We start from the raw sequence: 57,671 nt of genomic DNA on the forward strand, positions 1-57,671 counted from the left end.
ATATCGTTTTTCTAAAACAATTAAGAAAATCTATTTGCCTATCGAATCATTAAAGTAGGTGAATTTTGAGGATTTATCAGCGACTCAAATGGGCAACATGCCCACTTGGGAAGCGATAAAACTGGAAGGTATAAAAAAGGGCAGGCTATGCCCTTTTTACATTTAAATGAACATTAACTTCTTCAAGTTCTACATCACCATTGGCTCGGCTAATACATGGGAGTACTTCGTCTCCAGAGGTATAGGCCATGGCAAAACCAACGTAATCGACGTTGCCTTTCGCTAATTTGCAGCGACACGCACCACAATGCCCTTCTCGGCATTGATATTCGACTTCTAAACCTGACTGTTCCATGGTTTCAAGAAGTGTGTTGGACGAGTTAGACTCGACGACGATTTTTTGGTTTATCCGTAGTTGTGACATTAGAGTTCGAAGTCCTCAAAGTCATCTAGGCTAACTTCATTATCAATTTGACCGACAAGGTATGAGCTTATTTCAGCTTCTTGTGGTGCAACTTGTACGTTATCAGAAGAAAGCCATGCATTGATCCAAGGAATAGGATTGCTAGTCGAATCTGGGTAAGCCACGCCTAAGCCAACGGCTTGCATTCGAATATTTGTGATGTATTCAACGTATTGGCACAGAATATCTTTGTTTAACCCAATCATTGAACCGTCTTTAAAGAGGTAGGATGCCCACTCTTTTTCTTGTTCTGCAGCTTGCTTAAACAGGTCAAAGCATTGCTGTTTACATTCTTCAGCAATTTGAACGAACGCAAAGTCATCTTGGCCATTGCGCAACATATTAATCATATGCTGTGTACCCGTTAAGTGAAGAGCTTCATCACGGGCAATAAGTTTGATGATTTTTGCATTACCTTCCATGAGCTCTCGTTCTGCGAATGCGAAAGAACAGGCAAAACTAACGTAGAAGCGGATGGCTTCTAAAGCATTTACGGACATTAAACAGAGATAAAGTTTTTTCTTCAAATCCATCAATGAAACTGTGACGTTGTCACCATTTAGTTTGTGTGTGCCTTCACCAAAGCGATGATAGTCATTGGTTGCTTGAATCAATTCATCATAATAATACGCAATATCTTTTGCTCGTTTGATGATTTCTTCATTTTCGACAATGTCGTCAAACACAGTACTAGGGTCATTAACGATATTACGAATGATATGAGTGTACGAGCGTGAATGTATTGTTTCAGAGAATGACCATGTTTCGATCCAAGTTTCGAGTTCTGGAAGTGATACCAAAGGAAGGAGAGCAACGTTAGGGCTGCGGCCTTGAATAGAATCGAGTAGAGTTTGATATTTTAGGTTAGAGATAAAAATATGTTGTTCATGCTCAGGAAGCTTATTGTAATCGATGCGGTCGCTTGAAACGTCGACTTCTTCTGGACGCCAAAAGAAGGACAGTTGCTTTTCGATTAGTTTTTCGAAGATTTCATATTTTTGTTGATCATAGCGAGCAACGTTAACCGGTTGCCCAAGAAACATTGGTTCTTTTAATTGATCATTTTTGTTCTGAGAAAAAGTGCTGTAAGCCATGTTTTGCCTCAACTTTCATAAGCCCTCTACCGAGGGCAAATAAGTGGAATCTAATAATTAGGGAAATGCAGGTTAGATTTTGCACGCTCCGCCGGAACAATCATCGTCTGCTGATGCAACGTCTTTCTGATCATCTTGAGCACCGTCACGCGTATTATGGTAATAAAGCGTTTTAACACCATATTTGTATGCAGTCAGTAAGTCTTGAAGAAGTTGCTTCATAGGAACTTTGCCGGAGTCGTAACGACTTGGATCGTAATTCGTATTGGCAGAAATCGCTTGGTCGACGAATTTTTGCATAATACTAACGAGATGCAGATACCCATTATTTGAACCGATATTCCAAAGCAGTTCATAGTTATCTTTGTATTCGATGAACTCAGGGACAACCTGTTTCAAAATACCGTCTTTAGACGCCTTAATCGAAACATAACCACGCGGTGGTTCAATCCCGTTGGTCGCATTTGAAATCTGTGAAGAAGTTTCAGATGGCATTAATGCGGTCAACGTTGAATTACGTAAACCATATTCCATGATCTCTTCACGTAATGCATCCCAATCGTAATGTAATGGTTCATCACAAATATCATCGATATCTTTTTTGTAGGTATCGATTGGGAGTAACCCTTTCGCATAATTGGTTTCGTTAAAGAGAGAGCAACGGCCTTGCTCTTTTGCAAGTTCCACTGATGCTTTGAGTAGGTAATATTGCATCGCTTCAAACGTACGGTGGGTCAGATTATTGGCGCTACCATCAGAGTATTTCACGCCATTTTTCGCTAGGTAATAAGCGTAGTTGATTACACCAACACCTAACGTTCGGCGATTCATCGATGAACGGTGTGCTGCTGGAAGCGGGTAATCTTGATAATCGAGTAGTGCATCAAGTGCACGAACGACTAGATCCGATAACTCAGCAAAATCATCGAGAGACTCAATAGCACCAAGGTTAAACGCCGACAGAGTACACAGGGCGATTTCACCAGATTCATCTTCTACGTTTTCAAGAGGCTTGGTTGGAAGCGCAATCTCAAGGCATAAGTTTGACTGACGTACAGGAGCCACAGAGGCATCAAATGGGCTGTGTGTATTACAATGGTCGACATTTTGGATATAAATGCGGCCGGTTGACGCTCGTTCTTGCATTAATAACGAGAATAGCTCGATTGCTTTAACGGTTTCCTTCTTGATTGAAGGATCGTTTTCGTACTTAACATATAGGCGTTCGAATTCTGCCTGATCTTCGAAAAAGGCATCGTACAAACCGGGGACGTCCGAAGGGGAGAATAACGTAATGTCACCGCCTTTAACTAAGCGCGCGTACATTAACTTATTTAACTGAACGCCATAATCCATATGACGGACTCGGTTCTCTTCAACACCACGGTTGTTTTTTAACACGATTAACGATTGGGATTCACGGTGCCAAAGTGGGTAGAAAACAGTTGCTGCACCACCACGTACGCCACCTTGAGAACAACATTTTACAGCTGTTTGGAAATACTTATAGAATGGTACACACCCGGTGTGGAATGCTTCGCCGCCGCGAATTTCTGACCCTAATGCACGAATACGTCCCGCGTTGATACCAATTCCGGCGCGTTGAGAGACATAACGTACAATTGAGCTTGCGGTAGCGTTGATTGAGTTTAAGCTATCACCACATTCCACCAATACACACGAGCTAAATTGGCGCGTAGGAGTACGAACGCCTGACATAATCGGCGTTGGTAATGAAATTTTGAAGTTAGATGTCGCATCGTAAAAGCGCTTTACGTAGCTCAGGCGAGTCTCTTTTGGATAGTTAGCAAATAGACAGGCTGATACTAGGATATAAAGAAACTGAGCGCTCTCATAAATATCTCCAGAGACTCGGTTTTGGACAAAGTACTTCCCCTCTAACTGCTTAACAGCCGCATAGGAAAAATTAAGATCACGACGATGATCAATATACTTTCCAAGTTCGATCCACTCTTCTTTTGAGTAGTCTTCCATTAAGTGCTTGTCGTACTTACCTAACTCAACTAGCGCAGTAACATGATCGTACAACTCTGGTGGAGTGTACTGACCATACGCTTTTTTACGTAAATGGAAGACGGCTAGGCGAGCGGCAAGATACTGATAATCTGGCGATTCTTCAGAGATTAGATCGGCGGCTGATTTAATTATGGTTTCGTGAATGTCGGACGTGGTAATGCCATCATAAAATTGAATTTGAGCTTTAAGTTCAACTTGGGATACAGATACATTGTTGAGATCTTCTGCTGCCCATGTGATCACTCGGTGGATCTTTTCAAGATCGATGGTTTCTTTGCGGCCGTCACGCTTGGTGACTGTAAGTTGCTGGTTCATTCTACTATATTTCCCTAACAAAACTGAAAAGCCGAAGGGTTAAATTTCTTATTGTAAAGTTTCTACTGTCGGCTTTGTGATATAAATTCACGTCTACATATAATGCTTGAGACACTATATGTAGGGGTAAAATCAATTTCGAGTACCAAGATAGTGCTATCGTAACGTCATTGCAAGTAACAATCGTTGGACAGGTTGTGGATAAGTAAAATTTTCCATCAAGAAAGTTAGTGGTTACTTACTGATGGTTTTAGAAATGAAAAGCACTTGAAGAAATGTAATGATAAAGTTGCTTAATTTATAACTGGTAACAAAAAAAAACAGCTTGATCTTTGACAAAAATTTGTCGTGAAAGATCAAGCGTTAAAATGAGATCCTAGTACACAAATGTTGCACAATAATGTGACCATATACAAGTGATGTGCTAGCGGAATTTTATGGTTTCAATGTGTGTACAATATAGTTCACGTCAACATTTTGACTGAGCTTGTAAGAGTCGGTTAAGGGGTTATAGGCAATGCCTGTAATACCATTAGATTGAAGCGGGGTTTTGTCAATTTTCGACATCAATTCTGAAGGCCGAATAAACTTTTCATGATCGTGCGTACCTTCAGGAACGATTTTTAGCAGTTTTTCTGCTCCTACGATCGCAAACAGGTAAGATTTAAAATTTCGGTTGAGCGTGGAGAAAAATACGTGACCGCCAGGTTTAACGAGCTTAGAACATGCTTGGATAACAGATAAAGGATCTGGAACATGTTCTAACATTTCCATACATGTTACTACATCATAGCTTTCTGGGTGCTCATTGGCATGAACCTCCACAGGACACTGGATATAGTTGATGTTCTTGGTTCCTGTTTCGAGCGCATGTAATCGAGCAACTTCAAGTGGCTCTTTACCCATATCAAGTCCAGTAACGTGAGCACCTTGTTGCGCCATACTTTCTGATAAAATGCCGCCACCGCAGCCTACATCAAGAACTTTTTTACCGAACAAGCCATCGCTTTTGGTTAAAACATAGTGCAATCGCAGCGGGTTGATTTGATGCAACGGTTTAAATTCACCATTTAGATCCCACCAGCGAGATGCCATATCAGCAAATTTTTGTATTTCTTTTGGGTCGACATTGTGTGGTTGATTCATGTTTAACTCTTTTTAACACATCAATACTCATTGATACCGACGAACGATACCAAGGTTGGGTTTAAGCTCTTAAGATTAAAATAATATACCTAGTCGATGCAATCTGGCTAGAGAAAGCCAATTTAAAGCAAAATACGGTCGTAAAATAGGGAGGTGAATCGACATTTAACTATGGATTGAGTATATTATAACCAATTGATTCACAACAAATGTCACATCCCATTAAAACCGATGGGAAAGAGATGCCCCCATGTGTAAATCTATGCTATATTTTCCAACCTTATACGTATAAGAATACGAAAGAACAAATAGAGGGATATTGGCTCTATGAGCGAGTTAGCTAAAGAGATAACACCCGTCAACATCGAAGAAGAGCTACGTGGTTCTTACCTTGACTATGCGATGTCAGTTATCGTTGGTCGTGCTCTTCCAGATGTACGAGATGGCTTAAAACCAGTACACAGACGCGTACTTTTCGCGATGAATGTACTAGGCAATGATTGGAATAAAGCATACAAAAAATCAGCCCGTGTGGTTGGTGACGTAATCGGTAAATATCACCCTCATGGTGATGGTGCAGTGTACGATACTATCGTTCGTATGGCTCAACCGTTCTCGCTACGTTACATGTTAGTGGATGGCCAAGGTAACTTTGGTTCCATTGACGGTGACTCAGCTGCTGCGATGCGTTATACCGAAGTTCGTATGGCAAAAATTGCGCACGAGCTTTTAGCTGATCTAGATAAAGATACGGTTGATTACGTACCTAACTATGATGGCACGGAACAGATTCCTGACGTTTTACCAGCAAAGATACCGAACCTTCTTGTCAATGGTTCATCGGGTATCGCGGTTGGTATGGCAACCAATATCCCACCGCATAACTTAACTGAAGTAATCGATGGTTGTCTTGCTTATATTAATAACGAAGACATCACGATTGATGAGCTTATTGATTATATTCCCGGACCGGATTTTCCAACTGCAGCTTTGATCAGTGGACGCAAGGGTATTATTGACGCTTACAAAACGGGTCGCGGTAAAGTTTACATGCGTTCGAAAGCGGATATTGAAGCCGATAAGAACGGTCGCGAAACGATTGTGATTACGGAAATTCCTTATCAGGTTAACAAAGCTCGTGTAATCGAAAAAATTGCTGAGTTAGTAAAAGATAAGAAAGTCGAAGGCATTAGTGCACTGCGTGACGAATCTGATAAAGAAGGTATGCGTATTGTTATTGAATGTAAGCGTGATGCTGTGGGCGAAGTTGTATTAAACAACCTATACGCTCAAACTCAGCTTCAAACCACATTTGGTATCAATATGGTTGCGCTCGACAATGGCCAACCAAAACTGTTCAACTTGAAAGAAATGTTGAAGTGTTTTGTTAACCACCGTCGCGAAGTTGTAACTCGTCGTACTATATTTGAATTACGCAAAGCTCGTGACCGAGCTCATATCCTTGAAGGACTTGCACTCGCGCTTGCGAATATTGATGAAATCATTGAATTGATCCGTAAAGCGCCAAGTCCAGCAGAAGCGAAAGCTGGCTTGTTGGCTCGTGGCTGGGACCTGGGTAATGTTGCTTCGATGCTCGAACGTGCAGGAACAGATGCAGCACGTCCTGAGTGGCTAGAGGCTGAGTTTGGTATTCGTGATGGTCAATACTTCCTCACAGAGCAACAAGCTCAAGCGATTCTAGATCTTCGCCTACACCGCTTAACCGGTTTAGAGCACGAGAAGATTTTGAACGAGTACAAAGGACTATTGGAAGATATCGCGGCACTAATGCTGATTCTTTCAAGCACTGAGCGCTTGATGGAAGTTATCCGTGAAGAATTAGAGACAGTTCGTGATGCCTTTGGCGATGCTCGTCGTACCGAGATTACCGCTGCTACCCATGACATCGATATGGAAGAGCTTATCGCTCGTGAAGATGTTGTAGTGACGTTGTCACACGAAGGTTACGTGAAGTATCAATTGCTCAATGAGTACGAAGCGCAGCGTCGTGGTGGTAAAGGTAAGAGTGCCACTAAGATGAAAGAAGAGGATTACATTGAGCGTTTATTAGTTGCGAATACGCACGATAACATTCTTTGTTTCTCGACACGTGGCAAAACGTATCGTCTTAAAGTATATCAACTACCACTAGCGAGTCGTACTGCTCGTGGTAAACCAATCGTGAATATTCTTCCGTTAGAGGAAAATGAGCGCATTACCGCTATCTTGCCTGTGAGTGAGTTCTCTCCTGAGAAATTTATCTTTATGGCAACAGGTGATGGTACGGTTAAGAAAACTTCACTAGACCAGTTTGCAAATGTTCGTTCTAACGGATTGATAGCGTTGAACCTGCGTGAAGATGATTCATTAATCGGCGTAGACATTACCAATGGCGACAGTGAAATTATGCTGTTCTCGAAAGCGGGTAAAGTTGTTCGCTTTAAAGAAGCAGAAGAAATTCCTGTTGTTGATGAAAATGGTAACCCTGTTCTTGATGAAAACGGTAATCCTGAAATCAAGTTTAAAGGTGTTCGCCCAATGGGTCGTACTGCTGCTGGTGTCCGTGGTATGAAACTCGCAGAAAATGATCAAGTTGTTTCTCTGATCATTCCATCGAGTGAAGCTGATAATGTGCTAACAGTGACCGAGAATGGCTACGGCAAACGTACAGCTTTGACAGAGTACCCAACCAAAGGTCGTGGTACTCAAGGTGTGGTTTCTATCAAAGTGTCTGAGAGAAACGGCAGTGTTGTTGGCGCAGTTCAAGTCTCAGATGGTGATGAGTTTATGATGATCACCAACGCAGGTACATTGGTACGAACTCGCTCGGCCGAAGTAAGCCAAGTAGGACGTAACACTCAAGGTGTCACATTAATCCGAACATCTGAAGAAGAGCAAGTCGTTGGTTTACAACGTATTGACGAGATCGAAGAGTTGGAATTAACAGAAGAAGAGCAAGCGGTGTTAGATACCGACGCTGACGATTCTGCCAACAGCGTTGATAGCTCTAACCCTGAAGATGATAAAAATGACAATGACGTCGACGAGAAATAAACTCTAGACCGTACATTGATACCGGGTCGATAAGGCCCGGTATTTTTTTATCCTTATTTCGTTGAACACTGCGTCGAAATGATTCTTTGATATAACGAGATTCAAGGTTATTTCTAAGTTGCTTTGTTATAATATAACAAACGTATTTGGTCGTTTTATTGAATTTAACTGCATGTCGACTCATGGTTGTCTAGGTTACAATTGACGATACAGTGCTAGTAACAATCATTATAATGTTTAAAGCTAATTTTCTGAGTGAGAGTATGTATGGCGGAAGTTAGAGCCAGAGTTGATCTAAAAGTCGGTGCAAAAAGTAATATAGAGGCTGAAATCCTCTCGTTTAGTGGTCTTAAGACGGAAAAAGAACACGTAGCGATCATATTCAAATCTGCCGATAAGTCGCAGTCTACGCCATTTGTGAGAATGCACTCCGAATGTCTGACGGGTGATGTGTTTCATTCGTCTCGTTGTGATTGTGGTGAACAGCTTGAAGAAACCATCAATAAGATGGGTGAGCATGGTGGGATTATTTTGTATCTGCGTCAGGAAGGGCGTGGCATCGGTTTATATAATAAGATCGATGCTTATCGTTTACAGAGTGAAGGATTAGATACCTATCAAGCGAATCGTCACCTCGGTTTTGATGATGATATGAGAGACTTTAGTGAAGCGGCGCAAATGTTAGAAGCGTTGAATATCAATTCGATTAAGCTAATCACTAATAATCCAAAGAAAGTTCGTGAACTTGCCGAGCATGGTATCGAAATCGCAGAAGTGGTGAATACACTTGCTCACATAAAGCAGGGTAATGAAGACTACCTAAAAGCGAAAGTTGATCACGGGAACCATAACCTCGATATTTAATCATTGAGCCTATTTTTTCAAAAGTAAGAAAGCCCTAACGTTTGTTGGGGCTTTCTTACTTTTTGTAGTTGAAAAAAATATTTTTATCATTAGTATAGTCGATACAATTGCCAATGATAATAATTTGCATTAACATTTATAGCAACAAAATAACAAGGAAGAGTCATTAATGAAAGCCAGATTAACTCTATCAGTATCGACAGCTGTGGCACTTGCCCTTTCAGCAACCAACGTAAATGCAGCTCAAATTACCGAAAGCCAAGTTGTAGAACACTATGCGAATGTGGCACACGCCGTATTTGAAGATTCGTTGATAAGTGCTAAAAAACTCAACAATTCTATTGAAAATTTCTTAGCAAATCCGACTCAAGAAACTTTTGCACAAGCGAAAGTCGATTGGCTTGCTGCTCGAGTTCCATATCAACAGTCTGAAGTGTTCCGTTTCGGTAATGCCATTGTTGATGATTGGGAAGGTCAATTAAACGCATGGCCTCTTGATGAAGGTCTGATTGACTATGTGGCAAAAGACTACCAACATGAATTAGGTAACGAAGGTGCAAGTGCAAATATTATTGCTAATACCTCTTTGACTATTGGTGCAGCGACGGTTGATGCCAAAGAGATTACCCCTGAGCTTATCGCCAGTTTAAATGAAGTCGGCGGATCTGAAGCCAACGTTGCATCTGGTTATCATGCGATTGAGTTTCTTTTGTGGGGACAAGATCTAAATGGAACCAATGCAGGTGCCGGCAATCGCTCATACACCGACTATCTGAATGGCGATCAGTGTACCAATGGTAATTGTGAACGTCGCGGTGATTACTTACAAGCGACGGCACAACTATTGGTTCAAGACCTTGAATGGATGGAGCAGCAATGGTCTGCACAACAATCTGATAATTACCGTCAAACATTACTAGCAGAAAGTGCCGAAAATGGCCTACGTAAAATGCTGTTTGGTATGGGGTCGCTTTCACTAGGCGAACTGGCTGGTGAGCGTATGAAAGTGGCTTTGGAAGCGAATTCAACAGAAGATGAGCATGATTGTTTCTCAGATAACACTCATAACTCTCACTTCTATAATGCTCAAGGCGTTTACAATGTCTTTACTGGAGAGTATGCCCGTATTAATGGTGAAGTGGTTTCTGGTCCAAGTATCAAAGATCTTGTCGAACAAAAGAATGATACTGAAGCTGTAGCTATTCAAGGCGAATTTGATAACACCCTGAAGCAAGTACACGCGCTTGTTGATTCTGCTGAGAAAAATAATGTCTATTTTGATCAGCTTATTGCAGCAAATAATAGCGAAGGGCATAAAATTGTAAACAGTGCTATTTCTGCTTTAGTTATGCAAACAGCCGCTATTGAAAAAGCAGCAGGAATCTTGGCTATCGATAATTTGAACCCTGATACCGCAGATCACGAATTTTAATATATTTGACGTTAATATATTAGGTAATTCAGAGTAAATATTGAACCCAGAGCCTCGCAATTTTATATAATTCGAGCTCTGGGTTTTGTCGTGTTAACCAAAAGAGTAATTTATGATACAACTTCTTCCAACAGTGGCTCGTCTATCGATTGGCTCAATGATGGCGTTGATGATTGTTGGTTCCGTATTTGCTGAGGCTCCGTATTCGGGTGGGAAAACGACGACTCAGCAACGTGGAGCGAATGCTTATTCTCAAGCAGCACCCAATTTACCTCTTTCCAAGCAATTGGATTTTAGTGTTGGCAACAGTTTTTTTCGTAATCCTTGGGTGCCAGCACCGTCATCAACCGATGCGCGAGATGGCTTAGGACCGCTGTTTAACACAAACGGTTGTGAAAACTGCCATCTCAAAGATGGGCGAGGCCATGCTCCTTCGAATCAAACCGATCTTGCTGTTTCGATGTTGATTCGAATGAGTATACCTGTTGAGTCGGAAGAAGAACGGCGGTTGTATGCAAAATTGGGTGTTAACCCAGAGCCAACATATGGAACTCAGTTGCAAGATTTCGCGTTACCAAACCAGATGCCGGAAGGTCGGGTTGAAGTGAATTATCAACCCGTAACGGTTACCTTTGAGGATGGCGCTACGGTTGAATTGAGAAAACCAAGCGTTACGATTGCAGACCTTAATTATGGGCCACTTCATCCCAATACAATGATCTCGGCTCGTATCGCTCCAGCCATGATTGGACTGGGTTTGTTAGAGAATATTAGTGAAGAGACTATTTTGTCATTCGCTGACCCTGATGATTTGGATGGTGATGGTATCTCCGGTCGACCAAATCGTGTATATAACGTTGAAACTGAGCAACAAGAATTAGGGCGATTTGGATGGAAAGCTGGGCAGCCGACATTAATGCAACAAAATGCCGCCGCGTTTAGCAATGATATTGGCCTCACAAGCCGTTTGTTTCCCGCGGCTAATTGTAGCTCTAAGCAAGAGATATGTGCAGAGCAGCCTAATGGCGGTGAGCACGAAGTTAGTGATAATATACTCAATTTCATCGAATTCTATAGTCAGCATCTTGCTGTCCCTGCTCGTCGAAATATGAGTAATGAAGAGGTTGCTCGTGGAGAAACGATATTCAATGAAATCGGGTGTGCTGGGTGTCATAAGTCGAATATTCGAACCGCAGAAAATGCAGAGTTACCAGCACTTAGTCAGCAGCTTATTGACCCGTACACAGATTTGCTTTTGCACGACATGGGGCCAGACCTAGCAGACAATCGCCCTGAAGCGTTGGCCAATGGTCGTGAATGGCGTACCGCCCCATTATGGGGGATAGGTTACAGCAAAGAAGTGAGCTCAGAGGCTAACTTCCTTCATGATGGCCGAGCACGAACACCATTTGAAGCCGTATTGTGGCATGGTGGTGAAGCGGACTTAGTGAAACAACGCGTATTAAAGCTCTCTCGTAATGAACGTGAAGCATTGAAAGCGTTTATAAATTCTTTATAGGTGAAATGAATGCGAATAAAAAATCTGATCATAGGCTTGGGATTTCTCGGGTTGGCAGGATGCTCAACATCTGACACGCTTTCTGGGTTTAAGCCTCAACAAACAACGCATATTAGCCAACCTGTGTATCTTGCCGAGTTTAATGCGGCTCAGGAGTTCTATACACAAACTGAAGCTCTTACTTCTAGTTTTCAGCAATACTGTAGCCGTGAAACATCACTTGAGGATGTGCAACAAGCATGGCGCGCGACTGCTTCAAAGTGGATGGCACTTCAAGGACAGGAGCGAGGCCCAGTAGACGCACTTGAGCAAAATTGGAATATTCAGTTTTGGCCAGATAAGAAAAATACCACTGGGCGTAAGATGACTGAGTTAGTCAATACGAGTGAATCTCTTAGCTCGGAATATATGAGTCAACAGAGTGTGTCAGTCCAGGGGTTAGGTTCAATGGAGTGGCTCTTATTTGACAGTGCTTCACCCATCTTTAGCAGTACTCAAGCTGATGCGTGTCGAGTTGGTATCGCGGTTACGGAGCATTTGTCTAGCAACAGCAGCATTATTGTTGATGCTTGGCAGAGTAATCCGTGGTTAGAGCTGGATGAGACTACATGGGAGTCGGAATACCTGTCCTTAATGTCAAATCAGCTTTCATTTGCGACGTCGAAGTTGACACGTCCTCTCGCTAATATCGGCCAACCTCGACCATATTTTTCTGAAGCGTGGCGTTCGAAATATTCGTTGCATTTACTGCGGCTCAATATAGAAGCACTGAGTGGGTTATATCATGTAGAGAATGATGGTTTGGATACTCACCTCAGGGCAGAAGGGCATCAGGTAATCGCAGATAGAGTCGAACAGCAATTTTTGAGTATACTTAACGAATGGCCAGAAAATGACGATCTGTTTGACTCTCTGCAAACTAAGGCTGGCTACCGCCAAGCTTTAGCTTTATTGAATAAAATTGAACAGCTTGATTACTTATTGAACCAAGAAGCGGCAGTAGCGCTTGGTGTTGTGATAGGGTTTAATGCTACCGATGGTGACTGATCGTTCGAGACGAACTTTATTAAAAGCGGCGTTATTGGGTTCGAGCTTACCACTATTGCCTCTAGGTTGTGCGAGTACGGCAATCCAAAAGAGATCAGCGCTGATAGGGTGTTCGTATTCTTCTCGCAGTGATTATCGCGTGGTGGTGGCCAGTCTTGATGGCAAGATGCAGCGAGAGTTGCCATTGCCGGGCCGAGGACACGGCATTGCGATTCACCCCACTCAGTCTCATGCTGTTGCGTTTTCTCGACGACCAGGGCAATACATGTTGGTGTTTGACTACTTGACTGGTGAGACGATTAAGCTGCAGTTAGCCACAAAAGATCGTCACTATTATGGTCATGGAGTGTATAGCTTAAATGGTGCGCTTCTTTACGTTACAGAAGGCGAGAGTGCGACTAGCCAAGGTATTATTGGTGTCTATTCAGTTGATCAAGGATATAAGAAAGTGGCTGAATTCACTGAGTTTGGTATCGGACCTCATGAGATTGTTATTAAAAATAATGGACAGTTAGTGGTTGGTGTTGGTGGTGTTCAAACTCAGAATCGAAAACCGACCAATCTTGATAGCATGTCACCATCACTGGCGTATCTCTCTGATGAAGGTGAGTTGCTCGATCAAGTGAGGCTAGGGGATCATCACCTTAGTATTCGCCATCTTGCCCACGATGGTGCTGAAACCATTCTTTGTGGTCAACAATACCGAGGTGAACCCGATAACTATCCAGCTTTAGTCGCCATGCATAGGCCGGGGCAAGCGATGGTTGAACTTAATGCGGAGCCGGAGCAATGGGCTCGATTTAACCATTATATTGCGAGCATCGCGGCGAATAACGACTACATTGTTGCCACGTCGCCTCCTGGTAATTGTTATGGCATTTGGGATAAACACAGTGGTGACTTAGTTGAATTAGCCTCCTTACCCGATGCGTCTGGAGTTGTCGTTGCTAATGAGGCTTTTTATATAAGTTCCGGTTCCGCTAAAATTGTGGAAAGTCATTTCCCGGCATCTCCCATAATACATTCGGGTTCTATTCAGTGGGATAACCACTGGTCATCGATTCCTAGTCAACCAAATTCGTTTCTTTCGTAATCGACGTTGAAAAATCAACGCTGTATTAGGGTGTAATGTTTACTTGTCAAGTTACCGGAGCAGTGTCATAGTTCCAGTATAAAAATACAGTAAATAAGGTGAACTATGTCTCTTAAATATCAGATTGTTCCAGTGACATCCTATGCGCAAAATTGTTCGATCGTTTGGTGCGATGAAACGATGAAGGGTGTTGTGGTCGATCCCGGTGGCGATGCTAAACAACTTGGAATGATGATCGAAGAGTTGGGCGTCGAGGTTGAGCAACTTATATTAACTCACGGACATCTCGATCACGTTGGTGGCACATTAGCGCTATCTGAAATTCTAGGAGATGTTTCGATTGTTGGGCCTCATAAAGATGACAACTTCTGGTTACAAGGGTTAAAAAACCAATGTGAAATGTTCGGTTTTCCTCAAACCGAGGTGTTTGAACCATCAACATGGTTGGTTGAAGGCGATACCATAACATTCGGCAATCAAACGTTGGATGTTTTGCATACTCCGGGCCATACACCAGGACATGTGACATTTTATAGCCAAGGTGCTCAGCTTGCGTTTGTTGGTGATGTTCTATTCCACGGCAGCATCGGGCGCACTGATTTTCCAAAAGGGGACTTTGATACCTTGATTAGCTCTATCAAAACCAAACTGTGGCCTTTAGGCAACGATGTTACGTTTGTACCTGGTCATGGACCAAACTCCACGTTTGGTAAAGAACGTGCTTCCAACCCATTTGTTGCAGATGAAATGCCACTTTACTAGTGTCATATTAATCGGGCTCGGCGGCAGCGATATAGCGCCGAGCCAGACCGATAAACTCGTCTGCATCGCAACCTAAATCATGAATCGAAATAAAGATGTCAAAACCAATCGCTTGTCGTTGGTAGTGCATTCGATTTGCCATCATAGCCAGTAACCCTTTATACATCTTGCCGTTTGGACTGGTATATGGGCTGTCATCGAGCATATAGTCTTCAAACTTACTTCGCATCCCTTGTTGTTTTAATCCAGAATACAAAAGTGCACGTTGCTCTAGTAATTGGTCACTAATGATACGGGGACAAATACTATCCAAATATGGGTCTGGTTGTTTTAGTCTAATGCCAATCCATGGTAATGGATGCGAGTGACCTTGCTGATCGATGTAACACATTTCAATGCTTGAGATATTATTCCATTTTACCACCCAACCACCTTTAAAAAAGTGCTGCTGAAAGTGGCTTGGTGTCATGGTGTACTTCACTAATAACTTCTGAATAATAAACCAAGCAATTAACGCTATTCCGGCAAAGAGCATTAGGATGGCGATCGCATTGCTGAATTTATCGACTTGAACCGCGGCGATCAGAGCGATGGCTAGATACAAATAAAAAATGAGTACCCGCCAGCGTGGTGTTAGGCCAATTTGTAGGTTTGCGAATTGACGAGTCTGCATTTAATCACTCTTAAATAACGTTGAACTCACTATATAGTTATCGTAAGGAACCAACCAACAAGTTTTTATCAATGATGAGAGCCCGAGTCTTAGCATTATGGGTATATTCAATCAGCACTGAGTGTTTTTGCGGCAAATCGCCTAAATAACTATTGAAAGGTGAAAGCAAAGTCTTGTTTTTTGTCTCTCTTTCTAGTTGAATACTCGTTCAGTTATTATTTTCTCAATTTTAAGGCATTGTGTAATGGGTCGTCCTAAGATTCCAAGAATTATATGCGGTTCTCCAGCAGATAGTTGTTTTAAGCCTAACGGTATTCCTATGAAACAGCTAGACCAAGTTTTTTTACAACCTGATGAATTTGAAGCGTTACGCCTTGTTGATTATCAAGGAATGTTACAACAAGAGGCGGCAGTTGTTATGGGCGTCTCACGCCAAACACTGGCCAACTTAGTCAAAGCCGCTCGTTTAAAAGTGACAGATTGCTTGGTAAACGGAAAAGCGCTCATGATGCACACCGCCGAGTCGTAAGAACAGCCACCTCCTTATGCGTCTTTCCTTACGGCATTTCATTTAATGCTGTAGGGCTTCCACTGATTACTCCCACTCTTAATCGATTTTTTATCTCATTTCTTTGTTTAAAATAATTGGCATATGATATTTACATGTGTATATTTAGCATATGCCATTTAAATAAGGAGTACATTATGTACATAGCGATGCCATTACAAGATAAATCTCTATCAAATCATTTTACTAAAGCAAGCGCATTTGCGTTGTTTAACCAAAACGGTGATTTCATCAAGCAGTTTGAAAATCCTGGATTGCAAAAAGACTGTGAAGGAAAGAGCAAACTGGTTGAATTACTCAATTTGTATCAAGTGAGTCAAGTTGTCGTAAAAAACGTTGGTGAAAGAATGTTAGGAAAACTTCTCGATTCAAAAATTGTGGTTAAGCAGGTCAATCAACGTGGATTGGACGTGGTGAGTATTTTTGAACATATGGAAGCATTGCCTACGTTAGCCTCTGCTGACCAAGGGCGTGAATCAATAAACTATCGTGAAAAGCAAAAAACGGGAGGTTGTTGTAACCACGAACACAAACATGCGCATAAACACGAACACAAGCACATACATGGGCGAACTCACGGTGGTTGTTGTAGCGATGACGAACGTCAACAACATGGACAAAAACAGGGTAAAGGAAGATGTTGCCAACGATGAGTCAAATTATGGTGGGTGTAACACAGGATTTAGACAGTCTAAACGACGCTCAAAGATTGCACCAACACTGTTTTGTATGTGGTTCGAGTATTGATGTGCCCGCTGGGCTCGGGATTAGCTATTCACCGGTAGATGAGCAGTCGGTACAGGCTGAGTTTGTGGTTGAAGTGAGACATCAGGGCTACCAAGGGTTACTACATGGTGGAATAGCAAGCTCACTAATCGATGGAGCAATGACACATTGCTTGCTTCAGCAGAATATTCCCGCGTTAACGGCTGAATTGAATATGCGATTTCATCAACCTATTAAGCTCGGTGATACTGTCAATATTAGTGCGACAGTTACTCGTCAACGACGAGGTATTTATTGCGTAGAAGGGGAGTTGACGGTTTCTGGGCAGTGTTGTGTGAGTTCAAAGGCCAAGTTCTTACAGCCCAAGCTCGCGTGACAGTTATTGAAATTAGTACGACTCATGAAATTGTTTTCGAATGATCAAAGTAAAAGTGCCACCAGTAATCCCAGTTACTATATGGTGGCACTTCGTTTATGTTATGCGCTAAGCTTAAATTCTTTCAGTAGTGAGACCATCTCTTGTGCCAGTTCATTTAATTGGTCTGCGTGTTGATAAATTTCACTCGATTCGGATTGGAAAGAGTGCGTTGTTTTAGCTGCGTCATCGGTGTTGCCTGAAATTTGTCCATTGGTAACCGCTTGCTGTTCCGCTGCAGCTGCAATTTGTTCAATTCGAGCATTAATGGAGGAGATGGCGCTCGAAATTGACGAAAAGTTATGATGTACCGTATCGGCTCCGCCAACGGTTGAGTCGGCTAGATTCTGACATTTATTCATGGTATCAACAGCTTGGTTGGTTGTGGTTAATAGACTAGAAATCATCTTGGTTATTTCTTCAGTAGAGTCATGAGTTCGTTGGGAAAGTACACGAACTTCATCAGCAACTACGGCAAACCCACGACCTTGATCTCCAGCTCTCGCTGCTTCAATTGCAGCATTAAGCGCGAGTAGGTTCGTTTGTTCAGCGATGCCACTGATCGTAGCAACAATACTATTAATATGTTGACTGCCTTTTTCAAGCTCTTTAATGATACCGGATGCTTGATTAACCGATCCTGCGAGAACGTGAATGGTTTCTTTAAATTCTCCAGCGGTTTGCATACCTTCAGATGCGAGATTGACGCATTCTGCAGAGCTAAGAGAGGTTTGCTCGGCACTTTCCGCGACTTCATTTGTTGCGGCAGACATGTCTTGAAGTGAGTCAGATATCGTTGTCATGCTTGCTTGTTGATTCGAAGCATCATCCGATAAGCGCTCTGCGGATTTATTCAAGTTAGACGTGTGCTGAGCGAGGTTGGTTGAGACTGTATTCATGCTTATCAAAGTGCTTGATAACTTACTAAACAAACTGTTGGTTTGATCAATGAGCACGGAATCATCAACATTTTCAATTCGAGTAGAAACATCACCTTGATAACCTTTTTCAATCGCACCGATGACAGACTCAGATTCCACAAACTTTTTATTTCCTTCCAGTACATAGAATGACGCAACTGCAAATGCCAAGATGCCAAGAACTAGATGGTAGGCAAGTGGTGCCAACAAACCATACGCCGTTTCATCACCCCAAGAGAACATTATCAATGGGATGTTGCCAAGCTCGGCTCCGATAGACTGACAGTAAGTAAGACCAACGTGATAAACTACACCAAGAACTAACCCTACAAGCGTAGGAAGGTAATCGCGATATCGTGAAAGTATCATAAAGTTTAGAAAGTAAGCGAAATGACCTTCACCTAGGCCATTGGCTTGTTGAGCGGTAATGGCGAAGAAAGCGGTAATAGCAGTAGCCATAATTACTCGAGATGCGACTGTTCCACGGATTGTCATATAAGCGATGACTGAAATTGCTGTGATAATACCACCGCCGATGAGACCGAGGTAAAAGTACCCGTTTTGCCAAGAGGTCACACACGTTACTAGGAAGAAATAAGCAAATATAATCTTCAACATGACGCCATCAGTGAGTTTAAAGTCACGATTAAATGCCTCGTTGATATTCGTTGATAGCTTATTGCTATAGCAGATAAAAAAGTATTTAAGCATAGTTATGGTTCCAGTTTTTGAAGGTCTGAACTTAGTTGCGCAAGCGTGTATTCATTTGGGTTATAGGCTCTAATTATCGACCACTCGTCTTGCTCTCGTTTTAAAAGGTAACTCCTGGCCATATGAGTGATATCATCTTTTAGTTTGTGAATATTCAAGCCAAAGTCGGCTTTATATTGGGCAAACTCTTTTTCACTCGGCATATGACCAATAAATTCTGAATTGTATGCTTGTGCATATTCCATCGAAGCATACTGGGTACTGTCTTTATCGATGTTAATAAAGATAACTTGAGGCATTTTCACCTCATCTTTATCCCAATTCTGTTCCAGTTGAGATAAATAACTCAATGTTAGAGGGCAAGCGCCACTGCAGCTGGGAAAGCCGAAAAACACAATTGCATAGGGATCAGGAATGTCAGTATTAGGTAAGCGCACTTTCTGGTTCAGTGTGGCAGGAAGCAAGGCCACAGCAGCAATTACACCGACCAACACAAGCCATAGTGAGCTCCCAATGAGCCACATTTTTGTTTTTGCCATAGGTTTCCTAGTTATTGCGTTTCGCTACTAATTTAAGCGTAGGCGCATAACTGAAAAACTGCCAAAAATCTATAATATTTATAAGGCTGGGAAATGAGTCAAACCAACAACGAACGACAGAGACTAGATAGAAAAGAAGTGGCCAATATTTTACGTATATTGACGTTATTTAAATTTAGTTCCCTTCTAAAATTCGGATGGAAACACTCGCCGCTGCGGTACGGTTGTCCACGTTCAATTTCTTATATACCTGTTCTAAGTGCTTGTTAACGGTCCTTGGGCTCATTTCTAGAATTTGTGCGATTTCCCAATTTGTTTTACCAAAAGATAGCCAATACAAAACTTGAGACTCGCGTTTGGTTAAACCCAGTGCAGCTTGCAAATCCTGTTCTGAACCTGTTTTCTTTGGTGTAGAAATACGCACCAATGAATGCAAGCTATTGTAATTACCCGCATAGTGGGCTTCTAAATTTGGGGTGAATTGCTTGAGAATCAATGGCGTAGATTCAGGGGTTTGCATTAACCAAAGGGCGATATCTTGCTGGATGGTTTGCCAAGTATCAGAGCTGTCTTCACCAAGTTCATTGAGCAACTCTTGGGCATGAGGGGTAGCCCATTCAAGATTACCGTTATTGGATACGCAGAAAATATACTGACCAGCATAGTCGAGTGCAGCTTGTGCGGATTTAGCTAATTGCGCGGATTGGCTGTGAACGCGGATCCTTGCCAGTACTTCATCGGGGACCACTGGCTTAGTAATATAGTCTGTGCCACCTGACTCAAAACCTTGAATAACGTGTTTAGAATCATCAAGCCCGGTCATAAAAATAATCGGTGTAGCAGGCAGTTGTTCCTTGAGTTTGATGCAGGTTTCAAACCCATCCATTTCTGGCATCATCGCATCAAGCAAAATTACATCGGGTTGAACTCGCTCGACGATCGACAGCGCTTGCTGACCGCTCAATGCCACGAGCACCGTGAGCCCTGCTTGATTGAGCGTGGCGTTTAACATTCCCAGTGATTCGGGGGAATCATCCACAACCAAAACAATAATATTATTACTCGGGATAATGCTCATTTAATAGTCCGTTAATGTGGATGATGATGTTATCAAAATGGCAGTTTTGAACTTCCTCTTTGAAGTATTTAATTAAACTTGGCGAGATACTTTGATTTTGTTCTATCGTCGTAAGAGTTTGGCTAAATCCGGACATAAATCCTATTTCAGCTTGCTCGCGTAATATTATTAATTGCTGCTTCGTCGGTATGGTATGGCAGACGTCGTTGTCGACATAAGCGTTTCGATCACTACTCTCATCATAACACCACTCAATATCGAGCAAGCGGCTCAATTTTGCCAGCAACAAGGAAACCGACACTGGTTTGGTAAGGTAATCATTGTGATAACGTAAGAGCTGGTTGTTGGTTTCTAATTCTTGGATATTGGCCGATAGCATTAAAATAGGTTGTTTACATTCAAGTTTTCGAAGCTGAATAGCGAGTTGCCAACCATTAACTTGCGGCATGAAAATATCGAGCATAAACAGGTCAATTGCCTGAGAATTTACGAGTGAAAGAGCCTGCTGAGCACTATCAGCAGTAAGAACATTAAAACCAAGAGGGGTGAGGATACGCTGAATCAGCAAGCGTTGATCCTCTATATCATCGACGACTAAAATCGTTTTTCGGTTACCCAGATAGCCAGTTACTGCTTCGTTAATGAGTTCCGGTTCGGGCAATTGATTACTAACCTCAGGTAGCATTAACTTTAATACGAATACACTGCCGAACCCGCTTTGACTTGTGCAGGATATTTCGCCCCCCATCATATCGGCCAACGCATTTGAGATGGTTAACCCTAAGCCAGTACCCGGTATCGCATTTGTGGCTTCATTTTGAATGCGTTCAAATGGTTTGAATATCTGCAGCAATTCACTTTTGGATAATCCGACTCCGGTATCTTGAACAGTAAAGCGTACTACTTGATTTCGATAGTCGATACGAAATGTTATCTTTCCACTCTCTGTGTATTTAATCGCATTGCTTAATAGATTAATTAATATTTGGCGTAAACGTTGTTTGTCCGCAGCAACAAACACAGGAACATGGCTAGCGATCTCGAATTCAAATTCAATACCTTTCCGTGTTGCCTGCATTGAGAACATATCAGCTAATTGATCCAATAAGACGCTGAGACTGAATTCGTCTCTATGAAGTTCAAGTCGTCCAGCTTCTATTTTTGAAATCTCGAGTAATCCTTCAATGAGATCGGACAGATGCTTGCCATTTCGCTTCAGGATTTCGGCATACTGGCGTGTTTGCTCATCTAATTTTTGATCATTGCTTAATAGCTGAGCATACCCGAGTAGGACGTTTAATGGTGTGCGCAGCTCATGACTTAGACCCGCCAAATATCGACTCTTTGCATTATTCGCAGTTTCAGCACTTTTCTTCGCTTGCTTTAACGCTAAGGACGTTTTTTGGTGCGCGTTGACTTCTGTTGTTAGAAGGACCGTGTGAGCTTGAACCTCTTTTAATGCTGTGCGATTACTTGTTCGTGCAAGAACAAACAACCAGCTTACGATTCCAATCGGGATAAGTAACAAAGCAAATGCTTTCAACAACCCGCTTGATACCGCTTCCATTTGAGCAGAATCTAATTGTGGAACATGTGCATAGGCAAGGGCGAGTATTGCTCCCATTGCCGCGCTGACAATTATCATCACGCCGATAAACTGAGCGACGGTGGATGAAAGGCCATCAATCCAGCGCTGCGGCATGTAAGGGGCAAGTAGCTGTTTTGTTTGAGCATTAATCGTGGCGTCGGGGCGACATTGATCGTGGCAACGAACATCTAGAGAGCAGCAAAGTGAGCAAATATGACCGCCATAAGCAGGACACCAAGCCATATCTTCATGTTCAAAATGTAGCTCGCAGACACTGCACTCGTGCTCTTCTTTATCTGTAACAATCGTCGTCTCGGATTCAACAAGGTAGTAACGGCTCTTGGTCAGCAAGGCAATAAGTGGCACTGTCACAAATGGTAAAAGAAAAGCAATATATGACGCAAAGGCTTTGAATATTTCGCCATAACTGTTGAGGTGTGCAAATATACCAACAACCGAGGCTATGATCATTGAACCTACGCCAACAGGGTTGATGTCATATAGCTTCGAGCGTTTAAATTCGATAGTTTTAGGGCTTAACCCAAGTGGTTTGTTGATGACTAAATCGGCGACGATAGAGCCAATCCATGCCAATACCAAGACAGAATATACCTGCAGTGTTTCCTCAATTAGCTGATAGACACCGAGTTCCATGAGTAAAAGCGCGATAATGACATTAAACACCATCCATACGACACGACCGGGATGATGGTGGGTTAAGCGCGAGAAGAAATTTGACCATGCCAATGAGCCGGCATAAGCATTGGCAACGTTGATTTTAAGCTGAGAAATGATGACAAATAGCCCAGCACACACGATCGCAAACTGAGTATTATCCGAGGTATAGGTAAACACGGTGTAATACATATGAGAGGGATCGCCAGCTAGGTTAGGCAGTACGCCATGGCTTATTGCGAGCCATGCCAAAAAACTACCAAGCACCAATTTTGCTGAGCCAAATAACATCCACCCTGGACCGCCGAGTAACATGGCACTCCACCACTTAACTTTGCCACACTTTTCTTTTTCGGGCAGAAATCGAAGAAAGTCGACCTGCTCACCAATTTGAGCGACAACGGATAGCAAAACCGCAGACGCTGAGCCAAATAAAAGCCAATTAAACTCACTACCAGAATCATTGATTCCGGCATAGTCAAGCCATTGGTCAATATCAGCATCGGCGTGAGTGAATACATAAATTAGAGGTACGATTTGCAGCAGTAGCCATATGGGTTGCGACCACATTTGAAAGCGACCGATATTGGTAATTCCAAGAATAACCAGTGGAATAACAACAACCGCACTAATGATATAGGCAACGGGTAAGGGGATACCAAATAGTAACTCAATGGCCATCGACATGATTGCTGCTTCAAGAGCGAAGAAAATGAATGTAAAAGAAGCATAAATCAGAGAAACAATCGTCGAGCCAATATAGCCAAACCCAGCGCCACGGCTGAGTAAGTCGATATCAACCCCATGTTTGGCTGCGTAGTAACAGATGGGGATACCAGAAAAGATCACCACGATGGCGATAGCAAAAATAGCCCATAGGGAGTTTGTGACACCGTAATTAAGAGTGATGGTGCCGCCAAGAGCTTCTAACACTAAGAAAGAGACAATGCCGAGGGCTGTATTGGCTATCCAGCTTGCCGACCACTTGCGCGCTCGTTTTGCAGTAAAACGTAACGCGAAATCTTCGAGTAATTCGTTGGCGACGAGTTTGTTATAACGGCGTCGTGTTACCGGGACTTTTTCCATACTACTGTACTATCTTCCTTGATAGAGCAAATGTAACGATAACCTACTAACGCGCGATTATACCGCGGTCGTTTTATTAAGACTATGCGTCATTCTACGTAGTTTTTGTGCCCTAACTGCGCATACCCATTCTGTCTAAAGTGGTAAATACTAATTCCAGTTCAATTTTGTGTTCATCATGAAATGAACCAACCCCCGATACTTAATGTTGTTATTTCAAAACGAATGGAAGGAAGAAGACCAATGAAAAGGAATTTTCTCGCGACTTCAGTACTAGCGGCAACGCTACTTAGTGGTCATGCAATGGCTGAAGACACTATCAAGGTAGGCGTTCTCCACTCTTTATCTGGCACTATGGCGATCAGTGAAACGACGCTAAAAGACACCATGCTAATGCTTATTGATGAGCAAAATAAAAAGGGCGGCCTTCTTGGTAAGCAGCTCGAAGCCGTTGTTGTTGACCCAGCGTCGGACTGGCCATTGTTTGCAGAAAAAGCACGAGAGCTAATATCAAAAGAGAAAGTAGAAGCTGTATTTGGTGCTTGGACTTCCGTATCACGTAAGTCAGTTCTTCCGGTATTTGAAGAGCTTGATAGTCTACTGTTCTACCCAGTTCAGTATGAAGGTGAAGAATCGTCGAAAAACGTATTCTACACTGGTGCTGCGCCAAACCAACAAGCCATTCCAGCGGTTGATTATTTGTTCGACCAAGGTGTCGAGCGTTGGGTTTTAGCGGGAACAGACTACGTTTACCCACGTACCACCAATAAGATTTTAGAAGCATATTTAAAATCGAAAGGCGTGGCTGAAGAAGACATTATGATCAACTACACCCCGTTTGGTCATTCGGACTGGCAGTCAATCGTATCCGACGTTAAGAAGTTTGGATCGGCTGGCAAGAAAACCGCCGTTGTTTCGACCATCAATGGTGATGCTAACGTTCCGTTCTACAAAGAATTAGGAAACCAAGGCGTATCAGCTGATGATATTCCAGTGGTTGCTTTCTCTGTTGGCGAGGAAGAATTGTCAGGTATGGATACATCTGCACTTGTTGGTCACTTAGCGGCGTGGAACTACTTCATGAGCGTTGAATCCGACGTCAATGATGAGTTTATTGAGAAGTGGCATGCGTTTATTAAAGATGAAGCGCGTGTAACAAATGACCCAATGGAAGCACACTACATTGGCTTTAACATGTGGGTAGAAGCGGTTAAGAAAGCTGGAACAACGGATCCATCTGTCGTCGGCGATGCACTGATTGGTGTGACGGTACCTAACTTGACTGGCGGTTATTCTGCGATGATGCCAAACCACCATATTACGAAGCCTGTGCTTATTGGCGAAATTCAAGACGATGGTCAATTTGAAACGGTTTGGGAAACATCTGGCTTAGTTCCTGGCGATGCTTGGTCTGATTATCTACCTGGTTCAAAAGACCTGATTTCAGATTGGAGACAACCTCTTTCTTGTGGTAACTACAACATCACAACAGGTAAATGTTCTGGCCAGAACTTCTAAATTAGCTAAGGAGTTCTCGTAAGAGTTCCCCAACGTTAAACGTAATTTTGCAAAATGTGGTGACAGTGATACCTATAGTTACGCTGTCACCACCTTGCAGCTTGCCAGTTTATTATTTCTCCTTCAACTCGAGTATGTATCGATACTGTTTTATGAAGAAGAATTATTCGTTTAACCTGAGGTATGTCAGTGATGTCTTTCACTATTTTTCAGCACTTAATAAAACAATTTCGGCATTGGAGTTCATCTTTGATAACTCTCTTCGCCACAATACTTCTTTGCTGCGCACCATCTGTTAGTGCAGCCACCTCTGATTTTGAGCAACAACTCGAGCGCCTTACCACGCGCGATTTCAAAGAAATTACCCTTGCAGTCACCGAACTTGGTAAGAGTCAAGATGTGCGAGCGATTACCGTTCTAGAATTGTTATTGGACGGGAGTATCTATCTCGACAAATCAAAGAAAACTCTGGTAGAGGTTGTCGATAAGAAAAGTGGTCGTTACGCCATAAGACCATTACTCACAGAAGAAGCGACCACATCGGTTAAATCCAGAAGCGTTAAAAAAATAAGCATTAATAACCGCTTACGAGGCCAAATAAAGGCGACGTTGGCAGGGTTGAATATTTCTCATCCTAATGTCGATGTCCGTATCGCGGCGGTGACACAACTAATGGGCTCGCTGGATGAATCTGGATACGCTCTATTAAACAACGCGCGTCAAACAGAGCAGGATTCCAGTGTTATTGATGTGCTCGACACCGCCATGGCGATTTATCAACTCAATACGTCGGAGCAAGAAAGTGAGCAAGCACAGGCAATTGAACTACTAGGACAAAGTTATCAACCGACTGCACGAAATGCACTCACTCGCTTTTTAGAAAAAGAGCCGAGTGATGAGCTTGCTGACGCGACGAATAAGGCGTTAGGTCTTATCGAGCAACGAGCCAATATCGCCAATTTAGGAGAAACCCTGTTCTTTGGTTTAAGCCTAGGCTCGGTGTTGGTTTTAGCTGCAATTGGTTTGGCGATCACATTCGGCGTAATGGGTGTGATTAACATGGCGCATGGCGAACTGATCATGTTAGGGGCCTATACCACATATATGATGCAGCTACTGATGCCGAATCATATTGGTTGGGCAGTTGTGTTATCGATTCCAGTTGCTTTTCTAGTGTCGGGGTTTGTCGGTATTTTAATCGAACGCGGTGTGATGCGATTTCTCTATGGTCGTCCACTTGAAACCTTACTCGCTACCTTTGGTATCAGTTTGATTCTTCAGCAAACGGTACGAACTATTTTCTCACCTTTGAACCGCTCAGTTTCAACTCCAGATTGGATGCAAGGCGTGATTGAAATTAACCCATTGCTAAGTCTTACACTTAACCGACTCTACATTATTGTGTTTTGCTTAATTGTTTTTGCACTGCTGTTTATGGTGCTGCGATACACACGTTTAGGAATTGAAGTTCGTGCCGTATCGCAAAACCGAAGTATGGCTCGAGCGATGGGGGTTCGTTCTGAGTGGGTTGATGCCATGACATTTGGTTTAGGCTCGGGTATCGCAGGTATTGCGGGTGTTGCCCTCAGCCAATTAACCAATGTCGGTCCAAACCTTGGACAAGCCTATATCATCGATTCATTTATGGTGGTGGTATTTGGTGGCGTGGGTAACTTGTGGGGAACGCTCGTCGCAGGAATGTCGCTTGGGATTGCGAATAAGGTTCTCGAACCGTGGGCAGGTGCAGTATTGGCGAAGATCCTTGTACTGGTCTTTATCATTCTATTTATTCAGAAGAAACCTAGAGGCTTATTCCCTCAGAAAGGTCGCTCAGCGGAGGGCTAAAAATGAATCTTCAATCAAAATTGTTCGACCGCTCTACCTTAATGTTTTTAATTGTGTTGAGTGCTGCTCTTTGCCTAGTTCCGAGTTTGAACCTATTTTTTGAACCGGGTAGCGCATTGCATATTTCAACCTACACCATCACTTTAATGGGCAAATATTTAACCTATGCACTGTTGGCGGTCGCCGTCGATCTCGTATGGGGTTACCTAGGTATTTTAAGCCTTGGGCACGCGGCATTTTTTGCACTTGGTGGCTACGCCATGGGGATGTACTTAATGCGTCAAATTGGCGACCGTGGTGTATATGGAAATCCAGAGTTACCTGACTTCATGGTGTTTCTAAATTGGCAAGAATTACCATGGTTCTGGCAAGGTTTTGACCAATTCTGGTTCGCTATGTTGATGGTGGTTCTAGCACCAGGCTTACTCGCGTTTGTCTTCGGGTGGTTTGCCTTTCGTTCTCGGGTAACGGGAGTGTATTTATCCATTATTACACAGGCACTGACTTATGCATTGCTCTTGGCCTTCTTCCGCAATGAGATGGGGTTTGGCGGTAATAATGGTTTAACCGACTTTAAAGACATACTTGGATTCGACCTTAAATCTGATATGACGCGCCTTACTTTATTTGGATTATCTGGCATTGCGTTGGGCCTCGGTTACATTGCTTGCCGATTTATTGTGGTGAGCCGTTTGGGGCGCGTTGCGATGGCCGTGCGAGATGCCGAATCTAGGACTCGTTTTACTGGGTATAAAGTGGAGTATATCAAGCTAGCGATTTTTACTTTTTCTGCGGTGTTAGCAGGGATAGCAGGGGCTTTGTACGTTCCACAAGTTGGAATCATTAACCCTTCAGAGTTCTCACCGCTCAATTCAATCGAATTGGTTGTGTGGGTAGCATTAGGTGGGCGAGCAACTTTATATGGTGCGGTAGTGGGTGCGCTGGCAGTGAACTACGCCAAAACTTATCTAACCGCAGCATTACCGGAAGTTTGGTTGTTTAGCCTTGGTGCCATGTTTGTTTTGGTTACATTATTCCTACCTAATGGGGTCACAGGTCTTATTAAACGCAAAGAGGTTCAGTCATGAGTGTAGTGGATTATGCCAAAGCCTTAACCGATCGTAACCATGTCTACGACTTCATGCAGCCAGTGGTAAATCCAATGCTTACCGTTGGACAAGGTTATTTGCTCTATCTCGAAGGCATTAGTGTTTCGTTTGACGGTTTTAAGGCGATTAATGACTTGAATTTGTACGTCAAAGAAGGGGAGTTACGTTGCATCATAGGCCCAAATGGAGCGGGGAAAACCACGATGATGGATATCATTACCGGTAAAACTCGTCCTGATTGTGGCAGTGCATGGTTTGGTCAAAACATTAATTTGTTGTCGATGAATGAGCCTGAGATTGCGCAAGCGGGAATTGGTCGCAAGTTTCAAAAGCCCACCGTATTTGAAAGCCAAAGCGTTTTTCATAACTTAGAGTTGGCCATGGCGGGCCCGAAAACGGTGATGTCGAGTCTATTCGCCACGCTAACGTCGAGTGAAATGGATCATATTGATCACGTACTCAAGCAGGTTGGGCTCTATGACCAACGCAGTTTGTTGGCTGGTGCGTTATCTCATGGGCAAAAACAGTGGTTAGAGATTGGAATGTTGTTGATGCAGAATCCGAAGTTGCTCTTGGTCGATGAGCCGGTGGCAGGAATGACACACCAAGAGATGGACCGAACCGGAGAACTCCTCACTTCTCTTGCGGGTGAACGAACCATTATTTTGGTTGAACATGATATGGATTTTGTTCGTTCCATCGCACGAGACGTGACAGTGTTACATCAAGGTCATGTGCTTGCCGAAGGGACGATGGACCAAGTTCAAAGTAACCGAAAAGTGGTCGAAGTGTATCTTGGAGAAGAGGCATGATTGAGATTAAAGGTTTAAACCAATTTTATGGCCAAAGTCACACGCTGTGGGACCTCGATATGCATATTCCAGAAGGTCGATGCACCGTGCTTATGGGACGTAACGGGGTAGGTAAAACGACATTATTGCAATGCATTATGGGGCTTCTTCCAACCAAGAGTGGCGAAATTAACTTTTTGGGTAACAACATTGCGACGAGTGCTGCAGAAAAACGAGCTCCGATGGGGATTGGCTATGTACCGCAAGGGCGTCAGATTTTTCCACTGCTCACCGTAGAAGAGAACTTACGGATTGGGTTGCCAATGCGTGGCGATAAAGCCAAACACGTCCCTGAATTTATTTATGAGTTGTTTCCTGTATTGAAAGAGATGTTACATCGTCGAGGTGGTGATTTATCGGGTGGTCAACAGCAGCAGTTGGCGATTGGTCGAGCCTTGGTGATCAACCCTAAATTACTGATCCTTGATGAACCCACAGAGGGTATTCAACCCAATGTTGTCGCTGAAATTGGCGATATTATCCGACGCCTAAATAAAGAGATCGGATTAACCGTATTGCTAGTGGAGCAGAAGCTCCCGTTTGCCCGCAAAGTGGCCGACAACTTCTGCATATTGGACCGAGGACGTCAGGTCGCAATGGGCGAGATGGGTGAGCTCAGTGACGAGCTCGTAAAAAAATATTTAACGGTGTAATGGATATGAGCAATACCTTTGATATGTCTACCCAAGCTCAGCGCCATTGGCCAGCGTATTTATCGTTAGGGTTTGATAAATCCGCGGATAAGACACGAATGAAGCACATGGAGTTTCATGGACCACTGCGCGTGCAACGCCCTTTTTATCCAGAAGACGATGTCTGTCATGTGTATTTGCTTCATCCACCGGGTGGGCTGGTTTCCGGGGATGATCTTAGTATTCATATTCATTGCCAAACCGACAGTCATGCACTGATCACAACACCATCGGCGGGAAAAATTTACAAAGCTGACAGCAAAGCGATTGAGCAAAAACAGCATGTCGACATTGAAGTCGATAATGCCGTTTGTGAATGGATGCCAATGGAAACCATCGTATTTGATGGCGCACATGGCAAACTGAGCACCCAAGTCAACTTATACGGCAATGCCAAATTTGTTGGCATCGATGTGTTCTGTTTGGGCCGACCGAAAAGTCACCTTCCGTTTGTTCATGGCAGTGTCGAACAACGTCTTTCTATATATCAAGATGGCAAACCGATATTACTTGAACGTCAATTTCTTGCGGCAGACGATCCCTTATTAACGGCGGTAAGTGGGTTCAATGGACACTTAGTCTCGGGAACATTGGCGATCGTTGGTTTGGAACAAATTGGAATAGAACAGGGCAATGAGATGGTCAACCAACTTAGAACGCATTTTCAAGCGGACCAAAAAGGGTGTTTGAGCATTACCTACCGCTTGAATGTACTGTTGGTTCGTTATCTTGGCGATTGTAGTGAGCAAGCACAGCAGCAATTGCGTCAGTGTTGGGAGTTGGTTCGTCCAACCCTATTAGAGCGACCAGCTTGTACCCCCCGTATTTGGTATACCTAACAACTTGGTTTATCAGGATAAGAACGATAGAAAACCACCTGGCTAGAGGAATAACACATGGAACTCTCTCCAAGAGATAAAGATAAGCTTCTGCTTTTTACTGCGGCTCTGGTTGCAGAGCGACGTTTAGCACGAGGCGTGAAGCTTAATTACCCTGAAGCATCGGCTTATATTTCAGCAGCGATCATGGAAGGGGCGCGCGATGGAAAATCGGTTGCGCAATTAATGAGTGAAGGACGAACATTACTCAGTAAAAACGATGTAATGGAAGGCATCGCCGAACTGCTTGAAGAAGTTCAAGTCGAAGCCACATTTCCCGATGGAACCAAACTGGTTACCGTCCATAATCCAATTCAATAGGAGGCATGATGAATCCTGGTGAATATATTTTGGGAACCGACTCTATCGAGCTTAACAAAGGCCGTAGAACGGAACAAATTGCCGTAATTAATCATGGCGATCGCCCAGTGCAAGTTGGCAGTCATTATCATTTCTTTGAAACCAACCCCGCACTTGAATTTGACCGAGAGAAAACTAAGGGCATGCGCTTGAATATTGCCGCTGGTACAGCGGTGCGCTTTGAGCCTGGACAAACTCGTAATATTGAGTTGGTTGAGATTGATGGTGACAAGACCATCTACGGTTTCCGTGGCGATGTGATGGGCAAACTTTGACAGTGATATCACTAGACAAAAATGGTTAGGGAGAACAAATAATGGCAGAAATTTCTCGTCGTGCGTACGCAGATATGTACGGCCCTACTGTCGGCGATAAAGTCAGACTTGCAGATACAGAGTTGTTTATTCAAGTCGAAAAAGATTTCACGACATATGGCGATGAAGTGAAATTTGGTGGTGGTAAGGTGATCCGTGATGGTATGGGTCAAGGTCAATTGTGTCGTGATCAAGTGGTCGACTGTGTGATTACTAATGCGCTGATTCTTGATCACTGGGGTATCGTTAAAGCGGATATCGGAATTAAAGATGGCAAGATTGCCGCCATCGGTAAAGCAGGCAACAAAGACATTCAACCCGATGTAACAATTAACGTTGGTGCGAGCACCGAAGTAATTGCCGGTGAAGGCCACATTGTTACCGCGGGCGCTATTGACGCGCACATCCATTTTATTTGCCCTCAGCAGATTGAAGAAGCATTGATGTCGGGAACGACGACTATGATTGGTGGCGGTACTGGTCCTGCAACGGGGACGAATGCAACAACCTGTACCCCGGGCGCGTGGAATATGCAGCAAATGCTCCGCAGTACCGATCAAATGCCAATGAACTTTGGTTTCTTGGGTAAGGGAAATGCAAGTTTGCCCGAGCCACTCGCTGAGCAAGTAGAAGCAGGTGCATGTGGCTTGAAGCTACATGAGGATTGGGGAACGACACCAGCTTCTATTGATAATTGTTTATCGGTTGCCGAACAATACGATATTCAGGTCGCTATCCATACCGACACACTCAATGAGTCTGGTTTTGTAGAAGACACACTTGCGGCATTTAAAGATCGAACCATTCATACTTACCATACCGAAGGTGCGGGGGGGGGACACGCGCCAGATATTATTGTTGCTTGTGGCCAACCCAACGTTTTGCCTTCCTCAACTAATCCAACTCGGCCATACACTGTGAATACGGTTGATGAACATTTGGATATGCTGATGGTATGTCATCACCTTGATCCAAATATTCCCGAAGATGTGGCGTTTGCCGATTCTCGGATTCGTAAAGAAACCATTGCTGCTGAAGATATTCTGCATGATTTGGGGGCATTCTCGATGATTGCATCAGATTCTCAAGCCATGGGGCGTGTGGGCGAAGTGATTTGTCGAACCTGGCAGACGGCTCATAAAATGAAAGTACAACGCGGTTATCTTGAAGAAGATAAAGAGATTGAAGCGGATAACTTTCGCGCAAAACGTTACATCGCTAAATACACGATTAACCCAGCGATAGCCCATGGAGTATCACACATGGTTGGTTCATTGGAAGTCGGGAAAATGGCCGATATCGTCTTATGGAAACCGGCTTTTTTTGGAATTAAACCTGCTCTGATCATTAAGGGTGGCTTTATAGCAGCTGCACCAATGGGAGATGCAAATGCGTCGATTCCAACGCCTCAGCCAGTTCATTATCGTTACATGTTTGGCGGTTTCGGTTCAGCGGCCTCTGCAACCTCGGTAACCTTTACTAGCCAAGCGGCGACAGAAAATGGTCTAAGAGAATCACTTGGCTTACAAAGAGAACTCGTCGCGTGTAAAAACTGCCGGGATGTCACTAAAAATCACATGATTCACAATGATTATATGCCAACGATTACCGTCGACCCGCAAACTTATGAAGTGAGAGCTGACGGCGCGTTATTGAGTTGTGATCCGGCAACTGAATTGCCATTGGCCCAACGTTATACGTTGTTCTAAACACGCATTTACTAGAAGGATAATGAGTATGTTTCGAGTAGTAAGTCGATCTGATCACCATCATGGCGAAGTTCTGGATTCGGTTGTGTTAGCGTACGAAATGCGCCAACGTGGACGTTTTAGAACAGAGAGCCACAACGGACACGATGTCGGTATTTTTCTTCCGCGCGGTGATGTATTGCAACACGGAGATTGTCTGTTTACAGAATGCGGCAAAGTATTCCAAGTTGTCGCCAAAGAAGAGCAAGTTGTTACCGCGGTTGCAAAAGATTGGATTTCATTTTCTAAAGCGTGTTATCACATGGGGAACCGTCATGTCCCCATGGAAATTGGTGAACAGTGGCTTCGCTTTCAGCCGGATCATGTTCTAGAAGAGATGGTTGAACTGTTTGGACTCGAATGTCGCCACCATAAAGGTATGTTTAATCCAGAAAATGGGGCGTATCACGGTGGTGGGCATTCGCATGGACATTCACATAGTGATCATTCCCATAGCCACTCCCATAGTCACGGGGAGCATAGCCATTAATGAATGTTCAATCTCTGCTTTCACTGTTACACCTCAGCAGCCCAAGCTTACCTATCGGCGCATTCGCTTACAGTCAGGGCTTGGAAACTGCGGTTGAGTTGGAGTGGGTAACGGATGAGGCTTCGCTCCAAGAGTGGTTAGAACCAATATTAAATTTTGCACAAGCACATCTTGAAGTTCCGCTATTGATTCGTTGTTATCACGCATGGGAGAACAACGATCTCGTCGCTCTAGAGCATTGGCAAGCTGTGTTGCTTGCCAATCGTGAAACCGCGGAGTTGGTACAAGAAGAGCGAATGTTGGGCCAAACTTTTTTTCGATTGCTAAAGAGTTTGGATGTTGAATTACCGCCTGAAGCAAAAGGTATGAGCTACTTGCCATTGTTCGCTAAGGCGTGCCAGCATTTTGGTGTCTCAACCGAACAAGCGGTTACAGGTTGGCTTTGGTCTTGGTTAGAAAATCAAATTACAGTAGCGTGTAAAACAGTGCCGCTTGGCCAAACCTCTGCACAACGAGTATTACTGGCATTGATGCCACAAATTGAACAAGTTTTATTAAAAGGGGTTAAGGTAGAGGACGAAGCGATCGGCTTGACTCTGCCAAATTTTGCCATGGCTTGTGCCTGGCATGAAACTCAATATTCACGATTATTTAGGAGTTAACCATGAGTTCTCAATGTCTACGAATTGGGGTTGGCGGCCCTGTTGGCTCGGGTAAAACCGCATTATTACACCAGTTATGTCTAACGTTGCGTCAGCACTACGACTTTGCTGTTGTGACTAATGACATATACACCAAAGAAGATGCCGAATTTTTATTGCGTAATGAAGCTCTGGAAGCCGATAGAATTCTTGGGGTAGAAACTGGCGGATGTCCCCATACGGCGATCCGAGAAGACGCATCTATGAATTTAGCGGCGATTGATGAACTGCAAGATCGTCACCCAAAACTTGAATTTGTTTTGGTCGAAAGTGGCGGTGATAACCTAAGCGCGACGTTTAGCCCAGAGTTATCTGATTTGACGTTGTACGTGATCGATGTGTGCGCAGGAGATAAAATACCGCGTAAGGGTGGGCCTGGAATCACCAAATCAGATTTGTTGATTATCAATAAGACGGATCTTGCCCCCATGGTTAATGCGTCACTTGAGGTAATGGACCGAGATGCGAAAAAGATGCGTGGTAACAAGCCCTTCGTATTTACGAACTTGATTCGTGGAGATGGGTTAGAAGTTGTTATCGATTTTATTATTGAACGCGGCATGTTAGAGAAGCGCGACGTCGTGATTGAAGTTACAGAAGTATAAGGAAAAAAGTATATGAAGGGATTATTAAGAGGTTTGTCTGTAGGGTTGGTTTTGGTGAGTAGTAGCAGTTTTGCGCATACAGGTCATAGCGCACACGGAAGTTTTGTCGAGGGCATATTACACCCATTAACTGGATGGGATCATCTGTTAGCCATGGCATTGATTGGCTTGTTTCTTTCTGAGTTCACGTTCCGTAATGCAAGCAAGATTTCTGGTGTTATTATGGCTGCGATCGCGAGTGGTTACATTATTGGTCTTTCTTGGGGTGGGGCGAGTTCTGTGGAAGCGTTAGTCACAACATCGATCTTAGGACTGCCATTGGCTTTAGTTGCGTTAAAAAAAGGCGGAACGAAAAGTGTGATGGCGATAGCCGCTGTTGCGTTGTTTAGTGTTTCACATGGTTTAGTGCAAGGTGCAGAAGCACAAGGTGGCGCAGTTCAATTTGGCCTTGGTGTCATGCTAGCAAGTACACTCGTCATCAGTTTGACTTACGCTATCGGTCGACAGGCTGTCGCCGCTAAAGCTCGTTCAGTACATCAATAAACTTAATTTTGTAGTGTTGCTTTCAATGCCGGCTAACGTCGGCATTGTTGCTTAGTGTATAGCGACTTTCAACGAGCTCCATTTCATTCTAATCCGATATATTTTCTAGTACCGGACCTTCTCCAGATTAATTATTTCTCCTCACTAACGAAAGACGTATCGTACTTAAATTTGAGTCACCTTAAATTTTAACGGTTTCAACGAGTTGCATTACCTCTTCCTAATTTAAAAACATATTGAGTGTTAAATGTACAAATTGCACCAATTCCCCACCTTGGTTTCTTGAGAATGAAACATGTGTTTCACAAACCATACATGTCAAACATAACAATTATTAACAATTCACATACAAATAAATAGGTGTTATACGAAAAAACAACCTCTTTAATTGAGTTTAATGTCAATAGGGTTGTGTCTATTGGTATCTTAACGAGTGATTGTCTCGAAGTTGATACTATGGGGTTTTACTCGATTAAGGTGGCCGATTAGTATTGTGCAAGTAATATAAGATGCCGATAATGAGTGCCAATGTGAACTTTCCGTCATAAGCAATACAGAGGAGTGTAAGCGCAAGTTATCGTTGAGAGAATTTAGAGGCCTTCAAATACGCAACCATACGCCGTTTGCCGCCAAATTAACCCATTGCTTAAGATGAAATTGAAGAATTTATACACGATAAGAGTAACTCTGCTCTCTCTGGTTCAGCAGGTTCTGGAAATACTCTTGATGTCATCACAACTTTTGGGTAAGCCCTTATTAACTTTAGATTTAAGTTAGTTTTAATAACATAAATAATTAGGTTTTTTGCATGCAAGATGAACTTAAAGATTCAAACTCAGAAGCTATCGTTGACTTCTCGCATTACATCAAAGTGATAAAACAGAGCTGGGTAAAGATAGCGCTATTTTGTTTCATGGTTTCAATATTATTGGTTCTGATCGTTCTGCAACTCGCACCAAAATACACTGCAACTGCAACACTGTTGATTGAAGCCCAAGAGAAAAAAGCAGTATCGATTGAAGAGATGGTAGGGTTTGATTCCAGTCAAAAGGAATACTATCAAACTCAATATGAAATAATGCAGTCAGATCCGATTGCTCAACGAGTTATCGAGAAACTGAAACTTGCTAAAAATCCAAAGTTCAATAAAAGTCTTACGGAATCACAATCGATTGCCGAATTCTTCAGCTGGTTGCCTTTCACGTCTTCAACGGTTGATGAGAGTGATTTCGGACCAATGCCAAAATCTGAATATGAGCAGATTGACGATAAGGTTAGTCAAGACATTTTACGCGACTTTAAGAAGAGTCTCGAAATCATACCTATTCGTAATACCCAGTTAGTAAAAATCAGCTTTACCGCTGAAGAGCCTGAGTTGGCAGCCAAAATTGCGAATGAAATTGGACTTGCCTATATCGAGAAAAACTTAGAAGGGCGATTAGCGGTTACTAAATACGCATCTAATTGGATCAATGCGCGAGCGGCTGAGCTGCAATTACAATTAGAGAATTCAGAGAAAGCTCTGTCTGATTATCTAGTAAAAGAGAAATTGATTGATGATAGTGGCATTGATGCATTAGCCAGTCGAGAGCTCGCTAATTTAACACAGCGCTTATCAGATGTAAGAGACCGACGTATTGAAGTAGAGTCAGCGTATTCTGCATTGAGTACGTCAAGTACGAAAAATGTGGCTTTGATTTCATCAATTCCTTCTATTTCATCTCACCCACAAGTTGTCGCTATCCGAGCTGCTGAGCTGGAAGCGCAAAATGAAGTTAATGAATTACGCAAACGTTACGGCGAAAAACACGACAAGATGATTGCTGCACAAGCTCGCTTGGACGCGGTTAAAGAACGTGCATCAACGACGACTAACTTACTTATTAGTGGTTTTAATAAAGAACTTCAAGCCCTTCGTAAACAAGAAAATTTAATTCAATCGACGATCAATCAACGTCGTGGGGATTTCCAAGCTTTATCAATTAAAAGAAATAAATATGAATCGCTTAAGCGTGACGTTGCAACTAACCGCGATTTGTTAAATGTATTTTTAACTCGTCAGAAGGAAACAACTGCGACTAAGGACTTTAATTCTACGATTGCTAGTGTAGTCGCTGAAGCAAGGACGCCACATTATCCAAGTGGAACAAGTCGATTATTGATCGTAATCGCTGGCTTAATATTGAGTTTTGGTTTTGCAGTCGTATTAGTGATTATTAATGACTCCCTAAGAAACACCATTACGTCGAGCGCCGACTTCGAAGACCGTTTTGGTTTAATTCCACTCGGGGGAATTCCGAAAGTCAAAGCGGCACGTTTTGAGAAAAAACCTCTCGATAATAGCGTTTTTCATGATGAAAATGAGAATACGTTCATCGAATCGATACGTTCGATACGTACATCCTTAATGCTGAGTAACCCAACTCATAAGCGTTTAGCGATTACCTCTTCAGTTGCATCGGAAGGGAAAACGACGATTGCGATCAACGTAGCCATCGCACTCGCCAATATGGAAAGTACTATTTTGATTGATGGTGACTTACGTAAATCGGCGATCGGCGAACGTTTTGGGTTGAAAAAAAACCAACAAGGTTTGAACAATCATTTGATTATGGGCACCGATTTATCTGAATGCTTATATAAGGATGAAAAATCAGGGTTAACAATTTTACCAGCAGGTATGCTCGCTAGCGATACACAAGAATTACTAAGCTCCGATCAATTTGCTGAACTGCTTAATACTTTAGAAAAGCAGTTTAAATACATCATTATCGACACGCCACCGACGCTACCAGTGAGTGACTCGCTAATTATTGGCCAGCTTACCCAGAAAATGCTGTTGGTTGTGAAAGCGAATGAGACTAAGCAAGAATCAGTTAAAAAGACGTTCGCTAAATTACGTAAACACGATATCAAGATTGAAGGTGTGGTTGTAAACCAGATTAGCCGTAAATTAGCAGGAGCTGAATACGGTTATGGGGAATATGGTCAATACGTCAATACAAACGACAAAGCATAGGACAAAAGAGTATGAAATTTTTAGTCACAGGAGCCGCAGGCTTTATCGGAAATTTTGTCGCTGAGCGTCTTTGTAATGAAGGTCATGAAGTGGTGGGCATTGATAATTTAAATGACTACTACGACCCTAAATTAAAACATGCTCGCTTAGAACGCATTCAATACTTAGATAACTTTCGTTTCATAGCGATGGATGTGTCGGATAGAGAAGCCGTTGCTGAATTATTTTTAAACGAAAAGTTTGAGCGAGTGATTCACCTAGCGGCTCAGGCGGGAGTTCGTTATTCCATCGAAAACCCTATGGCTTATGTCGATTCGAATTTAGTTGGTATGACGACGATTCTCGAAGGTTGTCGCCATAATAACGTTGGCCATTTAGTTTACGCATCTTCAAGCTCAGTCTACGGCATGAATGATAAAACCCCGTTTTCAGAAGATGACCGTGTCGATAACCCTGTTTCTTTGTACGCTGCGACAAAGAAAGCGAATGAGTTAATGGCTCATACATACAGTCACTTATATAAATTACCAACGACAGGGTTACGCTTTTTTACGGTTTATGGGCCGTGGGGAAGACCCGATATGGCACCGTATCTGTTTACAGATGCTATCGCAAATAACAGGCCAATCAATGTTTTTAATAACGGTAAAATGAAAAGAGATTTTACGTATATTGATGACATCGTCGAAAGTTTAATCAGAATTCAAGATGTCACTCCTTCTGAAAAGTCGAACTACTACAGTCTATACAACATCGGAAACAATAGCCCTGTCGAGTTAGGGTACTTTATTGAATGCATAGAAAATAGTTTAAATACTAAAGCAGAAAAGAATTTAATGCCTATGCAACCAGGCGACGTAAAAGTGACTTATGCTGACTGCTCCAAGTTAGAAGCCGCAACCAATTTTACACCTAGTACTGAGCTACACGTTGGTATCGATAAATTTGTACAGTGGTTTAAAAACTATAATAAAGCGTGCGATTAACCATGAGAAAAAAGATAGCATTCTTGATTAACTCTTTGGAAGGCGGTGGTGCAGAAAGAGTTTTTACTAACTTGGTCAATTATCTTTCTGACAAAGATGAATATGAGATCGTTGTTATTCTCATTGATAACTTAGAGCAGAAATACGAAATTAATTCAAACATTGAACTCAAGGTTATTGCAAATAGCGGAAACATTACCAAGTTAGAATTATACAAACTGTATAAAGAGCTTAAACAAGGTGACTATGATTGTGTTATATCCTTTTTAACCCGAGCGAATATATTAAATTGTATTTGTAAGAAGCTAATTGGATATAAATCTATAATCAGCGAGCGAGTTAATACATCCACTCATTTAGAAAGTGGACGATTTTCTGACTTAAAAAAACGCTTAATTTCGATTACCTACCGACTATCAGATAAGATTTTTGCGGTATCAAATGGTGTTAAAACAGAGCTGGTCGACAATTTTAATATTGAGAAAGAAAAAATTGAAGTGATCTACAACTCGATTGATATCGACCGAATATCTGCGTTGGCCAATAATAATTCTCTTGTTTCTGATATTGATGATTTTATCTCATCAAATACCTTAGTTTGCGTTGGGCGTTTAGTTGAAAATAAGAACTTTCAATTGGTCATTGAAGCTATCAAGAGCCTTCCAAATAATTTAATTATTATAGGTCAAGGACACCTTGAACCTGAACTAAGAGCGTTGGTAGACGAGAATGGTTTAAACGACCGTGTAAAATTCACAGGCCATATGTCTAATCCTTTTTGCGTAGTGCAAAAATGCATGGCTTATGTTCAAACTTCAAACTCAGAAGGTTTTCCTAATTCATTAACTGAAGCTATGGGTTTAGGAATCCCTGTTATTTCCACAGATTGTAAGTCTGGGCCAAGAGAAATTCTAAATCCAGATTGTAAAGATAGTACATTATTCTCTCAAGATGTTGAATTGAGTGAGTATGGTATTTTATATCCAGTAAATGATGTCGAAAGCTTAATTAAAGCAATAAAAATAATAAATACATCTCCAGAAATATTAAGTAGATATTCAAAACTGTCAACGGATAGGGCTAGTACATTTAAACCTAATGTAATTTTTGATCACTATTTAAATAGTATTCAGGAGATAATATCATGAACGAGCAAATTGCAGTTATAGGATTGAGAGGAATCCCTGGCATAATGGGAGGTATTGAAACACACTGTGAAAAACTTTACCCATTAGTCAAAGAATTAGATCCTGATTTAGATATAACCGTATATTGTAGAAAGTCCTATGTTTTCGATCGAATACCGTATAAAGGTATAAATCGAATTTCAATATTTAGTACAAAAAATAAAAATATTGAGACGCTATTACATACATTTCTTTCTATATTACATGCTCGTTTTATTAAAAATATAAGAATTGTTCATATTCATGCTATTGGGCCTGGGTTGTTATCTCCGTTTGCTAAGTTACTTGGTATGAAAGTAATCGTTACTCATCATGGTGCTGACTACAATCGGCAGAAATGGGGACCGTTTGCAAAATTCGCTTTAAAAGCAGGCGAGTTTCTGTGTGTTAAATTTGCTAGCCGAGTGTTGATAGTCAGTAATAGTTTAAGTAACAAGCTGAGTGCTGTGTATAAATCAGATAACATGTTTTTTGTGCCTAATGGTGTGAAAAATATTGAATTTGAACCGAGCGCTTGTTCTATTGATGATGATGTACTGAGCCTAATCAATAATGACAATAGCCCTGGTTACATATTAGCTGTAGGGCGATTAGTCCCAGAAAAAGGCTACCATGATTTAGTCGAAGCTTATAAAAAATTGACGAATAAAAAGTACAAACTGGTGATTGTTGGGGATGCAGATCATCCTAACTTTTATAGCAAAGGTTTAATCGCAAACCAAAGTGACGACATACTCTTTCTTGGACGTCGTAGTGGTGCAACTCTTGATATTCTTTATAGAAAAGCATCGCTATTTATATTACCAAGTTACCATGAAGGGCTGCCTGTGGTTGCTTTAGAAGCTGTAAGCTATGGGCTGCCGATCCTCTTAAGTAATATCGATGAGAATTCTGATATTGGCTTGAATCATCCATCTTACTTTAATGTGGGTAATGTTGATGAGTTAACTGCTAAATTAGGTGTGGATAATTTTGATGCTTATAAGAGTGATTATGAAATCATACTTGATAAATACGATTGGAAAAAGATTGCCAAATCTTTAGTTGGTCATTACGAAGATATTAGGTAATTTCTATGTCGGTATTATCAGCTGCAGTCATTATCCTTAGTATAATTATATCATTATACTATGCAGCAAGATTAAAGTTGGACGATTCGGTTTATTTTTTAATCTATGCCCTTGGTGGTCGATACGCACTTTCTTTTGTCCATGAGTTTTCATTTAGTCCTGCTTTAGCTGGTCAATCTCTGAACTCTTTATTTTCTATTTCTGTCGTATTATTGGGATTGATGTTTTTTATTAGGTTTTATGTAAACCTCAAATACATCAATTCGGTTGGTGTTTTAATTCTAGTTGCATTCACTAGTTCCTTTATTAATTCAACTCTTGGTGAGTTTTTACAAGAGTTCACCAAATGGGGTTACTTTTTCTCATTAACGCTCTCAATATATCTATTGATGAAAAAACATAGTGGCGAAGTCATATTAAAAGTTATTGCCCCTATATTTATTGGCGTTGTTATTAGTCAACTATTATCAATAGTATTGAATACCCCAAAAATGACCGAGCAAATACTATCGGATTCTAATTCGGCAAGTTATATTGGCGGATATGGTCATGAATCGGCTTTTTCATTTATTTTGTTGACAGTCGGGGTGCTGATTTTACAAGCTTCAAAATATTGGAATAAGTCATCTACTGCGTTTTTTTGCTTAACTGTATTGTTTATTTTAATTGTCTTTGCAAACTATCGTACGAGTTTGATGGCATATTTAGTTCTATTTATTATGTATATCATTTATTTTATTGGAAGAAAGCAGGTTCCAGTTAAAATTATAAGTTATTCTATCGCCATACTTGTTGGTTTTTTAGTCACTACTCTATTTTTAAACGAAATAACAAGTCGGTTTTCCGATATCGGTGATCTGTTTACTAAATTAGATTTCAAACTCATATTGGACCCGTCTACTTTCACGGTCGAAGAAAAAAGGCTGCTGTCTTCTCGTTTGTATATCTGGAACTTATATTATTTTGAGTATAAATCCTTTCCATTGATCAATTTGATTTTTGGGTCTGGTCCTGGTTCATGGAAGCAGTATTTTGATCTTTATGCACACAATAGTTTTGTGGCGTATTTGTTTGATATGGGGATTGTTGGAGTCCTATGTTTGATCGTTTTCTATCTTCAGATTTACTTTACCTTATTTTTTAGAAAGCTATGTAATGCGCATATGCAAGGTGCATTTTTCAGCTTTATCGTATTAAACTTAGCAACTATGCCGTTATGGAATATTGAAGGCCTAATTCTGCTGGCATTTATCGTTGGAATTTCAATGTATAATTTAGAAAATGAGCGTGGACATGATAAGAGATAAGCACAGTTACTTGCTCTATAAAAATGAAGATAAAAAGGCTTTGGAGCTCACTCGTAATATTTACTTTGAATGGTTATTCAATGATATATGGAGATTTCAAAGAAATTTACGTAGAACAGAGTATTGGTTCAATTGTAAAAACGGCATCGTTAACAAGGTTATCTACTATATGCTAGCGTTGAGGACAAAAAAATTGGGCACCAAGCTCGGTTTTTCTATCCCAATCAACGTTTTTGGTAAAGGGCTCTCTATAGCTCACACCGGTACTATAGTCGTGAATTCTAACGCTCGAGTAGGTGACTATTGTCGTATCCACGTCTGCGTCAATATAGGTGCTGATATTTCAGATGGAACTCTAGCTCCTTGTCTTGGCGACAACATTTACATTGGCCCAGGAGCTAAAATATATTCAAACATTGCGATAGGTGATAATACGGTCATCGGAGCCAATAGCGTTGTAAATAAAAGCTTCACGGATGGAAATTGTACGATAGCCGGTATTCCTGCAAAAAAAATCAAAGACGTTGGTAAAGACGTTATTCGCGAGACTTCAGTTTAAATATATAACGATCGGTGAATTGGCATAAATGATAAATAATAGAATATTGCAGCTAATATGGGTGTTCACCGAAAGGTTTGGATTGATTGTTTTAGCGACAATCTCATTCTATGTGTTTGCGTTAGAGTTAACTCCAGAACAGTTAGGTAAAGGCGTTCTCGCGTTATCGATTATTGAATTTGCCGGCTTGTTTTTTACCGCAGCACTCGAAGACCCATTTGTCCGGCAAACAAAGTTAGATTCAGAGAAGGACGGGACTTTATTTTGGTCCAGTCTGATCATCTCGCTTGTTTGTTCAATCTTAATTATTTCTGGAATTGCTATTGTTAGTGATGACAGTGCATTTATCTACTTAGTAGCCTTCGCGACTCTTAAACTTCCAGTACTATTATGTTCACGTGTTTTCGTAGCGCATTTACGTCGTGCGGGGAAATTTAAAGCGTTAATGATAAGAACCATATATGGCAAAGTACTTGGTTCGATATGTGCGATTTATCTTGCGATGACCGGCGCTGGAGCGTGGGCTATTGTCGTTCAAGCGGTTGTTATGGATGTTGTAGCCTTTGTTATTCTTCTGTCCGTTGATCGCAGACCATTGCCACTTAAAATTAATTTTAAATTCTTACATGAGCTGCTTTCAGTAGGGGTTGTGACAAGCCTTAAAGCGATCAGTATGGATATGATGGGACGCGGCATTAATCTGATGGTTGGTGTCGTTGCTGGTAACGAGGTGTTGGGTATTTTTAATATGGCCCAGCGTCTGATAGAGCTCTTACGTAGCTCTATATATACAGGTTTAGCGAGCTATGCCTTACCTGTTATGTCTAGGCGGCAAAATGATATTGCGCGTCTATCTAAGTTTTTTATGTCAGCAACAAAGTACACGCATTTAATGATTCTACCGCTTTTCTTAGGGCTAGCTGTCGTCGCCGATGATGTGGTTGTGCTTATTTTCGGTATGAAATGGCAACCTTCTGTAGTGGTATTACAGTCTTTGGCTGTTATCACCGCTGTCGGTTCAATACTGGTTCTTGTTCCTAGTTTGTTACTTGCAGTTAAAAAACCACAATTGACTCTAAAATCGGAAGTACTCGGCTCGTTGGTTGCTGTAGCGAGTATTTTTATCTTTGGGCCATTGTATGGTGCATTAGCCGGTGCTATTGCGGTAATCGTCAGGTTCATTTTAATTTTACAGCCTAACTGTCGTGCGCTTAATCAAGTTGCCAATATTGGTTCTCGCGATTTTTTCAAACAGTTAATTCCCATTTATCTATCAGGGTTCTTGATGGTATCAACCGTTTTAGTATTGAATAACTATTTTCAATATGACGCTTTGATGTTACCCGTTAAAATAGTCGTCGGTATGCTCAGCTATGTTGTTGCGTTGTTTATATTTGATCAATTTTGGTTGAAGGATATGATGAGATTTATTAAAAATGATTAATATTCTTGCAGACTGTAATCTGCATTTAGATAAACTCGAGACTTAACAATGAATAAGTTGGTTGTGGTTTTTTTTGTAATCCTGTTTTCCTCGCAGACATTCGGGGCTAAAGATACGGAAAGCAGCATTACGATAAGCCACACTCATAATATAAAGCATAGTATTCAATTGCTTATAAATAGGTTGGAAACGCAGAAGGTCAAGACGGAGAGAGAAGTAGAGAGTATATTGCTACAACTCGAATCCAAAGGAGAGCTCAGTTATTATATTCCTAGTTCATTAAATGTAGACGTAAAATTAGCCGCTTTTCTCTTATTCTCTGCTGTTGCGAACGAACGACTGGTCGACGTTATTGAAGAAAGCGTTAGCCAACATTTCGATGTCAACTCTCTTCTACATCTAGCGTTTATTCTCAATACTGATGATCCATTACAATTCGCTAAAAACATTCTTTATTCACGATCTCTAGATTTCGAGAAAGTGATCGAATCATTTTCTCAATATACGTGCATCAATTCGCAACCATTGAGCGCTTATGCGGAATCTTTGACAGAATCATATCGGATAACACCTCTAATCGAATCGGCGAGTATCACACTATACCGTCGCTCTGAACACGAAACTGCACAGGTTTCATTTCGAAAGAAACACTCACAGCAATGGAAGCAATCCTTCGATTTACAGTGGGAACCAATCAGTCGTTCACTATCTGGCAGCATTGTATATCTAGAGCCGAATACTGAATATGACGTAAAGGTTACGTTGTTCAATTCATCAGAGAGGCTTAGTACGAGCTTCTATTCATTTATAACTTGGCCTAATACTCCTCCTATAGACAACAATAAAGTATTTAAATTGTCAGATATCTATGAGGGTGGGCCGTTAGATTTGACCAAACTCGGTATATCTGGCAGTAAATCGGGATGGGCCGTGATTGAGGGGGATCCCACTACGCCGATTGTGGTTGAAGAGGGAAGTGACTCTGCGATTAACATCGGATCCAATTCATATGTTTACTTCAAAAATATAACGGTAAATGGAGGAGGTAGAAACGCAATTCGTAGCGAGCAAGCTCATCATTTATGGTTTGATGGATGTGATATCTCCGGCTGGGGAAGAACTGGTGAGAAACTCAATGATGGACGCTATTATGATGAGAAAAGCAGAGACTTAATTAACTACGATTCCGCATTTTATCTCAAGCAGACAGGGGTTGTAGTTGTCGAAAATTGTCATGTACACAGCCCCAAAGGCAGTGCAAATAATTGGTCATCCGGTCATCCTGCTGGTCCAAACGCCTATTTAGCATGGGCAAGTCATCCTAATTCTGAGCTTAGTGGACAAGTAATACTGCGAAATAATCACTTTTATGGCAAATCAGATCATCGATTTAACGATGTAATCGAAGGATACAAAAATGGCTATGTTTATGGTGGCTTTGTTCGAGACTCTGCTATTTATAACAATAAGCTGGAATATGCTAACGACGATATTATCGAAATCGATGGTGGGCAAAGTAATGTATTGCTTTACAATAACGATATATCAAATGGATACGTTGGTATTAGCGCTATTCCCAATGTAAAAGGACCATCATTTATATTCAATAATCATGTCCATAGCTTAGGTGACGATTCAGGGAAATCATGGGCCTCGATTAAGCTTGGTGGTTTAAAAAGCCGACCTAAAGGAAAGACTAATATCTTTTACAATTTGATTCGTACTAACAGCAACGGTATTTCTTATGCTGGATATTTAGGGGATTCAAGCTTTTGGGCTGACGCTCGTTCGAACGTTATAATTCATGACTTTTACTCAAAAAATCGTGGGTTTAGTATTTACGATAAATACCCATCTGGCTTGTCTAACTTTTCAAACAATTACATGTTTAATATAATAACTAAGCAACCATTATTTGATGCCCAAATAGCAGCAGACTTTTATGATATTGAGTTAGTTAACGATAATATTGCTAATAGTATTTGGCATTCACCGGAGTTATCGACAACATTCAATATACCGGAAGCGCTGAGAGTACCTAATATGACCAAGGTCGATGGTTCAGGTGCGGTCATCATTGGGTATACCTACCCTTAATACACTTTTAATAACAGCTGCTAAGATTTAAAAATCTGGATAATTATTACATGCGATAAATAAAAGTGTGTAGCAGATCATTCCAAGTAATATCTGTTACAACGACTCCCAGTATTGAAACCCACAATTGACATTTTTTAAAATTAACGACTAATCAAAACTTATCTCGTTGGGCGTAAAATTCCATTTATTAGTTACATCAAAGGATGATTCGCCGTTTTGATATAATCTATTTTCAGATAATCTTCCAGAAACAAATTTATTCCTTTCACTACGAATATGGAATAAGCTCATTCCATGCAATGGTGATATATTTTTCTCTGTGTAACCAAAATACTTTGTTAATGTAGGAAAAATATTAAAGTGAGACAATTTATTTCTGTTGAATTCTGCGGCATTGGCTAGATTCAACAATTCTTCTTTATTATCAGTAAATACAATAAATGGAACTGTAGTTTCATAAGGAACAATACTTTCTACTGAGCAATGTGTTATAGAACGGCCGTTATCAAATAAGTTTTGCCCATGATCCGATGTATAAATAATTATTGTGTCTTTATATGAAACACCGTCTAATAAATTTTTAAAGAAAGAGTCAGTCAAATAATGAATAGAATTTTTATAATTTAAAATTCTTCTTTCTTTTTTATTTTTTTCTTTCCTTTTAAACTTAAATAATCTCTCATTATCTGGTGTTAATGGACGATAGGGGAAATGCACACCGCTTTTTACTGCGTAAATAAAAACAGGTTTGTTACTCTCTTGTGATGTGTACTTTTTAATCAACTTAGCTATATTCGTGTCTTTGTCATAACTCGTTTTGCCTTGGATGCTCAAATAATCATCGATGTATTTTTTTTCTTTAAGTTTCATGCCATTGTTCAATTGGCCATCATCCATTTGCCCCTCCAACATAACTGTTTTATACCCAGCATTTTGCGCGTATTGCCAGATGTATGGATTGGTAACATAGGTCTGACTAAAGTTATCTTCATTGGGACCGAATCGTAAAATTTGATTACTTGCCGAACTGCAGTTTGAGCCCGATATGGCGGTTCCGAAATTCACAAATCTATGTTTTTGAGAAACCAAGTAGGGAGTAATACCTTGATCTTTGTTGATATCTAAATAGTCGGCGCGGACACTTTCATCAACAATTAATATAATGTTTTTTCTTTTTACTTGAGTAGATGAAATGTGTTCATTAACGGGTAATCTTTTTGGAGAAGAAATTACAACTTTTTCAAAATATATGATCGAAGCTAGAACAGGAAGCTTGTATTGAATGGGAGTTTGCTCTAATCCATACCCACCTCTTGGCCATGAGATCGCAAATAAAATAAAGAACGGGAGAATGGCGAATATATAGCTCACTTTTCCAATAAAAAACCTGTCTTTTATCTTAATAGTAACTTTGGGTGGAGGTAAAAGTAACGTAAGACTGAACAATGAAATTGCGACTGCAGATGCTATTTCGGTAGAAAAATGCTTTATGCCTTTAGAGGCAAAACTTATGTTTTCGATTAATACATAGAGACTATCGTATGTGATAGAAATACCACTGATATCTAAATAACTAAGGCTTATCAATGTTGATGAAAAAAATAAAATCGTTGCGAACAAGCGAATAACGAAGTGTGAAAAGAAAGAAAATGAAATAAGTGAAATAAAACATAGCAACCACAAAGAAAAAAATATGCCTAAATAAATTACACCGTGAGCTTTTAGAAGATCATCAATACGTTCACCAAAAAAATAATTATCTGAAAGAAATAGTAACGCAATAATACCAATTAGTTTAAAGATAACGAGAAACGTATTTTTGTGCAAACTCATAAAAATCCTACGAAATTTTTCGTTCGATATAAAAAACGAGCCAATAATAGTGAGAATAATTGGGTCGGTCAATCAAATATAGTCTCAAAGCTAGGACTATAGAGAGTATAGCTCAATTTTTTTTTAATACTCGGGTATCTCATCTATATTGATGAATTAGTTAATAAAACATAACGCCATAGTGTTTGTAGAAAGACATGAATACGATAAAGTAACTAATACATGATATAAATTAATAAGGTATACAATGATAGTCGGCTTTCATGATATGGAGGACACCGTTAGCTTGGGATTCTCCGTTATTGTTGCGAAGGACAGTGATGGTTTTGTCTACGTCAAACACCAAGATAGAACGACATGGGAAATCCCCGGAGGTCATATTGAACCTGGTGAAACTGCTAATCAAGCCGCTTGCCGAGAATTAAGAGAAGAAACAGGTGCTTTGGAGTTTGATATTCAATCTGTGTGCGATTATTCCATAACATTAAATGGTAAGGTTTCTTATGGTCGATTGTACTATGCTGAAATTCATTCTTACACAGGCATACTTGAATTTGAGACTGAGCAAGTTTGCTCCTTTTCTAAGATGCCAATCAATTTAACCTATCCAAATATCCAGCCATATATCTTTGATGAGGTGCTTCGTCGGTTAGCGAAATAGTTTGGCTGATCCATGTTTATCGTTCGATGTGAAAATACAAATGGTATAAACGAAATGAGTTGTAATATGTGCTTATTGTGTCAGTAGTGAAACTCTTATATTCAAAGACAAATAATATACGAAAGTGATCTGTTGTCGATAAATGAGGTTTTACTGTTACTTGTATGAGAACAACGGAATTTAATCGATAGATTCTTATTTTCTTACTATCAATCTAAAATTTATACGATTAAGTTAGCGCTCTCATAGCAACATGTTTCTTAAATGGAACTCCAAACTATCGTTAAAAATTTAGGTAATTATATAGAGGGTAATAAATGACGTTAACAAAAAAGTTAGGTGCTGAGTTTATCGGTACGTTCTGGTTAGTACTTGGTGGTTGTGGCAGCGCAGTGTTGGCGGCTGCGTTTCCAGATGTTGGTATTGGTCTAATGGGTGTTTCATTGGCGTTTGGTTTGACCGTTTTAACCATGGCTTACGCGATTGGCCATGTTTCTGGCTGTCATCTTAACCCAGCAGTATCATTTGGGTTATGGTCTGGTGGACGCTTTTCTTCAAGCGAACTCGCTCCTTACATAATTGCGCAAGTGGCTGGAGGTATTGCAGGGGCTACTGTCCTATATGTTATCGCTTCTGGGCAAGCTGGTTTTGATGCTTCAGCAGGTTTTGCTTCGAATGGCTTTGGTGAGTATTCTCCAGGTGGTTATAGCCTTGTCGCTGCTTTAGTGACTGAAATTGTTATGACGTTTATGTTTTTAATTATTATTTTGGGTGCAACAGATAGTCGTGCGCCAAAAGGTTTCGCACCTATCGCGATAGGATTGGGTTTAACGCTAATTCACTTGATTAGTATTCCGGTTACGAATACGTCGGTTAACCCTGCCCGAAGCACTGGGGTAGCATTATTCCAAGGTGATTGGGCTATATCTCAATTGTGGCTATTTTGGGTAGCTCCTATTATTGGTGCAGTGCTAGCTGGTATCGTCTATCGCTGGTTTGAAAGCGAAGAGTAATATTAGATACTGACGATGTGGGCCATTTGAAAACTTCAGATGGCCCATTTTTTATGAGAATAGGGAAGACGCTATAATTAGGTGTCGCTCCGGCTTTCATATTCGACAGCACATAATATCGGAGGTTTCATTACGTAAGGGGAACCATTTAAACCTTAGATACTCTAAACTAACTATGAAGGTGGGTGGACACTTCATGTTCTCAATGTGTTCGCTTTCGATGTTTAACAGTTTGAGGTATTACTAAGAGAGGTTGATATGAGTAAATTGGTGGTTTTGACAAAATTTTCTTTTCCTCTCGATGCAAATATTGCGAAAGCAAATTTGGAAAGTGTCGGAATTCCTGCGTTTATCGCTGATGAGCATACGATCAATATGCAGTGGCTCTATTCCGATGCAATGGGTGGGGTTAGGTTGCTGGTTCCAGAGGAGCACTACGATGAAGCGCTCGAACTCATTGGAGAAGATTTTTCTAACGTTGTCGAACCTGAAGAACAAGATACAAACCCAAGTGATCTGCATGAGATAAAATGTTGTGGAGAATGCCAAAGTACGAATATCAAAGAGTACACTAAAGGTAAGCAATCAGCTTTTGTGGTTTTTCTTCTTTTAGGATTCCCATTATTTTTTTATCAGCATGGCGTTAAATGTGAAGACTGTGGGCGCTTTAAAAAACACGCTTAATTTATATCTTAATACTTTTCGCCTCTAATCTACGTCTTAATGTAAACCTGAAAATAATATGTGAATTGATTTACGTTCACTCAATTCAACTATTACCTGTCCATTATCTACGCCTAAATGTGATTAAATAACATAAAACGAATTAGAATAGGGAAGTAACACTTCACTATTCTATTGAGTTGCCGATCATTCGTGGTAAAGTAAATTTTGTGATGTGGTTCAATAAATACTTTTAATAGTACTTCATACTGTTAATTGTCATTGCAATTCATTTTCCACATAATTAAGAAACGATCGAGCGCAGAACGGAGTCTGGTAATGGAATCAAAATCTTTTAGCATTATATTAGTTATATCTACGATGTTGACAGGTTTGCTAGCTGGATTTTTCTATACGTGGTCTTTTACTATTATGCAAAGTTTGGATCTCGCGGGACCAATTTCAGCTTCTAGAGCTATGGTATCAATTAATGCACATATTAGGGACGGATGGTTTGGTACTATTTTCTTTGGGGCACCAATTTCAGTAATAATATCATTAGTGGTGCTCTTAAGAGCAAATCAGAATGGTGTGAAGTGGGCATTTATTGCAATGTTTTTTGCCATGTGTTCATTAGCGGTGACATTCACTCAACACCTGCCACTAAATGAACAACTGGCAAATGGTCTTCGCTGGAGCGAATACTTTGAAGTTTGGACACAATGGAACCATGTACGAATGACAACATCAACGTTGGCTTTTATCTGTATGTTGTTTGTATTGATATCGAGAGATTAAGTTTTTGATATTATTACGGTAATTTCATTGGCGTGATAAGCGTTTACATACTTCTGCTATGAGGTCATCAACTGCTAGTTCTCTTTTATATACTATAAATTACCGAACAAACACACATAATATCTATCATTTACTTCAACAGTGTAAAATATCTACTCTTCAAAAACTTGCTAATACTGCGCATGATTTTACTGATTTAAATGCGATCTATATCTCAATTTAAATACTTTTTAGTCGTAATCATTATACAATTATAGAATAACTTCCTGTGTATTATGTATGACTAAATGAATAACTTCATATTACATTACCATACTCTTCCTTAGTTCTAATACTGTGCTTTTAGGGCGGAAATCTTTCAAAATCCCTATCCTTCTTGTAGAAGGATAGGAATGCATTGGTTGACGTCATCTCACATCAATCAAACTTCAAACTGAATAAAATAAATATGAAATGAAATAATTCGATGTGTATAACGTTATTGATTTGGGTAATTGATTATGATCAATTATTACAACCATAAACGGTTATTAAAGGACTAAGTTAAGGTTTTTTTATAACTTTTATTACGTTTTCTAAACTTTATTTAAGTTTTTGTTTAGAGTTCTTCAATCCGAATTAATATCAAATTAACGGGTATCTCAATTAGCATTTTTAAAGTATTAATAATTTCACGTTATAAATTTAATACCTTAAATTGAAGATCATGATCACAAAATTGTACAGAACAATGCGTGACTTCAAATTAGCTATCTAATCACATTTACAGTAGTGCTCTCTCTATAGTAAAACGAACTTTATATTGTACTACAATATTATTTCCATACAGGAGTATTGTCGTACAAAAGTACTTATAAGTGGAAGTTCAATTCCCTCTTTGAGACCTATGGAGTAATCATGTCTACTGTTAAACTAAAAAATCTTGTAAAGCGTTACGGCGACGTAACTGTTGTTCAAGGAATTGACCTAGAAGTTCAATCTGAAGAATTCGTTGTATTGGTTGGGCCTTCTGGTTGTGGTAAATCTACCACGTTAAGAATGCTTGCTGGATTGGAAGAGATTAGTGATGGCCAAGTAACTATCGCTGACCGCGTTGTTAACGATGTAGCACCAAAAGATCGTGACGTTGCAATGGTTTTCCAGAACTATGCGCTTTATCCGCATTTAACGGTTGCTGACAACATTGCATTTGGTCTGCGTATTCGTAAAGTGCCAAAACCTGAGATTGAAAAAGCAGTAGCGGATGTAGCTGAAATTCTTGAGCTAACACCTTTATTAGATCGTCGTCCTGCAGACCTATCTGGTGGACAACGTCAGCGTGTTGCAATGGGACGTGCGATTGTTCGTCACCCTAAGGTCTTCCTATTCGATGAGCCGTTATCCAACCTTGATGCTAAGTTACGTACACAAATGCGTGCTGAAATTAAAACTCTTCACAAACGTCTTGGTGTTACGAGTGTTTATGTAACGCACGATCAGGTTGAGGCAATGACGCTCGCTGACCGTATTGTTGTAATGAGTGCTGGTAAGATCGAACAGGTAGGTACACCGATGGACCTGTTTAATAATCCAGCGAATACTTTCGTTGCTACCTTTATTGGTTCACCACCAATGAACATGATCGAAGCTACTGCCGAAGTAACTAGCGAAGGCTCATTTGCATTGTTTGATGGACAACGTTGTCGTATTCCCGCATATGAAGAGTTAAACAATGGTGACGAAATCATTGTTGGTATTCGTCCTGAATATATCGACATCGAGCCTTCTGAAACTGCAAGCGAAATCAACATCAAGATAGATTTAGTTGAAACATTGGGCTCAGAAGCATTACTTCATGCAAAAATTCAAGATAAACCGTTCGTAATCAAAGTGGACACCCACGGCGAGCTAACTCACTTAGATAATCTGAATAAGCTCTATTTCCGTCAAAATGTAATGGCTGTTTTCGATAAGAAAACGACCAAAGCTATGACTCGTTCAAAATAACGCTTATTAGTTAGGGAAATATTATGCAAGATATTGATAATTCACTAAAGCAAGAGTCTGAGTTAGCCAGGAAATTAAAATGGGCGAAAATGCATTTTAAGAAAGAATGGCAGCTTTACGTAATGCTTTTACCGACGGTGCTTTGGTTCGTAATCTTTTTATACAAACCGATGTACGGCTTACAAATTGCCTTTAAAGACTACAGTGTGTTTAGAGGTATTACTGGAAGTCCTTGGGTTGGATTCGAACACTTTTATACACTCTTTGAAAATGATCAATTTATCCGAGCGATAAAAAACACGGTCATGATTAGTGGCGCAAGCTTAATTTTTGGATTCCCGATGCCGATTCTTTTGGCTTTAGGTTTTAACGAAATTATTAATGCCAAATTTAAAAGAGCCGCACAAACCATCGTTTACTTGCCGCACTTTATTTCAGCAGTAATCATCGCGGGTATTGTTATTACCGCATTTGCACCATCAACGGGTGTGATTAACCTGATATTGAATGCATTCGGTTACGACTCTGTTTACTTCTTAACCAAACCAGAATGGTTCCGCACAATATTCGTCGGTACTGGTATTTGGCAGGAGGCAGGTTTTGGTTCCATCGTGTTCTTGGCGGCTATTGCTGGCGTTAACCCATCGCTCTATGAATCAGCTGTAGTTGATGGTGCGACTCGTTTCCAAATGATGTACAAAATCACTCTACCTTGTATATTGCCGACCATTTTAATCATGTTGATTATTCGTATCGGTAACATCCTAGAAGTTGGTTTTGAAATGATCATTATGCTTTACCAACCTGCAACGTACGAAACTGCTGACGTTATTAGTACCTTTATTTATCGTCAGGGTTTACAAGCAGCTCAATATGATTTAGCCGCTGCTGCTGGATTATTTAATGCTGTGATTGCGTTCTTCTTAGTTGTTGCTGCAAATACAATTAGTAAACGTGTATCTAAAACGTCTCTTTGGTAAGGAAATATTATGAGCGTAATAACAAATATGAATTTATATTCAAAGAGCGATAAAGCATTTGTTTATTTGAATATGTTCTTAATCGGTATGTTTACTATTAGTACTCTATACCCATTTATATATGTTGCTTCATTGTCATTTAGTTTAGGTGATGCGGTAACGTCTGGGCAGGTCTTATTAACTCCGGTAGATTTCACATTAGCGGCTTACGAAAAAGTATTATTTGACCCTGCATTTTGGCAGTCATATATGAATACTTTTATCTATACAATTGGCGGTACAATTACCAGTCTTTGTATTATTATTCCAGGCGCCTATGCACTTTCAAGACCGCAATTATTCGGTCGAAAATACTGGAATATGTTGATTGCATTTACCATGTGGTTCCATGCAGGTATGATTCCTTTCTTCTTAAATATTAGGGACTTAGGTCTGCTAGATAGCTACTTCGGTATTATCATTGCGTTCGCATGTAATGCGTTCAACATTATCTTGTTGAGAAACTTTTTTGAAGCGGTTCCATCGTCATTTGAAGAAGCGGCTCGTATGGATGGTGCAAATGATTTTCAAGTACTGTGGAAAGTATTTATTCCACTTGCGAAGCCTGCACTTGCAACCATTACTTTATTCTGTATTGTTGCTCGATGGAATGGATTCTTCTGGGCAATGATCTTATTACGAGATGAAAGTAAGGTTCCTCTTCAAGTATATTTACGCCAGATAATTACACAATTATCTGATGATGATACATTTGCAAGTACATTGCTTACTGCCGACTATTCATTTGAAACGGTGAGCTCAGCAATAATGGTATGTTCTATTATTCCAGTATTATTAGTTTACCCTTGGATCCAAAAATACTTTAATAAAGGTATTATGTTGGGCGGTGTGAAAGAATAACACCAACTTAAGTGTTAGAAGTTAGTTATAACAAACAATGAAACAATAAATATATTATAAAAGGTAGAATTTATGAAAAAAGTTAATACCCTACTTACCACAATGGCGATTGGCTCTGCTGCTCTAGCTATGCCTGTTATTGCGGCTTCACCAGACGGCGCATACAGCGTAACTGATAAGCCGCTAACGCTAGATATTCACTTTCACACCAAAAAGTATGTATATAACAACGATTGGCCGGTAGAGAAAGAAGCTGCACGTCTAACAGGTGTTTCTCTGAACAACGTTGCTTCAATGGCAACAACGAAAAGTGAAGAAGCGTTTAACTTGCTTATCGCTTCTGGTGACTTACCAGATATCGTTGGTGGTTCAGCGATTCGTGATAACGTAAACCGCTATGGCCCTGAAGGTGCTTTCATTCCGATGAATGACCTTATTGACAAGCATGCTCCAAACATTAAAGCGTTCTTTGAGAAAAACCCTGATATCAGAAGTTCGATTTTGGCGGCAGATGGAAATATTTACTACATTCCATATCTTCCAGATGGTAAATACGGTCGTTCTTACTTCATTCGTTATGACTGGCTGAACAAGCTAGGACTTGAAGTTCCTAACACCATCGATGAACTGCATGATGTACTAGTTGCTTTCCGTGACCAAGATCCAAACGGCAACGGCAAGAAAGACGAAGTGCCACTGTTTATGCGTAACTGGGAAGAGTTAATTCGTATGGTCACCCTATGGGGCGGTCGTATGTCTGGTTCTGATATGTTCCATGATTTTTACGTAGATAATGGTGCTCTTAAGCATGGTTATGTTGGTGAAGGCTACCGTGATGGTATTCGTGAGCTAGCAAAATGGTACAAAGAAGGTTTGATTGATGCTGAAGTATTTACTCGTGGTAGCCGTTCACGTGAATACCTATTGTCAAATAACCTAGGTGGTATGACTCACGATTGGTTTGCATCAACAGCGGGTTACAACGATTCATTAGCTGATAAAGTACCAGGGTTTAGCTTCAAAGGAATGCTTCCACCAATCGGTACTACTGGTAAGCGTATCGAAGAACACCAGCGTGCTAAAGTGAAAGTTGAAGGTTGGGCAATGTCGTTTACGAACGAGCACCCAGTTGAAACTATGAAGTATTTAGATTTCTACTTCACTGAAGAAGGTCGTCGTTTGGCTAACTTCGGTATCGAAGGCGTAAACTACGACATGGTTGATGGTAAAGCAATCTTCAAGAAAGAAATGTTAGAAGATTCTAAGCCACTTAACGCTCAACTGTGGGAAATTGGTTCTCAGATCCCACGTGGTTTCAAGCAGGATTATGGTTACGAGCTACAGTGGTCTAACAAAGTTGCTCTAGAAGGTATCGCGCTTTACGATACCGTTCCAGACCTATTAACTGAACCGTTCCTAGGTGTGTCACTTAACGAAGAAGAGAAAGCGACATTCGATAAGAACTGGGCAACAATCCGTGACTATATGCTTGAAAAACAACAAGCTTGGGTACTCGGAACTGGCGATATCGATGAAGAGTGGGATAGCTACTTAGCTCAAATCGAACGTATGGGTTACGCAGACGTAATTAAAGTAATGAACTCTGCATATACACGTGCATACGGCAAGTAAGATCTAGTTAACTTAGTTAATTAGTAATACAACGGAGAAAGGCGATGGTTGATACCATCGTCTTTTTTCGTTTA

At 41.0% G+C, this 57,671-nt stretch carries 49 protein-coding genes and 1 pseudogene (1 of these 50 only partly in view); 40 read left to right on the forward strand and 10 right to left on the reverse strand.

All coding sequences use genetic code 11. The features are described 5' to 3' along the window. Positions 1-58, forward strand: the 3' end of a protein-coding gene (locus tag ACWU4D_RS01600; protein ID WP_456049622.1) for a CinA family nicotinamide mononucleotide deamidase-related protein. 1,181 nt of this gene lie to the left of the window's left edge; 58 of the gene's 1,239 nt are visible here — the last part of the coding sequence; its start codon lies beyond the left edge, outside the window; the stop codon is at positions 56-58. Between the two features lie 87 nt (positions 59-145). Here ACWU4D_RS01600 and yfaE read toward each other — a convergent pair whose 3' ends face one another. The 4 genes from yfaE to ubiG all read right to left on the reverse strand — a co-directional run bounded on the left by yfaE (position 146) and on the right by ubiG (position 5,055). Continuing rightward, positions 146-424, reverse strand: a complete 279-nt coding sequence (gene yfaE, locus ACWU4D_RS01605; RefSeq protein ID WP_456049623.1) for a class I ribonucleotide reductase maintenance protein YfaE — start codon at positions 422-424, stop codon at positions 146-148. Beyond that, entirely contained in the window at positions 424-1,557 is a 1,134-nt protein-coding gene (gene nrdB / locus ACWU4D_RS01610; RefSeq protein ID WP_456049624.1) for a class Ia ribonucleoside-diphosphate reductase subunit beta, read from the reverse strand. Before nrdB ends, yfaE begins: the two co-directional genes overlap by 1 nt. Positions 1,558-1,629: 72 nt before the next feature. Continuing rightward, positions 1,630-3,909 carry a class 1a ribonucleoside-diphosphate reductase subunit alpha gene (nrdA, locus tag ACWU4D_RS01615; RefSeq protein WP_456049625.1) on the reverse strand — a complete coding sequence of 760 codons (2,280 nt, stop codon included), beginning with the start codon at positions 3,907-3,909 and terminating at the stop codon, positions 1,630-1,632. 435 nt (positions 3,910-4,344) lie between these two features. Continuing rightward, positions 4,345-5,055 carry a bifunctional 2-polyprenyl-6-hydroxyphenol methylase/3-demethylubiquinol 3-O-methyltransferase UbiG gene (gene ubiG, locus ACWU4D_RS01620; protein ID WP_456049626.1) on the reverse strand — a complete coding sequence of 237 codons (711 nt, stop codon included), beginning with the start codon at positions 5,053-5,055 and terminating at the stop codon, positions 4,345-4,347. Between the two features lie 327 nt (positions 5,056-5,382). On the opposite strand from ubiG, the gene gyrA reads away from it, so the two are divergent. The 7 genes from gyrA to ACWU4D_RS01655 all read left to right on the forward strand — a co-directional run bounded on the left by gyrA (position 5,383) and on the right by ACWU4D_RS01655 (position 14,826). Continuing rightward, the gene (gene gyrA / locus ACWU4D_RS01625) at positions 5,383-8,109 is read left to right on the forward strand and encodes a DNA topoisomerase (ATP-hydrolyzing) subunit A (protein WP_456049627.1); all 2,727 of its coding nucleotides are present in this window, start codon (positions 5,383-5,385) and stop codon (positions 8,107-8,109) included. A 267-nt stretch (positions 8,110-8,376) separates the two neighbouring features. Further along, complete coding sequence (locus tag ACWU4D_RS01630; protein WP_456049628.1) at positions 8,377-8,973, forward strand: GTP cyclohydrolase II; 597 nt, start codon at positions 8,377-8,379, stop codon at positions 8,971-8,973. A 169-nt stretch (positions 8,974-9,142) separates the two neighbouring features. Further along, entirely contained in the window at positions 9,143-10,405 is a 1,263-nt protein-coding gene (locus tag ACWU4D_RS01635) for an imelysin family protein (RefSeq protein WP_456049629.1), read from the forward strand. Positions 10,406-10,517: 112 nt separating this feature from the next. After that, a complete protein-coding gene (locus ACWU4D_RS01640; protein WP_456049630.1) occupies positions 10,518-11,924 on the forward strand; it encodes a di-heme oxidoreductase family protein in 1,407 nt (468 codons plus the stop codon). Positions 11,925-11,933: 9 nt separating this feature from the next. Further along, complete coding sequence (locus tag ACWU4D_RS01645) at positions 11,934-12,971, forward strand: imelysin family protein (RefSeq protein WP_456049631.1); 1,038 nt, start codon at positions 11,934-11,936, stop codon at positions 12,969-12,971. Further along, positions 12,952-14,064: a DUF1513 domain-containing protein gene (locus ACWU4D_RS01650; protein ID WP_456049632.1), complete on the forward strand. Its 1,113-nt coding sequence runs from the start codon at positions 12,952-12,954 to the stop codon at positions 14,062-14,064. Before ACWU4D_RS01645 ends, ACWU4D_RS01650 begins: the two co-directional genes overlap by 20 nt. A 105-nt stretch (positions 14,065-14,169) precedes the next feature. Next, positions 14,170-14,826, forward strand: coding sequence for an MBL fold metallo-hydrolase (locus tag ACWU4D_RS01655; RefSeq protein ID WP_456049633.1), 657 nt, complete (start codon positions 14,170-14,172; stop codon positions 14,824-14,826). A 7-nt stretch (positions 14,827-14,833) separates the two neighbouring features. On the opposite strand, the gene ACWU4D_RS01660 is transcribed toward ACWU4D_RS01655, so the two are convergent. Then, on the reverse strand, positions 14,834-15,499 hold the full coding sequence (locus tag ACWU4D_RS01660; protein ID WP_456049634.1) for a DUF2982 domain-containing protein: 666 nt from the start codon (positions 15,497-15,499) through the stop codon (positions 14,834-14,836). A gap of 244 nt (positions 15,500-15,743) precedes the next feature. On the opposite strand from ACWU4D_RS01660, the gene ACWU4D_RS01665 reads away from it, so the two are divergent. The 3 genes from ACWU4D_RS01665 (at position 15,744) to ACWU4D_RS01675 (ending at position 17,169) form a co-directional block, all read left to right on the forward strand. After that, a complete protein-coding gene (locus ACWU4D_RS01665) occupies positions 15,744-16,028 on the forward strand; it encodes a DUF134 domain-containing protein (RefSeq protein ID WP_456049635.1) in 285 nt (94 codons plus the stop codon). A gap of 176 nt (positions 16,029-16,204) precedes the next feature. Then, positions 16,205-16,720, forward strand: a complete 516-nt coding sequence (locus ACWU4D_RS01670) for a NifB/NifX family molybdenum-iron cluster-binding protein (RefSeq protein ID WP_456049636.1) — start codon at positions 16,205-16,207, stop codon at positions 16,718-16,720. After that, complete coding sequence (locus ACWU4D_RS01675) at positions 16,717-17,169, forward strand: PaaI family thioesterase (RefSeq protein ID WP_456049637.1); 453 nt, start codon at positions 16,717-16,719, stop codon at positions 17,167-17,169. Before ACWU4D_RS01670 ends, ACWU4D_RS01675 begins: the two co-directional genes overlap by 4 nt. A 101-nt stretch (positions 17,170-17,270) precedes the next feature. Here ACWU4D_RS01675 and ACWU4D_RS01680 read toward each other — a convergent pair whose 3' ends face one another. From ACWU4D_RS01680 to ACWU4D_RS01695, 4 genes are all read right to left on the reverse strand, one after another. Further along, positions 17,271-18,839, reverse strand: a complete 1,569-nt coding sequence (locus tag ACWU4D_RS01680) for a methyl-accepting chemotaxis protein (protein WP_456049638.1) — start codon at positions 18,837-18,839, stop codon at positions 17,271-17,273. Between the two features lie 2 nt (positions 18,840-18,841). Next, positions 18,842-19,378: an SCO family protein gene (locus ACWU4D_RS01685; RefSeq protein ID WP_456049639.1), complete on the reverse strand. Its 537-nt coding sequence runs from the start codon at positions 19,376-19,378 to the stop codon at positions 18,842-18,844. A gap of 175 nt (positions 19,379-19,553) precedes the next feature. Then, a complete protein-coding gene (locus tag ACWU4D_RS01690) occupies positions 19,554-20,456 on the reverse strand; it encodes a response regulator (RefSeq protein WP_456049640.1) in 903 nt (300 codons plus the stop codon). Further along, positions 20,437-23,805 (reverse strand): hybrid sensor histidine kinase/response regulator, encoded by a 3,369-nt coding sequence (locus ACWU4D_RS01695; RefSeq protein WP_456049641.1) that lies wholly within the window; start codon positions 23,803-23,805, stop codon positions 20,437-20,439. Before ACWU4D_RS01695 ends, ACWU4D_RS01690 begins: the two co-directional genes overlap by 20 nt. 243 nt (positions 23,806-24,048) lie before the next feature. On the opposite strand from ACWU4D_RS01695, the gene urtA reads away from it, so the two are divergent. From urtA to ACWU4D_RS01800, 21 genes and pseudogenes are all read left to right on the forward strand, one after another. Further along, a complete protein-coding gene (gene urtA / locus ACWU4D_RS01700) occupies positions 24,049-25,323 on the forward strand; it encodes an urea ABC transporter substrate-binding protein (RefSeq protein WP_456049642.1) in 1,275 nt (424 codons plus the stop codon). Positions 25,324-26,289: 966 nt separating this feature from the next. After that, positions 26,290-27,168, forward strand: a pseudogene (urtB, locus tag ACWU4D_RS01705) (urea ABC transporter permease subunit UrtB); the annotation flags it as partial. Between the two features lie 2 nt (positions 27,169-27,170). Then, positions 27,171-28,256 carry an urea ABC transporter permease subunit UrtC gene (urtC, locus tag ACWU4D_RS01710; RefSeq protein ID WP_456049643.1) on the forward strand — a complete coding sequence of 362 codons (1,086 nt, stop codon included), beginning with the start codon at positions 27,171-27,173 and terminating at the stop codon, positions 28,254-28,256. Continuing rightward, the gene (gene urtD, locus ACWU4D_RS01715; RefSeq protein WP_456049644.1) at positions 28,253-29,089 is read left to right on the forward strand and encodes an urea ABC transporter ATP-binding protein UrtD; all 837 of its coding nucleotides are present in this window, start codon (positions 28,253-28,255) and stop codon (positions 29,087-29,089) included. Before urtC ends, urtD begins: the two co-directional genes overlap by 4 nt. Further along, entirely contained in the window at positions 29,086-29,781 is a 696-nt protein-coding gene (gene urtE / locus ACWU4D_RS01720; protein ID WP_456049645.1) for an urea ABC transporter ATP-binding subunit UrtE, read from the forward strand. Before urtD ends, urtE begins: the two co-directional genes overlap by 4 nt. A gap of 5 nt (positions 29,782-29,786) precedes the next feature. Continuing rightward, complete coding sequence (locus ACWU4D_RS01725; RefSeq protein WP_456049646.1) at positions 29,787-30,659, forward strand: urease accessory protein UreD; 873 nt, start codon at positions 29,787-29,789, stop codon at positions 30,657-30,659. 57 nt (positions 30,660-30,716) lie between these two features. Next, the gene (gene ureA, locus ACWU4D_RS01730) at positions 30,717-31,019 is read left to right on the forward strand and encodes an urease subunit gamma (protein WP_456049647.1); all 303 of its coding nucleotides are present in this window, start codon (positions 30,717-30,719) and stop codon (positions 31,017-31,019) included. 8 nt (positions 31,020-31,027) lie between these two features. After that, entirely contained in the window at positions 31,028-31,333 is a 306-nt protein-coding gene (locus ACWU4D_RS01735) for an urease subunit beta (RefSeq protein ID WP_456049648.1), read from the forward strand. Between the two features lie 41 nt (positions 31,334-31,374). Next, positions 31,375-33,081: an urease subunit alpha gene (gene ureC / locus ACWU4D_RS01740; protein WP_456049649.1), complete on the forward strand. Its 1,707-nt coding sequence runs from the start codon at positions 31,375-31,377 to the stop codon at positions 33,079-33,081. 28 nt (positions 33,082-33,109) lie between these two features. After that, a complete protein-coding gene (gene ureE, locus ACWU4D_RS01745; RefSeq protein WP_456049650.1) occupies positions 33,110-33,610 on the forward strand; it encodes an urease accessory protein UreE in 501 nt (166 codons plus the stop codon). Continuing rightward, the gene (locus ACWU4D_RS01750) at positions 33,610-34,272 is read left to right on the forward strand and encodes an urease accessory protein UreF (RefSeq protein WP_456049651.1); all 663 of its coding nucleotides are present in this window, start codon (positions 33,610-33,612) and stop codon (positions 34,270-34,272) included. The genes ureE and ACWU4D_RS01750 overlap by 1 nt, the downstream gene beginning before the upstream one ends. A gap of 2 nt (positions 34,273-34,274) precedes the next feature. Next, the gene (ureG, locus tag ACWU4D_RS01755) at positions 34,275-34,916 is read left to right on the forward strand and encodes an urease accessory protein UreG (protein ID WP_456049652.1); all 642 of its coding nucleotides are present in this window, start codon (positions 34,275-34,277) and stop codon (positions 34,914-34,916) included. Between the two features lie 12 nt (positions 34,917-34,928). Continuing rightward, a complete protein-coding gene (locus tag ACWU4D_RS01760; RefSeq protein ID WP_456049653.1) occupies positions 34,929-35,459 on the forward strand; it encodes a HupE/UreJ family protein in 531 nt (176 codons plus the stop codon). A gap of 808 nt (positions 35,460-36,267) precedes the next feature. Next, positions 36,268-38,478 (forward strand): GumC family protein, encoded by a 2,211-nt coding sequence (locus ACWU4D_RS01765; protein ID WP_456049654.1) that lies wholly within the window; start codon positions 36,268-36,270, stop codon positions 38,476-38,478. An 11-nt stretch (positions 38,479-38,489) separates the two neighbouring features. Continuing rightward, positions 38,490-39,464 (forward strand): NAD-dependent epimerase, encoded by a 975-nt coding sequence (locus ACWU4D_RS01770; RefSeq protein ID WP_456049655.1) that lies wholly within the window; start codon positions 38,490-38,492, stop codon positions 39,462-39,464. Between the two features lie 2 nt (positions 39,465-39,466). Beyond that, complete coding sequence (locus ACWU4D_RS01775) at positions 39,467-40,612, forward strand: glycosyltransferase (protein ID WP_456049656.1); 1,146 nt, start codon at positions 39,467-39,469, stop codon at positions 40,610-40,612. Next, positions 40,609-41,721 (forward strand): glycosyltransferase family 4 protein, encoded by a 1,113-nt coding sequence (locus ACWU4D_RS01780; protein WP_456049657.1) that lies wholly within the window; start codon positions 40,609-40,611, stop codon positions 41,719-41,721. Before ACWU4D_RS01775 ends, ACWU4D_RS01780 begins: the two co-directional genes overlap by 4 nt. Before the next feature lie 5 nt (positions 41,722-41,726). Further along, positions 41,727-43,028 carry an O-antigen ligase family protein gene (locus tag ACWU4D_RS01785; RefSeq protein ID WP_456049658.1) on the forward strand — a complete coding sequence of 434 codons (1,302 nt, stop codon included), beginning with the start codon at positions 41,727-41,729 and terminating at the stop codon, positions 43,026-43,028. After that, on the forward strand, positions 43,015-43,587 hold the full coding sequence (locus ACWU4D_RS01790) for a serine O-acetyltransferase (RefSeq protein WP_456049659.1): 573 nt from the start codon (positions 43,015-43,017) through the stop codon (positions 43,585-43,587). Before ACWU4D_RS01785 ends, ACWU4D_RS01790 begins: the two co-directional genes overlap by 14 nt. Before the next feature lie 28 nt (positions 43,588-43,615). Continuing rightward, positions 43,616-45,031: an oligosaccharide flippase family protein gene (locus ACWU4D_RS01795; protein ID WP_456049660.1), complete on the forward strand. Its 1,416-nt coding sequence runs from the start codon at positions 43,616-43,618 to the stop codon at positions 45,029-45,031. A 228-nt stretch (positions 45,032-45,259) separates the two neighbouring features. Further along, positions 45,260-47,128 carry a right-handed parallel beta-helix repeat-containing protein gene (locus ACWU4D_RS01800; RefSeq protein ID WP_456049661.1) on the forward strand — a complete coding sequence of 623 codons (1,869 nt, stop codon included), beginning with the start codon at positions 45,260-45,262 and terminating at the stop codon, positions 47,126-47,128. Positions 47,129-47,278: 150 nt separating this feature from the next. Here the strand turns inward: ACWU4D_RS01800 and ACWU4D_RS01805 are convergent, their stop codons facing one another. After that, a complete protein-coding gene (locus ACWU4D_RS01805) occupies positions 47,279-48,964 on the reverse strand; it encodes a sulfatase-like hydrolase/transferase (RefSeq protein ID WP_456049662.1) in 1,686 nt (561 codons plus the stop codon). 247 nt (positions 48,965-49,211) lie between these two features. Here ACWU4D_RS01805 and ACWU4D_RS01810 point away from each other — a divergent pair, with 247 nt between their 5' ends. From ACWU4D_RS01810 to ACWU4D_RS01845, 8 genes are all read left to right on the forward strand, one after another. Beyond that, complete coding sequence (locus ACWU4D_RS01810; RefSeq protein ID WP_456049663.1) at positions 49,212-49,625, forward strand: NUDIX hydrolase; 414 nt, start codon at positions 49,212-49,214, stop codon at positions 49,623-49,625. A 317-nt stretch (positions 49,626-49,942) separates the two neighbouring features. Continuing rightward, positions 49,943-50,638 (forward strand): aquaporin Z, encoded by a 696-nt coding sequence (gene aqpZ / locus ACWU4D_RS01815; protein ID WP_456049664.1) that lies wholly within the window; start codon positions 49,943-49,945, stop codon positions 50,636-50,638. Positions 50,639-50,905: 267 nt separating this feature from the next. Beyond that, positions 50,906-51,322 (forward strand): putative signal transducing protein, encoded by a 417-nt coding sequence (locus tag ACWU4D_RS01820; protein WP_456049971.1) that lies wholly within the window; start codon positions 50,906-50,908, stop codon positions 51,320-51,322. A gap of 318 nt (positions 51,323-51,640) precedes the next feature. After that, positions 51,641-52,099 carry an anthrone oxygenase family protein gene (locus ACWU4D_RS01825; protein ID WP_456049665.1) on the forward strand — a complete coding sequence of 153 codons (459 nt, stop codon included), beginning with the start codon at positions 51,641-51,643 and terminating at the stop codon, positions 52,097-52,099. 897 nt (positions 52,100-52,996) lie between these two features. After that, positions 52,997-54,085 carry an ABC transporter ATP-binding protein gene (locus tag ACWU4D_RS01830; RefSeq protein WP_456049666.1) on the forward strand — a complete coding sequence of 363 codons (1,089 nt, stop codon included), beginning with the start codon at positions 52,997-52,999 and terminating at the stop codon, positions 54,083-54,085. A gap of 23 nt (positions 54,086-54,108) precedes the next feature. After that, positions 54,109-55,065, forward strand: a complete 957-nt coding sequence (locus ACWU4D_RS01835) for an ABC transporter permease (RefSeq protein WP_456049667.1) — start codon at positions 54,109-54,111, stop codon at positions 55,063-55,065. A 9-nt stretch (positions 55,066-55,074) separates the two neighbouring features. Next, entirely contained in the window at positions 55,075-55,965 is an 891-nt protein-coding gene (locus ACWU4D_RS01840) for a carbohydrate ABC transporter permease (RefSeq protein WP_456049668.1), read from the forward strand. A gap of 72 nt (positions 55,966-56,037) precedes the next feature. Then, the gene (locus ACWU4D_RS01845) at positions 56,038-57,597 is read left to right on the forward strand and encodes an extracellular solute-binding protein (protein WP_456049669.1); all 1,560 of its coding nucleotides are present in this window, start codon (positions 56,038-56,040) and stop codon (positions 57,595-57,597) included. Positions 57,598-57,671 lie beyond the last annotated feature (74 nt).

It is taken from the genome of Vibrio phycocola, from assembly GCF_053850235.1.

Coding starts and splice junctions, on each gene's coding strand:
- yfaE (WP_456049623.1), bottom strand. CDS start 424: ATGTCACAACTACGGATAAACCAAAAAATCGTCGTCGAGTCTAACTCG.
- nrdB (WP_456049624.1), bottom strand. CDS start 1,557: ATGGCTTACAGCACTTTTTCTCAGAACAAAAATGATCAATTAAAAGAA.
- nrdA (WP_456049625.1), bottom strand. CDS start 3,909: ATGAACCAGCAACTTACAGTCACCAAGCGTGACGGCCGCAAAGAAACC.
- ubiG (WP_456049626.1), bottom strand. CDS start 5,055: ATGAATCAACCACACAATGTCGACCCAAAAGAAATACAAAAATTTGCT.
- gyrA (WP_456049627.1), top strand. CDS start 5,383: ATGAGCGAGTTAGCTAAAGAGATAACACCCGTCAACATCGAAGAAGAG.
- ACWU4D_RS01630 (WP_456049628.1), top strand. CDS start 8,377: ATGGCGGAAGTTAGAGCCAGAGTTGATCTAAAAGTCGGTGCAAAAAGT.
- ACWU4D_RS01635 (WP_456049629.1), top strand. CDS start 9,143: ATGAAAGCCAGATTAACTCTATCAGTATCGACAGCTGTGGCACTTGCC.
- ACWU4D_RS01640 (WP_456049630.1), top strand. CDS start 10,518: ATGATACAACTTCTTCCAACAGTGGCTCGTCTATCGATTGGCTCAATG.
- ACWU4D_RS01645 (WP_456049631.1), top strand. CDS start 11,934: ATGCGAATAAAAAATCTGATCATAGGCTTGGGATTTCTCGGGTTGGCA.
- ACWU4D_RS01650 (WP_456049632.1), top strand. CDS start 12,952: ATGCTACCGATGGTGACTGATCGTTCGAGACGAACTTTATTAAAAGCG.
- ACWU4D_RS01655 (WP_456049633.1), top strand. CDS start 14,170: ATGTCTCTTAAATATCAGATTGTTCCAGTGACATCCTATGCGCAAAAT.
- ACWU4D_RS01660 (WP_456049634.1), bottom strand. CDS start 15,499: ATGCAGACTCGTCAATTCGCAAACCTACAAATTGGCCTAACACCACGC.
- ACWU4D_RS01665 (WP_456049635.1), top strand. CDS start 15,744: ATGGGTCGTCCTAAGATTCCAAGAATTATATGCGGTTCTCCAGCAGAT.
- ACWU4D_RS01670 (WP_456049636.1), top strand. CDS start 16,205: ATGTACATAGCGATGCCATTACAAGATAAATCTCTATCAAATCATTTT.
- ACWU4D_RS01675 (WP_456049637.1), top strand. CDS start 16,717: ATGAGTCAAATTATGGTGGGTGTAACACAGGATTTAGACAGTCTAAAC.
- ACWU4D_RS01680 (WP_456049638.1), bottom strand. CDS start 18,839: ATGCTTAAATACTTTTTTATCTGCTATAGCAATAAGCTATCAACGAAT.
- ACWU4D_RS01685 (WP_456049639.1), bottom strand. CDS start 19,378: ATGGCAAAAACAAAAATGTGGCTCATTGGGAGCTCACTATGGCTTGTG.
- ACWU4D_RS01690 (WP_456049640.1), bottom strand. CDS start 20,456: ATGAGCATTATCCCGAGTAATAATATTATTGTTTTGGTTGTGGATGAT.
- ACWU4D_RS01695 (WP_456049641.1), bottom strand. CDS start 23,805: ATGGAAAAAGTCCCGGTAACACGACGCCGTTATAACAAACTCGTCGCC.
- urtA (WP_456049642.1), top strand. CDS start 24,049: ATGAAAAGGAATTTTCTCGCGACTTCAGTACTAGCGGCAACGCTACTT.
- urtC (WP_456049643.1), top strand. CDS start 27,171: ATGAATCTTCAATCAAAATTGTTCGACCGCTCTACCTTAATGTTTTTA.
- urtD (WP_456049644.1), top strand. CDS start 28,253: ATGAGTGTAGTGGATTATGCCAAAGCCTTAACCGATCGTAACCATGTC.
- urtE (WP_456049645.1), top strand. CDS start 29,086: ATGATTGAGATTAAAGGTTTAAACCAATTTTATGGCCAAAGTCACACG.
- ACWU4D_RS01725 (WP_456049646.1), top strand. CDS start 29,787: ATGAGCAATACCTTTGATATGTCTACCCAAGCTCAGCGCCATTGGCCA.
- ureA (WP_456049647.1), top strand. CDS start 30,717: ATGGAACTCTCTCCAAGAGATAAAGATAAGCTTCTGCTTTTTACTGCG.
- ACWU4D_RS01735 (WP_456049648.1), top strand. CDS start 31,028: ATGAATCCTGGTGAATATATTTTGGGAACCGACTCTATCGAGCTTAAC.
- ureC (WP_456049649.1), top strand. CDS start 31,375: ATGGCAGAAATTTCTCGTCGTGCGTACGCAGATATGTACGGCCCTACT.
- ureE (WP_456049650.1), top strand. CDS start 33,110: ATGTTTCGAGTAGTAAGTCGATCTGATCACCATCATGGCGAAGTTCTG.
- ACWU4D_RS01750 (WP_456049651.1), top strand. CDS start 33,610: ATGAATGTTCAATCTCTGCTTTCACTGTTACACCTCAGCAGCCCAAGC.
- ureG (WP_456049652.1), top strand. CDS start 34,275: ATGAGTTCTCAATGTCTACGAATTGGGGTTGGCGGCCCTGTTGGCTCG.
- ACWU4D_RS01760 (WP_456049653.1), top strand. CDS start 34,929: ATGAAGGGATTATTAAGAGGTTTGTCTGTAGGGTTGGTTTTGGTGAGT.
- ACWU4D_RS01765 (WP_456049654.1), top strand. CDS start 36,268: ATGCAAGATGAACTTAAAGATTCAAACTCAGAAGCTATCGTTGACTTC.
- ACWU4D_RS01770 (WP_456049655.1), top strand. CDS start 38,490: ATGAAATTTTTAGTCACAGGAGCCGCAGGCTTTATCGGAAATTTTGTC.
- ACWU4D_RS01775 (WP_456049656.1), top strand. CDS start 39,467: ATGAGAAAAAAGATAGCATTCTTGATTAACTCTTTGGAAGGCGGTGGT.
- ACWU4D_RS01780 (WP_456049657.1), top strand. CDS start 40,609: ATGAACGAGCAAATTGCAGTTATAGGATTGAGAGGAATCCCTGGCATA.
- ACWU4D_RS01785 (WP_456049658.1), top strand. CDS start 41,727: ATGTCGGTATTATCAGCTGCAGTCATTATCCTTAGTATAATTATATCA.
- ACWU4D_RS01790 (WP_456049659.1), top strand. CDS start 43,015: ATGATAAGAGATAAGCACAGTTACTTGCTCTATAAAAATGAAGATAAA.
- ACWU4D_RS01795 (WP_456049660.1), top strand. CDS start 43,616: ATGATAAATAATAGAATATTGCAGCTAATATGGGTGTTCACCGAAAGG.
- ACWU4D_RS01805 (WP_456049662.1), bottom strand. CDS start 48,964: ATGAGTTTGCACAAAAATACGTTTCTCGTTATCTTTAAACTAATTGGT.
- ACWU4D_RS01810 (WP_456049663.1), top strand. CDS start 49,212: ATGATAGTCGGCTTTCATGATATGGAGGACACCGTTAGCTTGGGATTC.
- aqpZ (WP_456049664.1), top strand. CDS start 49,943: ATGACGTTAACAAAAAAGTTAGGTGCTGAGTTTATCGGTACGTTCTGG.
- ACWU4D_RS01825 (WP_456049665.1), top strand. CDS start 51,641: ATGGAATCAAAATCTTTTAGCATTATATTAGTTATATCTACGATGTTG.
- ACWU4D_RS01830 (WP_456049666.1), top strand. CDS start 52,997: ATGTCTACTGTTAAACTAAAAAATCTTGTAAAGCGTTACGGCGACGTA.
- ACWU4D_RS01835 (WP_456049667.1), top strand. CDS start 54,109: ATGCAAGATATTGATAATTCACTAAAGCAAGAGTCTGAGTTAGCCAGG.
- ACWU4D_RS01840 (WP_456049668.1), top strand. CDS start 55,075: ATGAGCGTAATAACAAATATGAATTTATATTCAAAGAGCGATAAAGCA.
- ACWU4D_RS01845 (WP_456049669.1), top strand. CDS start 56,038: ATGAAAAAAGTTAATACCCTACTTACCACAATGGCGATTGGCTCTGCT.